The 57671-nt window shown below is 68.1% G+C and carries 49 protein-coding genes, 1 tRNA gene and 1 other RNA gene (1 of these 51 only partly in view); 15 read left to right on the top strand and 36 right to left on the bottom strand.

What is annotated here, in order from left to right; genetic code table 11:
• The 5 genes from RT456_RS11715 to nudE form a co-directional block, all read right to left on the bottom strand.
• Window positions 1-783, bottom strand: the 5' portion of a protein-coding gene (locus tag RT456_RS11715; protein WP_313346708.1) for an SPFH domain-containing protein. It extends 180 nt beyond the left edge of the window; 783 of the gene's 963 nt are visible here — the first part of the coding sequence; the start codon lies at window positions 781-783; its stop codon lies beyond the left edge, outside the window.
• A gap of 95 nt (window positions 784-878) precedes the next feature.
• Entirely contained in the window at window positions 879-1202 is a 324-nt protein-coding gene (locus RT456_RS11710; RefSeq protein WP_313346705.1) for a YnfA family protein, read from the bottom strand.
• The gene (gene mazG, locus RT456_RS11705) at window positions 1199-2011 is read right to left on the bottom strand and encodes a nucleoside triphosphate pyrophosphohydrolase (protein ID WP_313346702.1); all 813 of its coding nucleotides are present in this window, start codon (window positions 2009-2011) and stop codon (window positions 1199-1201) included. Before mazG ends, RT456_RS11710 begins: the two co-directional genes overlap by 4 nt.
• 11 nt (window positions 2012-2022) lie before the next feature.
• On the bottom strand, window positions 2023-2826 hold the full coding sequence (gene cysQ / locus RT456_RS11700; RefSeq protein WP_313346699.1) for a 3'(2'),5'-bisphosphate nucleotidase CysQ: 804 nt from the start codon (window positions 2824-2826) through the stop codon (window positions 2023-2025).
• The gene (gene nudE, locus RT456_RS11695; RefSeq protein ID WP_313346695.1) at window positions 2823-3371 is read right to left on the bottom strand and encodes an ADP compounds hydrolase NudE; all 549 of its coding nucleotides are present in this window, start codon (window positions 3369-3371) and stop codon (window positions 2823-2825) included. Before nudE ends, cysQ begins: the two co-directional genes overlap by 4 nt.
• A gap of 62 nt (window positions 3372-3433) precedes the next feature.
• On the opposite strand from nudE, the gene bioA reads away from it, so the two are divergent.
• Together bioA and RT456_RS11685 are read left to right on the top strand one after the other, a co-directional pair.
• Window positions 3434-4825: an adenosylmethionine--8-amino-7-oxononanoate transaminase gene (gene bioA / locus RT456_RS11690; RefSeq protein WP_313346692.1), complete on the top strand. Its 1392-nt coding sequence runs from the start codon at window positions 3434-3436 to the stop codon at window positions 4823-4825.
• Window positions 4816-5550 (top strand): 16S rRNA (uracil(1498)-N(3))-methyltransferase, encoded by a 735-nt coding sequence (locus RT456_RS11685; protein ID WP_313346690.1) that lies wholly within the window; start codon window positions 4816-4818, stop codon window positions 5548-5550. The genes bioA and RT456_RS11685 overlap by 10 nt, the downstream gene beginning before the upstream one ends.
• Window positions 5551-5629: 79 nt before the next feature.
• Here the strand turns inward: RT456_RS11685 and RT456_RS11680 are convergent, their stop codons facing one another.
• The 7 genes from RT456_RS11680 to pilG all read right to left on the bottom strand — a co-directional run bounded on the left by RT456_RS11680 (window position 5630) and on the right by pilG (window position 17756).
• Window positions 5630-6100, bottom strand: a complete 471-nt coding sequence (locus RT456_RS11680; RefSeq protein WP_313346687.1) for a chemotaxis protein CheW — start codon at window positions 6098-6100, stop codon at window positions 5630-5632.
• A gap of 34 nt (window positions 6101-6134) precedes the next feature.
• Window positions 6135-7472 (bottom strand): chemotaxis protein CheB, encoded by a 1338-nt coding sequence (locus RT456_RS11675; protein WP_313346684.1) that lies wholly within the window; start codon window positions 7470-7472, stop codon window positions 6135-6137.
• The gene (locus RT456_RS11670; protein ID WP_313346681.1) at window positions 7438-14262 is read right to left on the bottom strand and encodes an Hpt domain-containing protein; all 6825 of its coding nucleotides are present in this window, start codon (window positions 14260-14262) and stop codon (window positions 7438-7440) included. Before RT456_RS11670 ends, RT456_RS11675 begins: the two co-directional genes overlap by 35 nt.
• A 94-nt stretch (window positions 14263-14356) precedes the next feature.
• A complete protein-coding gene (locus RT456_RS11665) occupies window positions 14357-16393 on the bottom strand; it encodes a methyl-accepting chemotaxis protein (RefSeq protein ID WP_313346678.1) in 2037 nt (678 codons plus the stop codon).
• A 44-nt stretch (window positions 16394-16437) separates the two neighbouring features.
• Window positions 16438-16968, bottom strand: a complete 531-nt coding sequence (locus tag RT456_RS11660; RefSeq protein WP_313346675.1) for a chemotaxis protein CheW — start codon at window positions 16966-16968, stop codon at window positions 16438-16440.
• Complete coding sequence (locus RT456_RS11655) at window positions 16968-17336, bottom strand: response regulator (RefSeq protein WP_313346673.1); 369 nt, start codon at window positions 17334-17336, stop codon at window positions 16968-16970. Before RT456_RS11655 ends, RT456_RS11660 begins: the two co-directional genes overlap by 1 nt.
• An 18-nt stretch (window positions 17337-17354) precedes the next feature.
• The gene (gene pilG, locus RT456_RS11650; protein ID WP_017356958.1) at window positions 17355-17756 is read right to left on the bottom strand and encodes a twitching motility response regulator PilG; all 402 of its coding nucleotides are present in this window, start codon (window positions 17754-17756) and stop codon (window positions 17355-17357) included.
• Between the two features lie 248 nt (window positions 17757-18004).
• Here pilG and gshB point away from each other — a divergent pair, with 248 nt between their 5' ends.
• Window positions 18005-18955, top strand: coding sequence for a glutathione synthase (gene gshB, locus RT456_RS11645; RefSeq protein ID WP_313346670.1), 951 nt, complete (start codon window positions 18005-18007; stop codon window positions 18953-18955).
• A complete protein-coding gene (locus RT456_RS11640; protein ID WP_313346667.1) occupies window positions 18952-19839 on the top strand; it encodes an energy transducer TonB in 888 nt (295 codons plus the stop codon). The genes gshB and RT456_RS11640 overlap by 4 nt, the downstream gene beginning before the upstream one ends.
• A gap of 46 nt (window positions 19840-19885) precedes the next feature.
• Here the strand turns inward: RT456_RS11640 and tsaB are convergent, their stop codons facing one another.
• From tsaB to RT456_RS11600, 8 genes are all read right to left on the bottom strand, one after another.
• Window positions 19886-20593 (bottom strand): tRNA (adenosine(37)-N6)-threonylcarbamoyltransferase complex dimerization subunit type 1 TsaB, encoded by a 708-nt coding sequence (gene tsaB / locus RT456_RS11635; RefSeq protein WP_313346665.1) that lies wholly within the window; start codon window positions 20591-20593, stop codon window positions 19886-19888.
• Between the two features lie 5 nt (window positions 20594-20598).
• Entirely contained in the window at window positions 20599-22653 is a 2055-nt protein-coding gene (locus RT456_RS11630; RefSeq protein ID WP_313346662.1) for an ATP-dependent DNA helicase, read from the bottom strand.
• Window positions 22654-22903: 250 nt separating this feature from the next.
• Window positions 22904-23434, bottom strand: a complete 531-nt coding sequence (locus RT456_RS11625) for a hypothetical protein (RefSeq protein WP_313346660.1) — start codon at window positions 23432-23434, stop codon at window positions 22904-22906.
• Window positions 23435-23456: 22 nt separating this feature from the next.
• Entirely contained in the window at window positions 23457-25895 is a 2439-nt protein-coding gene (gene mrcB, locus RT456_RS11620) for a penicillin-binding protein 1B (RefSeq protein ID WP_313346657.1), read from the bottom strand.
• Window positions 25896-25988: 93 nt separating this feature from the next.
• Window positions 25989-27035: a glycosyltransferase family 2 protein gene (locus RT456_RS11615; RefSeq protein WP_313346654.1), complete on the bottom strand. Its 1047-nt coding sequence runs from the start codon at window positions 27033-27035 to the stop codon at window positions 25989-25991.
• Complete coding sequence (locus tag RT456_RS11610; protein ID WP_313346651.1) at window positions 27035-27934, bottom strand: NAD(P)-dependent oxidoreductase; 900 nt, start codon at window positions 27932-27934, stop codon at window positions 27035-27037. Before RT456_RS11610 ends, RT456_RS11615 begins: the two co-directional genes overlap by 1 nt.
• A 53-nt stretch (window positions 27935-27987) precedes the next feature.
• Window positions 27988-29550 (bottom strand): hypothetical protein, encoded by a 1563-nt coding sequence (locus RT456_RS11605; protein WP_313346648.1) that lies wholly within the window; start codon window positions 29548-29550, stop codon window positions 27988-27990.
• Between the two features lie 29 nt (window positions 29551-29579).
• Window positions 29580-31733 carry a bifunctional (p)ppGpp synthetase/guanosine-3',5'-bis(diphosphate) 3'-pyrophosphohydrolase gene (locus tag RT456_RS11600; RefSeq protein WP_313346645.1) on the bottom strand — a complete coding sequence of 718 codons (2154 nt, stop codon included), beginning with the start codon at window positions 31731-31733 and terminating at the stop codon, window positions 29580-29582.
• A gap of 128 nt (window positions 31734-31861) precedes the next feature.
• Between RT456_RS11600 and RT456_RS11595 the strand changes: the two genes are divergently transcribed.
• Complete coding sequence (locus RT456_RS11595; RefSeq protein ID WP_313346644.1) at window positions 31862-32398, top strand: hypothetical protein; 537 nt, start codon at window positions 31862-31864, stop codon at window positions 32396-32398.
• A gap of 44 nt (window positions 32399-32442) precedes the next feature.
• On the opposite strand, the gene hrpA is transcribed toward RT456_RS11595, so the two are convergent.
• Window positions 32443-36540, bottom strand: coding sequence for an ATP-dependent RNA helicase HrpA (hrpA, locus tag RT456_RS11590; RefSeq protein ID WP_313346641.1), 4098 nt, complete (start codon window positions 36538-36540; stop codon window positions 32443-32445).
• An 88-nt stretch (window positions 36541-36628) separates the two neighbouring features.
• On the opposite strand from hrpA, the gene RT456_RS11585 reads away from it, so the two are divergent.
• The 6 genes from RT456_RS11585 to RT456_RS11560 all read left to right on the top strand — a co-directional run bounded on the left by RT456_RS11585 (window position 36629) and on the right by RT456_RS11560 (window position 43094).
• A complete protein-coding gene (locus RT456_RS11585) occupies window positions 36629-37177 on the top strand; it encodes a Dps family protein (protein WP_313346639.1) in 549 nt (182 codons plus the stop codon).
• 203 nt (window positions 37178-37380) lie between these two features.
• Entirely contained in the window at window positions 37381-39183 is a 1803-nt protein-coding gene (recQ, locus tag RT456_RS11580) for a DNA helicase RecQ (RefSeq protein WP_313346636.1), read from the top strand.
• Between the two features lie 92 nt (window positions 39184-39275).
• Window positions 39276-39671, top strand: a complete 396-nt coding sequence (locus RT456_RS11575; RefSeq protein WP_313346634.1) for a CopL family metal-binding regulatory protein — start codon at window positions 39276-39278, stop codon at window positions 39669-39671.
• Between the two features lie 104 nt (window positions 39672-39775).
• Window positions 39776-41560, top strand: a complete 1785-nt coding sequence (locus tag RT456_RS11570; protein ID WP_313346632.1) for a copper resistance system multicopper oxidase — start codon at window positions 39776-39778, stop codon at window positions 41558-41560.
• Window positions 41557-42579 (top strand): copper resistance protein B, encoded by a 1023-nt coding sequence (locus RT456_RS11565; RefSeq protein WP_313346630.1) that lies wholly within the window; start codon window positions 41557-41559, stop codon window positions 42577-42579. Before RT456_RS11570 ends, RT456_RS11565 begins: the two co-directional genes overlap by 4 nt.
• 2 nt (window positions 42580-42581) lie before the next feature.
• Window positions 42582-43094, top strand: coding sequence for a GNAT family N-acetyltransferase (locus tag RT456_RS11560; protein WP_313346628.1), 513 nt, complete (start codon window positions 42582-42584; stop codon window positions 43092-43094).
• Window positions 43095-43123: 29 nt separating this feature from the next.
• On the opposite strand, the gene RT456_RS11555 is transcribed toward RT456_RS11560, so the two are convergent.
• Window positions 43124-43420: a zf-TFIIB domain-containing protein gene (locus RT456_RS11555; RefSeq protein ID WP_313346626.1), complete on the bottom strand. Its 297-nt coding sequence runs from the start codon at window positions 43418-43420 to the stop codon at window positions 43124-43126.
• Between the two features lie 161 nt (window positions 43421-43581).
• Between RT456_RS11555 and RT456_RS11550 the strand changes: the two genes are divergently transcribed.
• Together RT456_RS11550 and RT456_RS11545 are read left to right on the top strand one after the other, a co-directional pair.
• Window positions 43582-43983, top strand: coding sequence for a response regulator (locus RT456_RS11550; protein WP_313346624.1), 402 nt, complete (start codon window positions 43582-43584; stop codon window positions 43981-43983).
• 145 nt (window positions 43984-44128) lie between these two features.
• The gene (locus tag RT456_RS11545) at window positions 44129-44791 is read left to right on the top strand and encodes a DUF3011 domain-containing protein (RefSeq protein WP_345785090.1); all 663 of its coding nucleotides are present in this window, start codon (window positions 44129-44131) and stop codon (window positions 44789-44791) included.
• Window positions 44792-44828: 37 nt separating this feature from the next.
• Here RT456_RS11545 and RT456_RS11540 read toward each other — a convergent pair whose 3' ends face one another.
• Together RT456_RS11540 and RT456_RS11535 are read right to left on the bottom strand one after the other, a co-directional pair.
• Window positions 44829-45512, bottom strand: coding sequence for an MliC family protein (locus RT456_RS11540; protein ID WP_313346621.1), 684 nt, complete (start codon window positions 45510-45512; stop codon window positions 44829-44831).
• 73 nt (window positions 45513-45585) lie between these two features.
• Complete coding sequence (locus RT456_RS11535) at window positions 45586-46476, bottom strand: NAD(P)-dependent oxidoreductase (RefSeq protein ID WP_313346619.1); 891 nt, start codon at window positions 46474-46476, stop codon at window positions 45586-45588.
• 391 nt (window positions 46477-46867) lie between these two features.
• Here RT456_RS11535 and RT456_RS11530 point away from each other — a divergent pair, with 391 nt between their 5' ends.
• Both RT456_RS11530 and RT456_RS11525 read left to right on the top strand, forming a co-directional pair.
• Entirely contained in the window at window positions 46868-47434 is a 567-nt protein-coding gene (locus RT456_RS11530) for a hypothetical protein (protein WP_313346616.1), read from the top strand.
• Between the two features lie 267 nt (window positions 47435-47701).
• Window positions 47702-48802: an acyltransferase gene (locus RT456_RS11525; RefSeq protein WP_313346613.1), complete on the top strand. Its 1101-nt coding sequence runs from the start codon at window positions 47702-47704 to the stop codon at window positions 48800-48802.
• A 311-nt stretch (window positions 48803-49113) separates the two neighbouring features.
• On the opposite strand, the gene RT456_RS11520 is transcribed toward RT456_RS11525, so the two are convergent.
• The 12 genes from RT456_RS11520 to ruvB all read right to left on the bottom strand — a co-directional run bounded on the left by RT456_RS11520 (window position 49114) and on the right by ruvB (window position 57631).
• Window positions 49114-49189: transfer RNA gene (locus tag RT456_RS11520), tRNA-Lys, on the bottom strand.
• Window positions 49190-49262: 73 nt separating this feature from the next.
• Window positions 49263-49928 carry a 7-cyano-7-deazaguanine synthase QueC gene (gene queC / locus RT456_RS11515; protein WP_313346610.1) on the bottom strand — a complete coding sequence of 222 codons (666 nt, stop codon included), beginning with the start codon at window positions 49926-49928 and terminating at the stop codon, window positions 49263-49265.
• A 53-nt stretch (window positions 49929-49981) separates the two neighbouring features.
• Window positions 49982-50064: non-coding RNA, sX9 sRNA (locus RT456_RS11510), on the bottom strand.
• Between the two features lie 50 nt (window positions 50065-50114).
• Window positions 50115-50813 (bottom strand): 7-carboxy-7-deazaguanine synthase QueE, encoded by a 699-nt coding sequence (gene queE / locus RT456_RS11505; RefSeq protein ID WP_313346608.1) that lies wholly within the window; start codon window positions 50811-50813, stop codon window positions 50115-50117.
• A gap of 148 nt (window positions 50814-50961) precedes the next feature.
• Window positions 50962-51783, bottom strand: a complete 822-nt coding sequence (gene ybgF, locus RT456_RS11500; protein ID WP_313346605.1) for a tol-pal system protein YbgF — start codon at window positions 51781-51783, stop codon at window positions 50962-50964.
• 3 nt (window positions 51784-51786) lie between these two features.
• Window positions 51787-52305: a peptidoglycan-associated lipoprotein Pal gene (pal, locus tag RT456_RS11495; RefSeq protein WP_313346603.1), complete on the bottom strand. Its 519-nt coding sequence runs from the start codon at window positions 52303-52305 to the stop codon at window positions 51787-51789.
• Between the two features lie 66 nt (window positions 52306-52371).
• A complete protein-coding gene (gene tolB, locus RT456_RS11490) occupies window positions 52372-53694 on the bottom strand; it encodes a Tol-Pal system beta propeller repeat protein TolB (RefSeq protein WP_313346600.1) in 1323 nt (440 codons plus the stop codon).
• A gap of 185 nt (window positions 53695-53879) precedes the next feature.
• Entirely contained in the window at window positions 53880-54938 is a 1059-nt protein-coding gene (gene tolA / locus RT456_RS11485) for a cell envelope integrity protein TolA (RefSeq protein WP_313346598.1), read from the bottom strand.
• The gene (gene tolR, locus RT456_RS11480; protein ID WP_313346595.1) at window positions 54928-55356 is read right to left on the bottom strand and encodes a protein TolR; all 429 of its coding nucleotides are present in this window, start codon (window positions 55354-55356) and stop codon (window positions 54928-54930) included. The genes tolA and tolR overlap by 11 nt, the downstream gene beginning before the upstream one ends.
• A 23-nt stretch (window positions 55357-55379) precedes the next feature.
• A complete protein-coding gene (tolQ, locus tag RT456_RS11475) occupies window positions 55380-56159 on the bottom strand; it encodes a protein TolQ (protein ID WP_313346592.1) in 780 nt (259 codons plus the stop codon).
• A gap of 10 nt (window positions 56160-56169) precedes the next feature.
• Window positions 56170-56601 (bottom strand): tol-pal system-associated acyl-CoA thioesterase, encoded by a 432-nt coding sequence (ybgC, locus tag RT456_RS11470; protein ID WP_313346589.1) that lies wholly within the window; start codon window positions 56599-56601, stop codon window positions 56170-56172.
• Window positions 56591-57631, bottom strand: a complete 1041-nt coding sequence (ruvB, locus tag RT456_RS11465; RefSeq protein WP_313346586.1) for a Holliday junction branch migration DNA helicase RuvB — start codon at window positions 57629-57631, stop codon at window positions 56591-56593. Before ruvB ends, ybgC begins: the two co-directional genes overlap by 11 nt.
• Between the last annotated feature and the right edge of the window lie 40 nt (window positions 57632-57671).

The following is a 57671-nucleotide window of genomic DNA, read 5'->3' as shown; positions in this document are numbered from 1 at the left end:
CTTCTGCGCGATGAAGTAATTGATGGCCTGCACGTCGCCGTGGGCGATGGCGTCAGACACCATCCGGGTGGCATTGGCTTCTGCTTCGGCCGAGCGCTCGCGCGCCTCGGCATCGCGGAAAGCCGCCTCCTTGCGGCCTTCGGCGTCCAGCACCGCCGCCTGCTTCTCGCCTTCGGCGCGCAGGATCGCCGACTGGCGCGAGCCTTCCGCTTCCAGCACCTGCGCACGCTTTTCGCGCTCGGCCTTCATCTGCCGCGCCATGGCATCCAGCAGATCGCGTGGCGGCTGGATGTCGCGGATTTCGATGCGGTTGACCTTCACGCCCCACGGGTTGGTGGCATGGTCCACCACGCTCAGCAGCTTGGCGTTGATGACCTCGCGCTGGCTGAGTGATTCATCCAGGTCCATCGAACCGATCACGGTGCGGATGTTGGTCTGCACCAGCGCGATCATCGCGACCTCCAGATTGGCCACTTCATACGCCGCTTTGGAGGCGTCCAGCACCTGGAAGAACACCACCCCGTCCACGCGCACCGCAGCGTTGTCCTTGGTGATCACTTCCTGGCCAGGCACGTCCAGCACCTGTTCCATCATGTTCACCTTGCGCCCCACGCCGTACACGATGGGGATGAGGAAATGCAGGCCGGGCGACATGGTGTGGGTGTAGCGGCCGAAGCGTTCCACCGTCCACTCATAGCCCTGCGGGACCATCCGCACCGCCTTGAACAGGATGACCACGGCGACGAACGCGAGAATCAACGAGAACAGCACGGTCGGAAACATCACGCACTCCTTTCCCTGGGTCACGCCGAATATACCGCTTCACAAAAGGGGACGGAGGACGTTAAGTGCTCCACTTAACGTCCTCCGTCCCCTTTTTATGCGGCGCGCGGGGCGAACATGATCACGGCCATGCCGGCCAGGCACAGCCCGACCCCGAGCAGGTCCCATTTATCGGGACGGATGCCATCCACCACCCACAGCCATGCCAGCGCCGTGCCGATGTAGACGCCGCCGTAGGCGGCATAGACGCGTCCGCTGGCGGCCGGGTGCAGCGTCAGCAACCAGGCGAACAGCGCCAGGCTGAGCGCCGCCGGCAACAGCAGCCAGGCGCTGCCATCGCGGCGCAACCACACCCAGGGCAGATAGCAGCCGACGATCTCGGCCACCGCCGTCAGCAGGAACAGCAGGGCCGTCTTCACGGCTTCGCTTCGGCCGCCTTGGCCAGCGCCCACAGCCGCTCCTGCGCCTGCAGGTCGAGCTCGGCCATGTGCTGGCCATCGGCAGCGGCCTGCGCCTCCATCGCGCGGAAACGGCGCTCGAACTTGTGGTTGGCCTGGCGCAGCGCCGCGCCCACATCGACCTTGGCATGCCGGGCCAGGTTGGCGCAGACAAACAGCAGGTCGCCCAGTTCTTCTTCCAGCCGGGCGTGGTTGTCCTGGACCGGTCCGCGGGCGAATTCAGCCGCCACCTCGTCCAGTTCCTCGCGCACCTTGTCCAGCACCGGCGCCGGTCCCGGCCAATCGAAGCCCACCCGCGCCGCGCGTGACTGCAGCTTCAGCGCACGCTGCCACTCCGGCAGGCCACGCGAGATACCCGCCAGCGCCGAGGTATCGGACTCGCCCTTGGCCGCCCGCTCGGCGCGTTTGATCGCTTCCCAGTTCAGGTTGACGTCTTCAGCGCCATCGACCTGCACCTGCGCAAACACGTGCGGGTGCCGGCGCTGCATCTTGTCGCTGATCGCACGGGCCACGTCGGCGAAGGCGAAGGCGCCCTGCTCGCTGGCCATCTGCGCATGGAACACGACCTGCAGCAGCAGGTCGCCCAGTTCGTCGCAGAGGTCGTCCAGATCGCCACGGTCGATCGCGTCGGCGACCTCGTAGGCTTCTTCGATGGTGTACGGGGCGATGCTGGCGAAGTCCTGCTGCAGGTCCCAGGGGCAGCCCTGCAGCGGGTCGCGCAGGCGCGCCATGATGCCCAGCAGGCGGTCCAGTTCGGCAGGTGCGGACATCGGTGCTCCGGTCAGGCGGGAAGCCAGGTGCGCCACGGCAGGCGGGAGTCGCCCAGCGCGATGAAATCGCCGTTCAACAGGGTTTCGCGGCGGTTGTAGCGGAACGGCTTGCCGGTGGCGGCCGAGAGCACCGCGCCCCCGGCAGCGTGCAGCACGCATTGGCCGGCAGCGGTATCCCATTCGGACGTGGGACCCAACCGCGGGTACACGTCCAGCGTGCCCTCGGCGAGCCGGCAGAATTTCAGCGACGAGCCCTGGGCGACCACGTCGATCTCGCCCATGCGGTCGAGCAGCGCCTGGGTTTCCGCGCTCCGGTGCGAGCGGCTGGCGGCGACCTGCAACGGCGGCAACGCCGGGGTGCGCGTGCGCAGCACCGAGTCATGCATGCCGTCGCGGCGGTAGGCCAGCTCGCCCCGCATGGCGTGCCAGGCAACGCCGCTGACCGGCGCCAGCACCACGCCGAAGGCGGGCGCGCCCTGGTAGATCAGCGCGATGTTGACGCTGAATTCGTCGTTGCGCTTGACGAACTCGCGGGTGCCATCGAGCGGATCCACCAGCCAGTACGCGCCCCAGTGCCGGCGCACGTCCCAGGGCACCTGGGCGGACTCCTCGGACAGGATCGGCAGGTCCGGCGTGAGCTGGGCCAGGCCGCGTTCGATCACCGCGTTGGCGGCCAGGTCGGCCGCGGTCACCGGGCTGCGGTCGGACTTGATCTCGACATCGAACGGCGTGGCATACACCGCCATGATGGCGGCGGCCGCGTCCTGGGCAATGGCGATGACGGTTTCGCGCAGATCGGTGGTGAGTTTGATCATTCCCCGCGTCCCAACCACTGCCGGGCGATGAACAGCGCCGCCAGCGAGCGACCTTCGGAGAAGTCCTCACGCAACATCAGCTGGTCCAGCTCGGCGATCTTCCAGGGCACCACTTCCAGCTCCTCCGGTTCGTCGCCGACCAACCGCTCGGGGTACAGGTCACGGGCCACCACCAGCCACGATTGATGGCTCATGTAGGTGGGGGCCAGGGTCATGGCGCGCAGCACGTCCAGGCGCCGGGCACCGTAACCGGCCTCTTCCTTCAGTTCGCGGTCGGCCGCCTGCACCGGGGTTTCCCCCGCGTCGATCCGGCCTTTCACCAGGCCCAGCTCGTAACGATGCACGCCGGCCGCGTATTCACGGACCAGCAGCACGGTCTCGTCGTCCAGCATGGGCACCACCACCACCGCACCATGGCCATGGCTCACCAGGCGCTCGAAGCGCCGGCGTTCGCCATTGGAGAACTCCAGGTCCAGATGCTGCCGCTGGAACGGGCCGCTTTCCTCGTCCGTGATCTGGTGAATGGTGGGCAGCGGACGGCTCATGCGAACTGACTCTTGGAGACCGATAGAATGCAGGCAGATGAAAACGTGTTCATGAGCTTGAAATGCTAGCAGACCCAGCCCCCTTTACGTTGGCCGACCGGTGGCGGCAACGCGACCTGGCCGTGTTGTGGCATCCGTGCACGCAGATGCGCGAGCACCCCGACACCTTGCCGCTGGTGCCGATTGCGCGCGGTGAGGGGCCTTGGCTCATCGATCACGACGGCCACCGTTATCTGGATGCGGTCAGCAGCTGGTGGACCAATCTGTTCGGCCACGCCGAACCGCGCATCGGCGCGGCCATTGCCGCCCAGGCCACCCGGCTGGAGCAGGTGATGCTGGCCGGCTTCAGCCACGAGCCGGCGGTGGAACTGGCCGAACGCCTGCTGGCGATCGCCCCGCGCCAGGCCGGACGTGCGCCGCTGGCCAAGGTCTTCTACGCCGACAACGGCTCGGCCGGGGTCGAGGTGGCGCTGAAAATGGCCTTCCACTACTTCCACAACCGCGGCGAGAGCCATCGCACCCGCTTCGTGGCGCTTGAGAACGGCTACCACGGCGAAACGCTGGGCGCGCTGTCGGTGGGTGACATTCCGCTGTACCGCCGCGTGTACGCGCCGTTGCTGACCGAGGCACTGTTCGCGCCCTCGCCGGACGCCTACCTTGCCGAACCGGGGCAGAGCGCCGCGCAGCGCGCGCACGAGGCCGCCGACCGCCTGGCCGACCTGTTCGACCAGCATCCCGGCGAGATCTGTGCGGTGATCCTGGAACCCCGCCTGCAGTGCGCCGGCGGCATGCGCATGCATGACCCGGTCTACCTCAAGCGCGCCCGCGAGCTGTGCGACGCCAATGGCGCCTTCCTCATTGCCGATGAGATCGCCACCGGTTTCGGGCGCACCGGCACGCTGTTCGCCTGTGAACAGGCCGGGGTCATGCCCGACCTGCTGTGCCTGTCCAAGGGACTCACCGGCGGCTTCCTGCCGCTGGCCGCGGTGCTGGCCACGCAGGCGCTGTACGACGCCTTCCTGGACGACAGCCGCGAGCGCGCCTTCCTGCATTCGCACAGCTACACCGGCAACCCGCTGGCCTGTGCGGCGGCGCTGGCGACCCTGGACATCTTCGCCACCGGCGATGTGATCGCCCGCAACCGCAGCACGGCGGAGGTCATGCGCACCTTGGCCGCGCCCTTCACCGACCACCCCCACGTGTCCGACGTGCGCCAGGCGGGCATGGTGGTGGCCTTCGAGCTGACCCGAAACGGCGACCGGCGCACGCCCTTCCCCGCCGCCGCCCGCGTGGGGCTGCACGCCTACAATGCCGCGCTCCGGCGCGGGGTGGTGCTGCGCCCGCTGGGCAATGTGCTGTATTGGATGCCTCCGTACTGCGTGGAGGACGAACACCTGGACCTGCTGGCCCAGACCACCCTGGCCGCGATCGAGGAAGCTGTCGCATGCGCGTGACCCGTTCCTATGTGGATGCCCCGCTGGCCGTGGGCCAGACCCTGTCCCTGCCCGAAGAAGTGGCCAACCACCTGGTGCGGGTGATGCGCCTGCGCGAGGGCGACGCCTGCGTGCTGTTCAATGGCGATGGCCACGACTACAGCGCCACCTTGGCCGTGGTGGGCAAGCGCGATGCGCAGGTCAGGATCGAGGCCGCCTCTGGACTGGACAATGAATCCCCCCTGCGGATCACGCTGCTGCAGGGCATCGCACGCGGCGAGAAGATGGACCTGATCCTGCAGAAGGCCACCGAGCTGGGCGTGTCCGCCATCGTCCCGGTCAACGCCGAGCGCACCGAGGTGAAGCTGGACGCGGCGCGCGCGGAGAAGCGCCTGGCGCACTGGCGCAGCGTGGTGGTGTCGGCGTGTGGCCAGTCCGGGCGTGCGCGCGTGCCAGGCGTGGAAGCGCCGCAGGGGGTGCTGGAGGCGGCCCGCCGCGTGCCGGCCGAGGCGTTGAAGCTGACTCTGGATCCGGAAGGGGAGCACCGGCTGTCCACGCTGGACGCGGCGCCACACGGCGTGGTGATCGCGATCGGCCCGGAGGGTGGCTGGTCGCCGCGCGACCGTCAGGCGTTGGCGACGGCCGGTTTCCAGGGCCTGCAGCTGGGGCCGCGGATCCTGCGCACGGAGACTGCGGGCCTGGCCGCGATCGCGGCAGTGCAGGCGCGGTTGGGGGATCTGGGCTGATTCGGCGCCGCGCAGCCACGCAGGGCGTGGCTCTACCGCATCGCCCGTAGAGCCACGCCCTGCGTGGCTGCAGGCGATGTCAAACTACGGGAAGCACTTCATCCAGCGCCGCTTCCAGCGCATCCAGATCCGGCAACAAGGCACTCTGCTCGCCCAGCAGCACGCGCATGTGCACGCCCTGCGGCAGGGTTTCTTCCGAGGCGTCGGCCAGCAGGCCGTCACGCGGTACCGCGATCAGCTGCGGGAAGGTCTGGGTCAGCAGGGCGAAGTACGGGCGTTTGGCATTGCCGCCCAGCGCCTTGAGCACCACCACCTTGTTGTTGCTCAGCACCTGCTCGTCGCCCAGCCCGGACAGGCGTGCGAAGGACAGCAGCGGCACCTCCCAGCCATGCCAGCCGATCTGACCCACCAGCCATGCTGGAGTGTCCGGAATGGGCTGCACGGCGACCTTGGACATCATTTCGGCCACGGTTGCGTTGGGCAGGAGTACCCGTTCATGCCCGGCCTGGATCAGGACCCCGCGGATTTCGTCGTTGCTGGCGTAACTCATGATCTGATTCCTGGAAGGGGGTACGGCGCGGCGATTACTCGCTCACGCCCCAGCGTTCGGCGATGGCGGCAGCCAGCTGCGGCGGATCACCGGCGGCCATGCCGGCGGCGATCACGGCACTGGCGGCCAACGGGTCATAGCAGCCATCACCGGTCTGGCCGGCGACCCATGCACCGGCCACGGCCAGCGCCAGCACATCGTCCACCAGCGCGGCGTCGCCACCGCTGAGCATCACCACGCCGCTGTGCGCGGGCGGCAACGCATCGACCCGGATGCCCTGTGCATCGGCACTGAAATGCAGGCCGCGGTTCTGCACCGCCACCCCCACGTCGTCGGGCAGGATGTAGGCATTGCCGGCCACGACCGGCTGGTCGCTTTCGGCCAGCAGCACCGGCAGCGCGGACACGCGCGCCATCTGCTTGACCAGGTTGCCGTAACGACCGCCATCCAGGCGCATGTAAACCATGATCGGCACCGCCAGCCCGGCCGGCAGCGCGGCCAGCAGGCGGCGCAGCGCGTCGGGGCCACCAATGCCGGCCAGTACAAGGACCGCGCCCGGCGCGGCGTCGCTGGGAATGCCTTCCGGCTCCAGCTCAACCAGCGACAGGCGTTCGATATCGAATGCAGTGGGTACGGGCGGCGCGCTCGGCGGCGGTGTTGCCGGCGCGGGGGCAGCGGCCACCGTGCTGTCTTCATCCACCAGCGACCAGCTGCTGTGATCGCCCAGCGGTGCGGGCGGCGCGACAGGCACCGGCGGCGGCACGCTGGACGGCGGCGGCGCGGCGGGCGCCTGCATGGCGGCCAGCGCCTCTTCCAGCGACATCGGCTCGCTGTAGCCTTCCGGGGCCTGGTACAGGCCGTCGGCAGGCACGTCGGTGGCGGCGTCGAAGGCTTCGCGCACGTGGAATTCCAGCGGCGCGTCGGCGTGCAGTTCGGCCGGCGTGACCGGCAGGCCCGGTTCGGGCTGCAGCAGGCCGTCCTGCTCGGAGCCCGGCGGCAGCACATCCTGATGGCCGTGCAGCTTGGCGCCCAGGTGGCGGGCCCAGCGCTGCGCTTCCCAGCCTTCGCGACGCGCGGCCAGTTCGGCCTCGTCGAAGATCAGGGTCAGGCCCGGCGAGGCCAGCACTGGATCCAGGCGTTCAAGCGCATCTTCAATCGCCGGCTCGAGCGCGATCAGCACCGCGCCCACGTCCGCATCGCGCAGCGTTTCGGGCTGCAGGCTGTTGGGATCTTCTTCGAGCACCACGGTGGCGCCGGCCTGGACCAGCGCGTCGCGCAGCCGATCGCGCGCCGGGCCGACCCGCGCCAACAGCGCGACCGACAACAGCGAGGTCAGGTCATTCACGGGCACGGGCGATCCCCAGCAGGTCATACACGTTTCGCATCAGGTCCAGCTCCTGGTACGGCTTGCCCAGGTAACGCTGGACACCGATTTCAAAGGCGCGCTGACGGTGCTTGTCACCACTGCGCGAGGTGATCATCACGATCGGAACACCCTTGTAGCGTGGGTCGGCGCGCATGGTGGTGGCCAGCTCATAGCCATCCATGCGCGGCATTTCGATATCCAGCAGCATCAGGTCGGGCACGCGCTCGTCCAAACGCTCCAGCGCTTCGATGCCGTCGCGGGCGACGACCACTTCGAAGTTGTGGCGTTCCAGGATGCGGCCGGTGACCTTGCGCATGGTCAGCGAGTCGTCCACCACCATCACCACCGGTGCCTGGCGGTCGCTGGCCTGGGCGGCCGGGGCAACCGGCTTGAGCGGGTTGGCCTGGAAGCGACGCACCAGCGGCGCCACGTCCAGGATCACCACCACGCGGCCATCGCCGGTAATGGTGGCGCCGTAGATACCCGGCACCGACGCGATCTGCAGGCCGACCGGCTTGACCACGATTTCGCGGTTGCCGACCACCTGGTCGATCGCCACGGCCGCGCGCAGTTCACCCGCACGCACCAGCAGCAGCGGGACCTGGGCCTGGCCTTCGGCGCGGGCCTGGCCCTGGCCGACCAGCGTACCGAGGTCATGCAGCGCGAACTCTTCGCCGCCGTAGTGGTAACCGCCGTTGGCCGATTCGAAGCGCTCGCGCGAGATGCGGCCGATACCACTGACCGATGCCACCGGCACCGCGAACGTGGTCTCGCCGATCTGCACGAACACCGCCTGGGTGACGGCCAGCGTCTGCGGCAGGCGCAGGGTGAAGGTGACGCCCTTGCCCGGCACCGAGTGGATGTCCACCGAGCCGCCGAGCTGGCGCACTTCGTTGTGCACCACGTCCATGCCCACGCCACGGCCCGCCAGCTGGCTGACCTGGTCGGCGGTGCTGAACCCCGGGGCGAAGATCATCGCGTCCAGTTCGGCTTCGCTCAGGACGGCCTCGGCGGCGATCAGGCCGCGTTGTTCGGCACGGCGACGGATCGCCTCGCGGTTCAGCCCGGCACCGTCGTCGGCCACTTCCAGCACGATTTCCGAGCCTTCGCGGCGCAGACGGATGGCGATTTCGCCTTCCTCCGGCTTGCCGGCAGCGCGGCGCTGGTCCGGGGTTTCCAGACCATGTGCGACCGAGTTGCGCAGCATGTGTTCCAGCGGCGCGACCATGCGGTCGAGCACGTTGCGGTCCAGTTCGCCGTGGGTTCCTTCCAGGGTGACGTGGACCTGCTTGCCGGTGTCCTGGCCCGCCTGGCGCACCACACGGCGCAGGCGCGGCACCAGGCCGTCGAACGGCACCATGCGCGCGCGCATCAGGCCATCCTGCAGTTCGGAGCTGACGCGCGACTGCTGCTGCAGCAATACGTCGTACTGGCGCGACAGATCGTCCAGCACGCCCTGCAGGCCGCCAAGATCGGCCGCGGACTCGTTCAGCGCACGGCTGAGCTGCTGCAGCGTGGAGAACCGGTCCAGTTCCAGCGGATCGAACTTGTGGTCGGCCTGGTCCTGTTCGCGCTGGTAGCGGGCGACGATCTGCGCTTCGGTTTCCAGGTCCAGACGACGCAGCTGGTCGCGCAGACGGGCGTTGGTGCGATCCAGTTCGCCCATGGCACCGCGGAACGCACCCAGCTGCTGCTCCAGACGCGAGCGGTAGATGGCCACTTCACCGGCGTGGTTGACGAGGCGGTCGAGCAGATCGGCGCGCACACGCACCTGTTCCTGCTGCGGACGGGCCAGGCTGTCGTCGTCGGTGGCGGCATCCAGCGGCACCGGCGCCGACAGCGGCGCGGCGGCGACGGCGATATCCACCTCGACCGGCGCAGCCTGGTCCGGCGCATCGACGGCGTCCTGCGCGTCCACGCTTTCGACACGGCCCAGCGTGCGCTGTTCGAACGCGGCGATGAGGTCGTCGGGCATCGCTACGCTGCGGTGCAGGCCGGTGCGGGTCAGCATCTGGTGCAGGCGGTCGAAGCCACGCTCCAGCAGGTGCACGTCGCTGCGGTCGATGTCGGTGCGGTTGGCCGCGACGGCTTCCAGCAGCGATTCGATGCCGTGACCAAGGTCGCCGATCGGGTTGATGCCTGCCATGCGCGCGCCACCCTTGAGGGTGTGCAGGTCGCGCTGCAGGCCGGCCACGGCTTCGCGATCCTGCGGTGCTGCACGCAGCTCGCTGATCAGGCCGTCGCAATGGTCCAGCAGGTCCTTGCCTTCCTCGACGAAGATGTCGACCAGCTCGCGATCCAGGACAGTGAAGTCCAGCGATTCGGCGTCATCCAGCGGCTCGTTGCCGGCCTCGTCGGCCGACGCAGCACTCGTGCTGACCGCAGCCACCGGTGCGTCTTCCAGTTCGAACAGGGGGGCACGCGCGTCCGCGGCCGCCTCGGCGTCCACGTCGTCTTCGGCGAAGGCATCGCCTTCGTCCAATCCCTCGTGCGTGGCATCCAGGCCAAGCACGCCGGTGTCGTCGGCATTCGCCTGGTCGCCCGTTGCATCCGGTGCGTCGATGATGGTCAGGCCATCGTCCAGCGCCTGCTGCTCATCCACGGCCTCGCCGAACGCCGGCGTCGGCGGCAGCACCTCGTCCAGGCTCTCGGCGACGTCATCGCCGGCGGCCCCGTCAAGGCTGTTTTCGTCCATCTGCCCGGGCAGGGAGCCGGCTTCCACGTCGGCCTGCGGCTCAGTGTCGATCGAGGCTTCGACGTCGGTCTGGGACTCAGTGTCGGTCGAGGTCTCAACGTCGGCCTGGGACTCAGTGTCGGTCGAGGGCTCAACATCGGCGTCGGCTGCAACGGCGGCTTCGGCGTCGGCTTCAACCTCGGTCTCGGCCTCAAGCTCGGCCTGGGCACCACTGTCCGCCGGCGCATCAACATCGGCATCCAGCGCGACGACGTCATCCACGGCGGGCACCGCGTCGAGCGCGACGTGATCCTGCAGCGCATCCGATTCGGCCGCCTGCAGTCCAATCGCCTGTTCCTGCTCGACGGAGATCTCGACCGCATGCACGTTGTCGTCCGCAACCACGGCGCCAGCGGCGTCCGCGGCCGGCTCGCTGTCGGCGGCGTCGGCCACCGGAGTGGTCGGCGTGCCGAAGGTCGGCAGGGTGTGTTCGTAGAAGCGCGACAGGTCGTCGGCGCCGGTCAGCTCAACGGCGTTCAGCCCGCTGTTGGCCGGTGCCTCCGCCGCGACCACGTCGTCTGCCTGCGGCACCACGGCCGGGGCGTCGAACGTGGTCGGCAGATCGGCATCGTAGTATGCGGACAGATCGTCGCTGCCGGTGAGTTCTTCCACCACTGCGGCATCGGACTCCAGCACCGACAACCCATCGGCGTCGACGATGGCCTGCTGCACGTCGGCATCGGTGCTGTCGTCGGCAACGGCGAAACCGTCGCGCGTCTCGAACTGCGCCGACAGCGCGGCCAGTTCCTGCGCGGTGACGTCCTGCGCCTCCTCCACGGTGATGGCATCGACGTCGAGCGCCTCTGCCTCGTCCGCGTCCAGATCAAGGTCGTCGTCGGTGGCCAACGCGGGCCAGCGGGCTTCGGGCAGCGTATCGGCCAACGCCTGCAGACGCGCGGCGAGCGCATGCTGCGACGGAATCCGCGGCGCGTCGGCCTGCAGGGCGGTCATGGTGGCGCGGATCGCCGCGGCGGTGGCCGACAGCGCGTCGACGCCTTCGGTATCCGGCGTGGTATCGGCCGCCAGCGAACGCTTGATGTAGCTTTCCGCGCCGCCGGTGACGGCGGTGATCTCCGGCACGTCGGTCATCGCGAACGCGCCGTTCATGGTGTGCACGGCGCGCAGCAGCGAGTCGGTGACCGGCTGCGGCGCCACGTTGGCCTCCTGCAGCCAGGCCTGCAGCGTGGCCTGGTGGGCCTCGACTTCGGCCTCCAGAATCTCGCGCAGCACTTCATCGATGTTGGCCGGCGTACCGGTGGCTTCCGGGGCCTCCTGCACGGCGTCGGTGGCGAGGGTGTCCTCGACGACGACGGCTTCGGGAGCGGCGGCGACAGGCACGGCACGCTGCAGCGGGACGTGGAAGGTTTCTTCGCCGGCCGCAACGCGGTCGGCAATGGCCTGCATGGCCTGCAGATCGGCGGTGACACGGCTGCCGTCGCGCAGCGCGGCATTCAGCTGCGGCAGCACTTCGTAGGCCTGGGTGACCATGGCCACCACCGCCGGCGACGCCGGACGGCTGCCATCCAGCACGCGGTTGAGCATGCCTTCGACCTTCCAGCTGAACTCACCCAGGGTGCGCGCGCCGACCAGTCGGCCGCTGCCCTTGAGGGTGTGGAACACGCGGCGGATCGGACGCAGGCGGTCCATGTTGTCCGGGGCCATGCGCCAGACCGGCAGCAGGTTGCCCAGGTTGACCAGTTCTTCGTCGAACTCTTCGATGAACACTTCGCGGATGTCCTGGTCGATGTTCTCGCCATCGTCCTCGAAGCCCGCTTCGATGCTGCCCACCTCGTCGGCCGCGGCATCGACCGCACTGGCCTCGCTCGCGGCAACGGGCGCGGCCTCGACCACCGGCGCGGTGCTGAACTGAGCAGCAGCGGCATCCAGCTCGGCCAGGAACCGGGTCGATTCGTCGTCCAGTTCAATCGTGCCGATGACCGCTTCGTGCACGCCGCCAACGGCGGACGTGGTGACCGGCGCGGCGTCGACCGGGGTGATCTCTTCCTGGGCGGCAACGGTGTCGTCGGCGGCTGCCACGACGTCGTCGATCGGCTGCTCGGCGCTGACCACCGCCGGTGCTTCGGCCGGTTCGGCCTGCGCCTGCAGGAACGACGGCAGGGCCTGGACGTCCAGCCCGGTGCCGCTGGCCGCATCCATCTCCACGCTGTCCACGACAACGCTGACCGACGCGTCCGGCGTATCGTCAATGGCCAGCGACAACACGTCGCCGGCATTGCGCAGGGCGTCGTCGACGGTGAATTCGATCGGCTCGTCGCTCAGCTCGAGCGTGTCGCTCTCTGCGGCGACCGGATCGAACGCCGACCCAGCGGTGATCGTCGGTGCGATGTAGGCGTCGACACTCTCGATGTCGGTCGCCCCCGTGTCGAAGCCATCCAGGGCCACGGGCGCGATCTCGACCGCAGGTGCGGCGTCCCAATGACTGGCGCTGCCGGCGTCTTCGGCCAGCACCGGATCGAAGCTGGCAAAGGTCGGTGCCGCATCATCACGCGCGGCTTCGGCGGACAGGGTCCACTGCGGCGCATCGACGGCGACCGGTGCGGTGGACGCCTCGAAGACCAGCGTCGGCATCGCCTTGGCGACCGGCTCGGCCGGTGCCTGCGGCGCCACGTCGGGCAGCGGCTCGAAGGTGAAATCGGGCAGCGGCAGGTCCGCCACGCTGCCGGGCGGCGGCGCGCTCGCGGTCACCGGCGTCTCTACCGGGGCCAGCGACGGCGGCTCGTCCCATGCACTCAGTTCCACGTGCTCCGGTGCCACCGGCAGCGCTTCCGCGCTGACATCGGCCGGCGCGGCGTGCTCATCCGGCAGCGGCCAGTAACGCAGGGTTTCCAGGCTGGTGCGGGTGATGTCGAGGATTTCCTCGCGGCCCGGGCGGCGTTCGCGCAGGGCTTCGAGGTAGTACTCCAGGCTGGCCATGGCGTCGGCCAGGGTGTCCAGCTGGCGGCCGCTGGGCACGCGCTGGCGGCCGATCAGCTCGACCGCGATGTACTGGCGTACGCCCTGCAGGTAGTCCGCCGGGGTGCCCAGGTCGAGCATGCGCAGTGCGCCGGCGACCTCACCCAGCAGGCGCGGCACTTCATGCAGCTGCTGGTGGTTCCAGTTGGTTTCGATGAAGGCGACAAAGTGTTCGCGGGCGGCGGAGAAGTTGGCGATGGCCTCGTGGGCCAGCACTTCGACCGTGCGGCGGCCTTCCACCGCGCTCGGGTCGTCTTCGCCACTGCCGCCGGCGCCCAGGTGGGCGACCTGGTCGTCCAGCGACGCGTCCACGTACAGCAGCGCGCCGGCAATATCGAGCAACAGGGTTTCATCGATCTGCTGGTCGCCCTGGACCACGCTTCGCAGCGCGTCGCGCTGCTGCACGACCACGCCACGGGCAACGCCCAGGCCCATCATGCCCAGGGTATCGGCGACCGCGCCCAGTTCATTGACCTGGGTCTGCAGCTGGGTCGGGTCACCGCTGGTACGCAGGTGAAGGTCCAGCGCATCCTTGATGCGCAGCAGCTCTTCCTTGACCGCGTTGCCCACGGTGTCGAGCAGCTCGCGGTTGCGGCCGCTCAGGCTGCCGCGCGCATGGTCCAGCTCGGCCTCGGTGGCACTGGCGCTGTCCGGCGCGAAGGCGAACAGCACGCTTTCGTTGATGCCCGGCGCAGCGCGCGCCGAACGGATGTCGTTGAGCAGCGGCAGCAACACGATAGGAATATCGCGGTGGCCGTTCTGCAGGCGCTCCAGGTAGTCGGGCAGCAGCACGCTGCCGCGCATCAGGGTGGCGCAGGCTTCGTCGCGGTCGGGAACCTCGCCGGCGCCGATGGCGTTGGCCAGCTGCTCCATTTCCTCGGCCACCATCGCCGGGGCGTACAGCTCCACCATGCGCAGGGTGCCCTGCACCTGGTGCAGGTAACCGGCGCAGAAGCGCATACGGCTGCCATCGGCAGGATCTTCGGCGTAGTACTCGACCTCGTTGCGCACCTGGCGCAGGGTCTCGTCCAGCTCCGGCTTGACCCAGCCCAGGGCGGCGTGGCTCATGGCATCGCGCAGCGTGCTCATGCCGGGTCTCCCGGCAGGTGGGCGCGCGTGTCGTGCTGTGATTTCTCGCGATGCATCATCTGCTGATTCCTTCCCTCTCCGCCCTGCCCGCGGCTCACGCCGGCAGCTTGAAGTCGGCAACCGAGCGGCGCAGGTCGGCCGCCAGCTGTGCCAAATGACCGATCGACTCGGCGGTCTGTCCCGCGCCCTGCGAGGTCTGGCCGGTAATCTGCCGGATCACGCCCATGGTGCGGGTGATGTCCGACGCGGCCGACGACTGCTGCTGGGCGGCGATCGAGATGTTCTTGATGAGGTTGTTGAGCGCGTTGGACACGCGTTCGATTTCGGTCAGTGCGGTACCGGCATCCTCGGCCAGGCGCGCACCGGACACCACTTCAGCGGTGGTCTGCTCCATCGAGCTGACGGCTTCATTGGTATCGGCCTGAATGGCCTGGACCAGGCCTTCGATCCGTCGGGTCGCACCGGAAGTGCGTTCTGCCAGGCGCTGCACTTCGTCGGCCACAACCGCGAAACCACGACCGGCCTCACCGGCCGAGGCCGCCTGCACCGCGGCGTTCAACGCCAGGATGTTGGTCTGTTCGGAAATGTCGTTGATCAGTTCCACGATCGAGCCGATTTCCTGCGACGACTCACCCAGGCGCTTGATGCGCTTGGAGGTTTCCTGGATCTGGTCACGGATCTGGTCCATGCCCTGGATGGTTTCGCGCACGACACCGGCACCTTCGGCGGCGATGACCACCGAGCGCTGTGCCACGTCGGCCGACTCGGCCGAGTTGCGCGACACCTGTTCGATGCTCGACGCGATTTCGCCGATGCGGTCCGACGCCGAGGTGATCTGGTTGGCCTGGTGGCCCGCCGCTTCGGCCAGCTGCATCGCCGTTGCCTGGGTTTCCTGGGTCGACACGGCGACCTTGGCCGAGGTGTCGTTGATGGTGGTCACCAGGTGGCGCAGTTCGTCCACGGCGTAGTTGATTGCGTCGGCGATGGCGCCGGTCATGTCCTCGGTCACCGAGGCCTTCACCGTCAGGTCGCCTTCACCCAGCGAGCTGATTTCGTCCAGCAGCCGCATGATGGCCTGCTGGTTGCGGCTGTTGAATTCCACCTGGGTCTGGTAGCGCAGTTCCTGTTCACGCGAACGGCTGCGCACGGTGCTGCTGACGAAGCCGATGATGGCGAACAGCGACAGCGCGCCGGACACCACGCCCAGCCAGAAGTTCGGGAACGGGCGCGTGTCGCGCACCGAGCCGAACGAGGAGAACGCCTCGAACAGCTTCTTGCTGTCGTCCAGCATCTTGCCCGAACCACCGGTCAGGGCCGCCGCCGAGGACTGCGCCGAGAACAGCTGGCGCGAGCTGGCCAGGATCGCGTCGGCGTCCTGCTTCATGGTGTCCCACTGCTTCTGCGACTGCTCCAGCGCCGCCAGCGCGCCGGCATTGCGGACCGGCGCGATGCCCAGCTCTTCATTGCCGTTGCGCAGCGCCTCGAGCACCTGGGTGAACACCACCGAGTCACGCGCCAGTGCGTCGCCGGCGGCGGCGGCATTGGCGCCACCGGCGCGCATTTCAGTGACGCGGCGGGCCATGGAGCCCACCACCACCACCTGCTGCAGCGCGTTGTAGACCTGCGAGGCCGGTGCACCACCGGCCGACATGGCACGCACCACTTCGTTCAGCTGTGCCTGCAGCGCCGGAACGCCGTTGACGAAGTTGTTGGCGTTGCCGGCCAGGGCCAGCACAGCCGGCTCACTGGCCACCAGCTGGGCAGCGCTCTTGCCGAGCGGCTCCCAGGTCTGGCTGAGCTGGTTGAGCGGTCCGGAAACGTTGGTTTCGCTGCCGTAGCGCCCCTGCAGGCTGCTCACGGTGCTTTCGATGCGCGTCTTGGTGTCCTTGAAGGCGGTGAATGCCTGGGCGTTACCCGAAACCGCTTCACGCCCCTGGTTGGCCAGCTGCTGGGACAACACCTGGAGATCGGCGGCACCGGTACTGGCGCCGGCCAGGCGGCTGCCCTGCCAGGTGGCCACGCCGGTATTGAGGCCGAACAGGATCATCGACACGGCCAGCAGGCCCAGCCAGAAATTGGTTCCCACCGTGCCCAGCTTGCCGGCCTTGGCGGTTTCCGAAGTAGTACTCATCGTTCAACCTCGATCTTCAAATGCAGTGAGGCAGGCAGCAGCGTTCACGCCGCGGCCTGCCTGAATTCGGGGGTACGCGACAACAGCGACAGGGAGAACACGCCCCAGTCATGGCCGTCGCCGTGGAACGCGCGGTCGATGAAGTGGGCATACCGACCGCTGGCCAGGTCACCGGTGCCGGTGTCCTGTTGCTGCTCGAAGCTGCGCTGGCCGAACAGTTCATCGATGGTCAGGGCGACGTCGCCGCCGGCCTGGCGCATGATGAGCACGCGCTGGCCTTCCTGCTGCACGGTGCGCTCGCCTTCCATGAAGTACTTCAGGTCGACCACCGGGAACAGGTTGCCGCGCAGGTTGCCCACGCCGAGCAGCCACGGCTGTGCGCCGGGGACCGGGGTGATGGGCGGCATCGGCACGATTTCCACCACTTCGCGGAAGTCCGAAACGAGGTGGCGCTTGCCGACCCGATACCCCACGCCGCGCCACAGGTCCTGGGCGAACTGCCGTTCGGGCAGCTGCACCGCATGGGCCAGGCTGCGCCGTTCGTAGGCTTCGAGGATGTCGAAAGGAGAACGCATCAGGACACCAGTTCGTTGATCTGCGCGATCAGCTCGTCCTCGCGCGGTGGCTTGACCATGTAGGCGGACGCGCCCTGGCGAAGTCCCCAGGCCTTGTCGGTTTCCATCGCCTTGGTGCTCACGATGATGACCGGGATGCCCTTGGTCGTCTCGTCACGGTTCAGCGCGCGGGTGGCCTGGAAGCCACTCATGCCGGGCAGCACCACGTCCATCAGCACCAGCTGCGGCCGTGGGTCGAGCTCGTGGACGAGCTTGAGGCCGTCCTCGGCGTTGCCGGCCTCGAACACTTCGTGCCCGGCCTTGGTCAACCATTGGATGAACACCGCCCGGTCGGTCGGTGAGTCCTCGATCAGAACGATTCGAGCCATTGTGCCTTTCCCCCCTGGTCAGGCGTTTACGTATGTGCGGATGGCACCCAACAGTTCTTCACGTGTGAAAGGCTTGGTCAGGTACTGCTCCGAGCCCACGATGCGTCCGCGCGCCTTGTCGAACAGGCCGTCCTTGGAGGACAGCATGATCACCGGCGTGGACTTGAACAGCTGGTTTCCCTTGATCAGCGCGCAGGTCTGATACCCGTCGAGACGGGGCATCATGATGTCCACGAAGATGATCTGGGGCTGTTGGTCGGCAATCTTGGCCAACGCCTCAAAACCATCGGTCGCAGTCACCACTTCGCAGCCTTCGCGCTTGAGCAGTGTTTCCGCGGTCCTGCGAATGGTCTTCGAATCATCGATGACCATGACTCTGAGCCCTGCGAGTTCCCCACCCGCAGCCATGTTTTCAGTCATTACCTTTCCCCGAGCGCGCGACGCTTCTGCTTTGGTCCGGCGCCGCTGCGAAAGCGTATCTATATCCCACCACGCGGCCGTCATCAAGGGTGTGCTTCCCAAGCCAAGCCGGGTGCGCCCCCCGGGTCGGCGCCGCGCCCGGAATTGCGCAAACCGTGAAGGCCTCCGGACGCTGCGTTCCGGTCGCCAGGGCAGGCAGCGCGGGCGCATTGCCGCTACCATCAGCGCCTGCCCGCCAGGTTGCGACCATGCCGTTGAATGTCATCGTGGTGATGGACCCCATCGCCCATATCAAGATCGCCAAGGACACCACCTTCGCCATGTTGCTGGAAGCCCAGCGCCGTGGCCACGCCCTGCATTACGTCAGCCCTGGTGGGCTGGCGCTGCGTGACGGGGTGGCGGTCGCCCGTACCGCCCCGCTCCAGGTCCGCGACGACGCGCATGACTGGTTCACGCTGGGCGAATTCAGCCAGACCACGTTCGGCCCCGGCCAGGTCGTGCTGATGCGCAAGGACCCGCCGGTGGATGCCGAATTCATCTACGACACGCAGGTCCTGGGCGTCGCCCAGCAGGCCGGCGCGCTGGTGGTGAACGACCCGCAGGGCCTGCGCGACTACAACGAGAAGCTGGCCGCCCTGCTGTTCCCGCAGTGCTGCCCGCCGACCCTGGTCAGCCGCCGCCATGCCGACCTGAAGGCGTTCGTGCTCGAACACGGCCAGGCCGTGCTCAAGCCGCTGGACGGCATGGGCGGGCGCTCGATCTTCCGCAGCGGCACCGGCGATCCGAACCTCAACGTGATCCTGGAGACGCTGACCGACGGCGAGCGCAAGCTGGCCCTGGTGCAGAAGTTCATTCCGGACATCACCGCCGGCGACAAGCGCATCCTGCTGGTCGACGGCGAGCCGGTGGACTACTGCCTGGCCCGGATCCCGCAGGGCGACGAATTCCGCGGCAACCTGGCCGCCGGCGGCCGCGGCGAAGGCCGCCCGCTGAGCGAGCGCGACCGCTGGATCGCCGCCCAGGTCGGGCCGGAGATGAAGCGCCGCGGCATGCGCTTTGTCGGCCTGGACGTGATCGGCGACTACCTGACCGAGGTCAATGTCACCAGCCCCACCTGCGTGCGCGAGCTGGACGCCCAGTTCGGCCTGAACATCGCCGGCACCCTGTTCGACGCGATCGAGGCCGGCCTGCCGCGATGAGCACCGTGGTCGCGCCGATGGTGCCGTTGCAGGCACGCGAATCGCAGCGCCTGGGTGCCACCCTGGCGCTGTCGGCACTGGTGCATGCGCTGCTGATCCTCGGCGTGGGCTTTGCCGTGAGCGACAACGCCGCGCTGGTGCCGACCCTGGATGTGATCTTCAGCCAGACCCAGACACCGCTGACGCCGAAGCAGGCCGACTTCCTGGCGCAGGCCAACCAGCAGGGTGGCGGCGACCACGACAAGGCGCAGCGTCCTCGCGACAACCAGACCGGTATCGTGCCGCAGCCGCAGGCCGGCGTGTCGCCAGTGCCGCAGCGGCGCCAGGATGCGGCCAGCCCGCCGCCCCCGCAGGCGCGGGTGGTGTCCACCCGCAACAGTGCCGACCGGATGGCCGACGCCCAGCCGCAGCCGCTGCCGGACCACCCGCAACCGGACGCCCCCATGACGGCGCGCGAGCAGCGTGATGCCGACATGGCGCGCCTGGCCGCCGAAGTGCACCTGCGCTCAGCGCAGTACGCCAAGCGCCCGAACCGCAAGTTCGTCTCGGCCAGCACGCGTGAGTACGCCTACGCCGGCTACCTGCGTGCCTGGGTAGATCGCGCCGAGCGCGTGGGCAACCTGAACTACCCCGACGAGGCCCGCCAGCGCCGGCTCGGCGGCCAAGTGGTGATCACGGTGGGCGTGCGCCGCGACGGCAGCGTGGAAAGCAGCCGGATCCTGCGCAGCAGCGGCACCCCGCTGCTGGATGAGACGGCGTTGCGGGTCATCCGCCTGGCCCAGCCGTTCCCGCCGTTGCCCAAGACCGATGACGGTGTGGACATCCTGCAGGTCACGCGGACATGGGTGTTCCTGCCGGGCGGGGAGTTGCGGGACGACCGGTGATGCAGCACCCGCCGCGCGTAGAGCCACGCCCTGCGTGGCTGGGGCGTTACACGGATTGTTTCGCCGCCCTTGCGGCCTGCTGTTCCACCAGGGTCAGGGCCACGTTGTTGCGCAGGTAGGCCGGCTCGACCCGCTCCGGGGCCATCGCCTCGCCACGTTCGAACATCGGCACCGCCAGCGCCAGCACGTCCGACGCGCGCGGCAGGGCCTGCGCATCCACGCCATCCAGACGATTCGCCAACCGGGTGGCCAGCAGGCCCTCGGTCGCGCCGAAGCCGGTGCCCACGCCGAACCAGCGGCTGCCATCGGGCAGCTCCACCGATTCGGGCGCGCACACCACTTCTTCGCCCTGCAGCTGCCACTTGCCGTCCACGCGCAGTTGCCGCGCCACGTACACCTCCCCCATGCGCGCATCGATGCTGCTCAGCACATGCGTGGCATCCGCCGGCGCGCGCAACGCCAGGGCCTGCAGGGTAGACACGGGAATCAGCGGGCGGTCCAGCGCCAGCGCGATGCCCTGGGCGATGGCGATCGCCAGCCGCACCCCGGTGAATGCGCCGGGACCACGCCCCAGCGCGATCGCGTCGAGCTGCCCGCGCGCCAGGCCGGCCTCGGCCAGCAGCGCCTCGGCCCACGGCAGGCTCAGCTCGGCGTGGCGGCGCGGGGCGATCTCGAAGCGCTCAAGCACCTGCCCATCCACGTACAGGGCAACGGAACAGGCTTCGGTCGCGGTTTCAAAGGCGAGCAGTTTCATGGCGGTCAGAACAGGGAAGTGGGGAAGACATCGTCGGCGGTGGCCGGCACCGGCGCGGAGACGGGTGCAGCGGCAACGGCGGCCGGATCGGCGACAGCCCATTGTGGCGCAAAGAAGGCACGTACATCGTCCAGCGCGCGGGTGCGGCGGAAGGGTGGCAACGAATCCAGGAAGGTGCGCCCATAGCTGCGGCTGACCAGGCGCGGGTCGCACAGCACCAGCACCCCCCGGTCGGTCTCGCTGCGGATCAGCCGCCCTACCCCTTGCTTGAGCGCGATGACGGCCTGCGGCAACTGCTCATCGCGGAACGGGTTGCCGCCGTCGCGGCGGATGGCGTCCAGCCGCGCTTCGAACACCGGGTCGTCCGGCGCCGCGAACGGCAGCTTGTCGATCACCACCACGCTCAGCGCATCGCCGACCACGTCCACGCCTTCACGGAAGCTGGCCGAGCCCAGCAGCACGCCATTGCCGGACTCACGAAAGCGCTGCAGCAGCGTGGCGCGCGGCGCCTCGCCCTGGACGAACAGCGGCCACGGCGCATCACGCAGCGCCTCGGCCGCCTCGCGCAGCGCACGATGCGAGGCGAACAACAGGAACGCGCGGCCGGCGGACGCCTCCAGCACCGGCGTCAATGCCCGGATCAGCGCGGTACCGAAGCCGCGCGCGGCCGGATCCGGCAGATCGGTGGGCAGATAGCACAGCGCTTGGCGGGACCAGTCGAACGGACTGGGCTGCAGCAGGGTGATCGGGTCATCCAGGCCCAGGCGCTGCGCGATGTGCTCGAAATGCCCATCCACGGTAAGCGTGGCGGAGGTGAATACCCAGGCGGCCATCGACTTCTGGCGGTGCTCGCGGAGCGGCCCGGACACATCCATCGGCGTGCGCTGGCAGCGGAAACCGCGCGGGGTCAGCTCGTACCAGAGCACCTCGGCCGCTGCCGGCGCGCCATCCGGCTCGGCGTCGAAGTCCAGCAGCGGCGCATCGTCGCCCAGCCAGCGCGACAGCCGCGACACCGCTTCGGTCGCGCGGGCATGGCAGGCATCCAGCCCCGGCGACGCCTCGCGCACCCCGTCCAATGCGTCGCGCACCGTCACCAGCGCAGTCATCGCCGCATCGAATCCATCGCGCACCTGTGGCACGGCCAGGGCACGCCATTGCGTACCCCGCGGCGGCAGCCCCTCCATTGCCTCACGCAGGTCGCGCAGGGTCTGCTCCAGCGTCGCCGCCGATGCCTGCAGCGCGGCCTGCGCACCCGCCACGCTGCGGCTTTCGGCCAGGCAGTCGCGCGCCAGCTCCTGCCAGGGACGCATGCCGAAGCTCTCGCCGAAGAAGTTGGCGGCCAGTTCGGGCAGCTGGTGCGCTTCGTCGATCACGAACGCCTGCGCGCCGGGCAGGATCTCGCCGAAGCCCTCCTGCTTCAACGCCAGGTCGGCCAGCAGCAGGTGGTGGTTGACCACCACCACGTCGGCCGCCTGCGCACGCTGCCGGGCCTGGACCACGAAGCAGTCGTCCCAGAACGGGCACTCCGTACCCAGGCAGTTGTCCACCGTGGAGGTGACCATCGGATACAGCGGCGAGTCTTCCGGCAGCGCATCCAGCTCGGCCATGTCGCCGAATTTCGTGCGCCCCGACCACGCCAGGATGCGCTGGAACTGCGCGACCTGTTCCGGCGAGACGAAGCGGGGCTCACCCCGCGCCTGCTGCAGGCGGTAGCGGCACAGGTAATTGGCGCGCCCCTTCAGCAGCGCGCTGCTGTGGCCCACGCCAAGCGCGGCGCGCACGCGCGGCAGGTCGCGGTGGTAGAGCTGGTCCTGCAGGGCGCGGGTACCGGTGGAGATGATGGTCTTGAGCCCGGACAACAGCGCCGGCACCAGGTAGGCGAAGGTCTTGCCGGTACCGGTACCGGCTTCGGCCAGCAGCACTTCGCGCTGGTCGAATGCCTCGGCGATGGCCGTGGTCAGGCGCAGCTGCGCGGGTCGCGCGACGAAGGCATCGAGTTGGCTGGCGAGCGTGCCGCCCTCGCTGAGGGCTTCACTGCTGGCATGGGCGAGACGTGACATGCAGCTATTGTAGTGCCGGCCGCTGGCCGGCTCCTCGGAACAATGGCAACCCGAAGAGCCCGGCCGCTGGCCGGCTCTTCGGAACAATGGCAACCCGAAGAGCCCGGCCGCTGGCCGGCTCTGCACAATCCGGACTTCACCGAGGAGCCGGCCAGCGGCCGGCACTGCCTCGATAGCGCTTGAGGAGCCGGCCAGCGGCCGGCACTACCTCGATAGCGCTTGAGGAGCCGGCCAGCGGCCGGCACTACCCTCAATAGCGCTTGATCGCCGGCACCGTGCAGCCTTCCAGCTGGGCGTGCGCCGATACCGCGTTTTCCTTCTCACCGCGGGCCAGACGCGACTGCTCGATCGTGGCCCAGTGGCGGCGGCACAGCGGGCCGGTTTTCGAGCCCAGGTCCACCGCCTTGCGCGCCAGCGTTTCGGCGCGGGCCCAATCGCCCTGCAGCAGGGCGATCTCGGCACGTTCCTGCAGGATCGACGGGTCGCCTTCGGAAATAAGCAGCGCCTCGTTCAGCGCTTCAGCCGCGCCGGCCAGGTCGTTGGCCTGGCGTTTGGCCAGCGCGACCACGCGCAGGTCTTCGATACCCGCGTCGCGCAGCGGCTGCACGGCCAGTTCCTTGTCATCGTTGCCGGCAGCCGCGTCCACTGCCGCCAGCCGCTGGGCCGGGGTGGTGGTGTCGACCGGCACCTTGACCGGCGGCGCGGTGGACACGCAGGCGGCCAGGGCGACGCCGAGCGCAAGCACGGCAGAGGTACGGATCACGGTGCGGGAAGGAATCATGCGGGCCAGCCTCTGGTGCGGTTCATCGAGCGGGGGGAGTGGCCGCGGGCGCGGCCTGGGCCGGCTCTGCGGCCGGCTCGGGCTTCTTGTCCAGACCGAACCAGCTGCGCCAGCCGCCGCCTTCATTGCCTTCGCCCCCCTCACCTTCGGGCAAGGCGGTCGGCGCCACGCAGGCGGTATAGGCGGGCGCGTAGCCGACCACGAACGGGAAGCGACGCGCACCCGGGCAGGATTCGTCGGTGGCAGCGGTGCCGCTGGCCTCCACCGGCTGCCAGTCCAGGCCCTTGTTGCTGACCTTCAGCGGCGAACTCGGCAGGCGGCTGAAGATGCCCGACCAGACCCGCATCGCACCGGTCGCACCGAACAGGCCGGTCTGTTCATTCTTGTCGTTGCCCATCCAGACCACCGCCAGGTGGTCGCCGGTGTAGCCGGCGTACCAGCTGTCGCGCCCGTCGTTGGAGGTACCGGTCTTGCCGGCGGCCTGCAGACGGCCCAGGCCATCGGCGTTGAGCCGTTGCGCGGTGCCGCTGGAGACCACCTGCTGCAGGCCGATGCTGATCAGGTTGGCGGCAATGGAGTCGCCCTCCTGCGCCGGCGCGGGGGTCTTGTCGTAGCGCTTGAGCAGCTTGCCCTGCGGGTCGAGCACGCCGCGTACGGCGTGCAGCGGCTGGATCTCGCCACCCGAGGCAAGGAACTGGTACAGCTGGGCCATCGCGTACGGGCTCTGGTCGGTCGCGCCCAGGATCACCGACGGGTTGCTCTCCGCCTTGAGTCCGGCCAGCACATGGATCAGCTGGGTGACCCGCTCCGGGCCCACCTGCATGCCCACGCGCACGGTGGCCTGGTTGTAGGAGTTGGCCAGCGCGTCGATCAATCGCACGGTGCCGTGGCTGCGATTGTCCGCGTTGCCCGGGGTCCAGCGCTTGCCGCGGCTGAGCTGCACGGTGACCGGGGAGTCATCGACGAAACTGGCCAGCGAATACTTGTCCGGTTGCGCCAGCGCCAGCAGATACACGAACGGCTTGAGCAGTGAACCCACCTGCCGCTGCGCCTCGATGGCGCGGTTGAAGCCCGGCTCGGATACATCACGGCTGCCGACCACAGCCAGCACGTCGCCGTTGTGCACGTCGGTCAGCACCAGTCCGGCCTGCAGTTCGGGGCGTCGCTTGTTTTCCAGCGACTTCAGCGTCTTGGTGACGGCGCCTTCGGCATAGGCCTGCGCCGACGGCGCCATGCCCGTCATCACGCTCAGCCCGGCGCCCTGCAGCACCGATTCCGGGTAATCATGGCCCAGCTGGCGACGCACCAGGTCGACATAGGCGGGGAAGCGGTTGGCGGCGATCAGCCCCGGATTCTTCGGCACCCCGAGCGGCGCCTTGAGCGCACGCTGCAGCTCGGCGTCATCGATCAGGCCGTTCTCGTGCAGCTTGCCCAGCACGAAGTTGCGCCGGTCCAGCGCGCGTTCCGGGTTGCGCCGCGGGTCGTAGTAGGACGGGCCCTTGACCAGGCCGATCAGCAACGCGACGTGCTCGGTATTAAGCGAGGACAGATCGCGCCCGAACCAGAACTCGGCACCCGAGGACATGCCGTGGATCGCCTGGCTGCCGCGCTGGCCCAGGTAAACCTGGTTGAGGTAAGCCTCAAGGATGGTGCGCTTGTCGTAGCGCGCCTCCATGATCAGCGCGTACAGCACTTCGTTGAATTTGCGGGTGACGGTCTGTTCCTTGCCAATCCCCAGCAGGCCGCTGCGGGCCAGCTGCTGGGTGAGCGTGGAGGCGCCCTGGCGGCTTTGGCCGCCGGAACGAATGGTGACCCACACCGCGCGCGCGATGCCACTCAGGTCGATGCCGTGGTGGCGGTTGAAGTCCTTGTCCTCCACCGCCTGCAGGCCAGTGACCAGCAGCTCCGGCGTTTCCTCCAGGCGCACCAGGCGGCGCTCTTCCTGCTTCTGTCCGTACAGCGTGGCGATACGCGCCGGATCCAGGCGTGCGGCCTTGACTGCCTTGCGGCTGTCGGCGTCGCGGAGCGAGGCGACCTGACCGCCGGAGACGCTCAGTTCAACCCGACGCGGCGCGACCCGACCGTCCACGTCGTTGTAGCCGCGGCTGGAGATGACGAAGCGACCGCCATCCTGGCTGAACGTGGCCGGTGACTTGCCGGTCCCGTCATCCCGGTACGCCGATGCCGCCAGCTCGGTCTTGAGCGTCTGCACATCCATGGCCACGCCCGGCGCCAGCGCCAGCGGTCGCGCATAGACACGCGTCGGGATCTGCCAGCGCAGTTCGCCAAAACGTTGCGTGACCTGCGTATTGAGGTAGACCGTGTAAGGGATCAGGAATCCGAGCGCCAGCGCGAACGCGGCCATGCCCCAGGTGATCAGGCGACGACGCCAGCGCGGCCAGCGGCTTTCGGTGTCGTCCTCGAACTCGTCGATGTCGTCGGAATCGTAGCGTGGGGGCACGGGCATTCGGAAGAATAAACTTTGCCGAGTCTAGCGCAGCTGCCGCTGCAGCAGGCGCCAGGCGATCCGCCGTTTCACCGCAGTTCAATCAGGTCAAACCCCGCCCCGCCAGCCGGTCCAGGCACCCCTGCAGGCGGCAACCCCGCCCCGCCAGCCACCGCCCGCCAGGCAGGCATTGGCGATGCGCGCCACCAGCCGCGGCGCGTCATGGGCGATCCAGCGCCAGTCCACATCCACCCGGCGATACACGTGCAGGCGCGACCAGGCCATGCGCCATGCGACCGCGGCCAGCCCCTGCAGGTCGTCGGGTGCGAACGTCACCCCACGCGCCTGCAACAGCGCCTGCAAGCCGCGCAGTCGTTCGGCGGTGCGCTGTTGCCCGCCCCGATCACGCAGATTCAACGCACGAAACTGATGCAGAATCGAGCGCCGCGATGCACCAATCTGGTTGCCACCGTGCTGGCGGTAGTCGATGGTCGAGCGCGGCAGCAGGTCCAGCCCACCCTTCAGCGATGCGATCACCGCCAACCATTCGTCATGACTCCAGCGCGGCGCGACGGGCAGGGCCTCCGCCAACAACGAGCGGCGCAGCGCACAGGTGGCGCCGGTGATGAAATTGCGCAGCAGAATGGCATCCATCGCCTGTCCGGAGCGCTCCAGCGCGATCTCGGCTGGATGCGCCCGCAGCACCTCCAGCAGCGTGGCGCCGAGCGGCGCGCCTTCGCCATCAACCAGGCGTGCATCGCTGTGCAGCATCAGCAGGGTGGGGTCCGCGTCGAATCGGCTGGCAAACGCCTCCACGCGATCGGGATCCCAGACGTCGTCCTGGTCGCACAGAAACAGGACGTCGGCGCGACACCGCTGAAGCGCGTCGGAGAAGTTCGCGACATAACCCAGGTTGCGGGGATGCTGCACCACCTCCACCCGGATGCCGCGGGCCGATGCACGCACGGCGAAGGCATCGAGCATGGCCAGCGTAGCGTCGCAGGAGCCATCGTCACCCACGACCACTTCATCCACAGGCACGGTCTGCGCCAGAATGCTGTCCAGCTGCGCCTGCAGGTAAGGCGCGCCGTTGTACGTGCACATCGCCACGCCGAACCGAGGCGCCGCTGCGGAACCGGTGTGGGCACTGGACATCAGGCCGCACCCTGCTGCTGCGGCGCAAGGCGGATGCGTTCCCCGGCAGCCGACAGCGGCATCGGCGACCACGTGGCCGCATCGGGCTGGAACGGCCGCGGATGAACGCCCAGCAGGCGCTGCAGCGGTGCGTTGTCGGCGACCAGGTCCTGCTCCAGCCGGGAAACCGGCCCGCGGGCGCGCGGAAGCAGCGCCGCGAGCAGCCGCAGCGCGTGCGCCGGCAGGTACAACGGCAACGTCCGCTCGGCCATGCTTGCCCGCACACGCTGGAACATGCGCTGGTACTGCAGGCGCTCGCCGCCACCGATCTCCAGCACCGTCGACGCGGCGGCATCGGTGTCCAGGGCGGCCATGACCGCCCTGGCGATGTCGTCGGCATGCACGGGCTGTCGCAGACCGTGGGTCATGGGGATCGGGAACATGCGCACGCGCCGTGCACGCGCCACGATCGGACTCAGGCTGCGGTCGATACCGGCACCGTAGATCAATGTGGGCCGCAGCACGGTCCACTGCATGCCCAGCCGCCCGGCCTGCTCGGCCAGCCCCTGCTCGCCCCGCTGCAGCCGGGCAACCACGCGCAGCTCATCGGTCTGCGCGGACGCCTGCTTGGTGACCACGCTCATCGAACTGGTGGCGATGATCTTCCGCGCCGGTGCCAGCGCCTGACCGGCCAGCCAGTCCGCCCAGGCCTCCATCGGGCTGAAGCTGACGATCGCCTGCCAGGTTTCTCCGGGGTGTGCTGCCAGGACCGTCTCGAGATCACCCATGCGCCACTGCACCCCCTCTTGGGGAGGTTGTGGCTTACGGCTGATGGCCAGCACCGGAATCCCTGCCATCGACAGGCGTGCAAGCAGGAAACGGCCGATCTGACTGGTCGCACCGGAAACAAGGACGGTCATGCCGGCCCCAGCTGGATATGGACCCCATACTATAGCTGAGGCCCGCCGCGGCCTCAGCGCGACGCGTCGATGTCGTTCAACCGCTGCTGCAGCGCCTGGTGGTCGGCCGACGCTGCGCTGCTGCCCAACGCCTTGGCCGCCTGCAATGCCGTACGGGCAAACTCGACATCGCCCCGCCCCAACCGCTCGCTGCCGATGGCCAGCCAACGCTGGGCCAGCCGCTGCCGGGCGGGGCCGATCGCGTCCGCGCCGGGAGCCAGGGTCTGCCATGCCTCCAGGCAGGCGCCGGCAGCCTGCACGCGGTTCTCGCGGAGCCGGTCCTCGAAACACGCGCGGGTTGCAGGCAGCAGGCGTTGCGCTGCCGCGCGCACGCGCGCGTCGCGCGGGGCCAGCGCCTGTGCTTCGCGCAACGCATCGTAGGCGCTGCGGCCGGGCGGGGCGAGGAAGTCACCGCGGGATTCGGCGTCGGCGAAATTCTCCAGCAACCGCGCCAACGAACGCTCGCGCCGCGCCGGAGTGGCGGCCGGCGTATTCAAGGCGCGCTCGGCCTGGCGCGCCTGCGCCATCGCCTGCCGCGCCGCCACCAGCGCGCGGTCGGAGGCACCCAGCGACTGGGCCGTCTCCAGCGCCTGCTCGGCGGGGCCGAAGCGGAAATCCGCGGCCTGTCGCGTCGCCGCGGCCAACAACGCATCGATGACGCGCTGCAGGCCCTGCTGTGCCGCCGGATCGTCGGGGCGGACGGCCAGCACGGCCTGGAAGTCGGACCCGGCCGCCTCCCAGCGTTGTCGGGTCAAGGCCGCCTGCCCCTGCCGCTGGCGATGCTCCAGCGCGGTATTGAGTGCGGCCTCGCTGGCCGGAAGGTCGACGTGGCCGGCATCGAAGCCGCGTGCACGCTGCAGCACTGCCGAGGACTGCGCCACATCACCGCGCGCGGCCGCCTCGCGCGCCTTCTGCAGCAGGTCGGACAACGCGTCCTCGCGCCCTTCCAGCGCGCGCAGGTGGTTGGGCGCGAGTGCCAGCGCCTGCTGGAACAACGGCAGCGCGCTGTCGTCGCTGCCATCGAGCCGCTGTGCCTGCAACGCTGCCTCGGCGCGGCCAAGCAGCACACCGAAACCGGCGCCGTTCTGCTGGTGCTCGCGCAGCAGGCGCGCCACCGCGTCCGCGTCGCGCTGTGGCACCTGCAGTTCGCGGGCCAGGGCGAGGGCGCGCTGCGCCGCGTCGGGATCACCTGCGGCCAAGGCATCGCGCGCCTGCTGCAGCGCGGCCTGCGCGGTGCGCACCAGGCCGGTGCGCGCCTGCGTGCGGTCGCCATCCAGCGCGAGCGCCGCCTGGTACCACTCACGCGCACCGCTCCCATCGGCCGCACTCAGCCGCCCGGCGGCCAGCGCACGGTCACCGCGATCCAGCAGCTGCTCCACCTGCGGTTCGTTCCAGAACCAGTTCGCCAACGGACGCCTCGCGAGCACCAGCAAGGCGAACACCAGCACGGCCACAAGCGCTGCCCACCGCCAGATCTTCCGTGTGTGCCACGCCTGCAGCCACCACCAGCGACCTTCACGGCGCACGCGGCGGAGCGCTGCATGCGCGGCATCCTGGCGGTCGGGGTGATGGCTCATTCCGTGAGCCTGGCGCTGTTCACGTGATTTCAGCCCAGACGTCGCGCGTCGCTCACGCCCGGCAGCGCATCCAGCTTGCCCAGCAGCGTGGAAAGCTGGCCGTAGTCGCTCACCTTCAGGCGCAGGCGCAGGTGCGCGCGGCCGCTGTTGCGCACGTTGTCACTGTGGATGTCGAGTACATAGGCGTCTTCCTGCGCGATCAGGTTGGTGATGTCCTTGAGCAGCCAGCGCCGGTCCACGGCATCGACCACCACGTCCACCTCGTAGCCGCTGCCCGCCTGCCCCCACTCAACAGGAAGGATGCGCTGCGGGCTGGCCGCCGACAGGCGCGCCAGCGCGGCGCAGTCGGTGCGGTGCACGGTGACGCCGCGGGTACGGGTCAGGTAGCCGACAATCGGCTCCCCGGCGACCGGCTGGCAGCACCGCGCCAACTGCACCAGCAGGTTGCCCACGCCCTGAACGGTGAATTTGGACTTGCCCAGGCCGTCCCGGCGTGCGGTCGGGCGCGGCAGTGCGGGCGCCGCCGGCTGGCTGGCCGCGCGTTCGGCTTCGAGCAGCGCGCGGCTGACCTGGTTGGGGCCGGTGTCGCCCAGCGCGACCTGGATGTACAGGTCATCCACGCTGTCGGCATGGAACTTCCTGGCGGCAACGGCCAGGTCGGCGTGCTGCAGGCCGAGCCGCTTCAATTCGCGGTCGAGCAGGTCACGGCCGGCCTGCACGTTGCGCGCGCGGTCCAGCTTGTGGAACCAGCCACGCACCTTGTCGCGCGAACGGTTGCTGGCCAGGAAGCCGTTGGACGCCAGCAGCCAGTCGCGGCGCGGATCGGCCTCCTTGCCGGTGAGGATCTCCACGCGGTCGCCGCTGCGCAGGCGGTAGGTCAGCGGCACGATGCGGCCGTTCACCTTCGCGCCACGGCAGCGATGCCCGACCATGGTGTGCACGTGGTACGCAAAATCCAGCGGCGTGGCCCCCTGTGGCAGGTCCATCACCTCGTCCTTCGGACTCAACGCGTAGACCCGGTCCTCGGTCAGCTCGGCGTCCAGCGCACCGGCCAGCTCCCCCCCGTGGCCTTCCTGCGACTGCTCCAGCAACTGGCGCATCCAGGTGATCTTGCGGTCGAACGCCTTCTCCGCGCCCTTGCTGCCTTCCTTGTAGCGCCAGTGTGCGGCCACGCCGAGTTCGGCCTGCGCATGCATGTCGTGGCTGCGGATCTGCACTTCGATGGTGCGCCCTTCCGGGCCGATCACGGCGGTATGCAGGGACCGGTAATCGTTGGCCTTGGGCCGGGCGATGTAGTCATCGAACTCGCTTGGCACCGGTGCCCACAACGAGTGCACCACGCCGAGCGCGGCATAGCAGGCGGCCACGTCCTGCACCATCACGCGCACGGCGCGGATGTCGTACAGCTGCTCATAGGCCAGTCGCTTCTTCTGCATCTTCCGCCAGATGCTGTAGATGTGCTTCGGCCGACCGCTGACCTCGGCCTGGAGGCCCTGCGCCAGCAACTCGCGCGAGAGCGCCTTCTTCACCGTTTCCACGTAGCGCTCGCGCGCCAGGCGCGTTTCATCGACCTCGCGTGCGATGCGCCGGTAGGTATCCGGCTCCAGGTGACGGAACGCCAGGTCCTCCAGCTCCCACTTCAACTGCCAGATACCGAGCCGGTTGGCCAACGGCGCGTGGATGTCGCGGGTGAGCTGGGCCAGGGCGCGCCGCTCCTCCTCGGGCAGCCGGTCGGCCGCCCGCATGCGTGCCAGTTGCCGCGCCAGCAGGATGGGCACGACCCGCAGGTCCTGGATGATGGACAGCAGCAGCCGGCGCAGGCCTTCGCTGTTGCGCCCCGCGTCGCGCCCCGCATGCAGCGCCCAGACCTGGTCGGCGGCATCCAGCCCCTCGAGCAGCCCGACGACGCCGGCCTTGTGGTTACCCAGCGGCAGCGCGTCCAGCCCGGTGCGCAGCCCGGGCAGGTCGAACAGCAGCGCGGCCAGCAGCGCGCTGTCGTCGGCCGACAGCAGGGCCAGCGCATCCAGCGTGTCGGCCAGCACCGGCCAGCCGGCCTGCATCGCGTGGTCGGCATCGGCCGCGCCCCAGCGCTGCAGCAGCGCCTCGCGCAGCACAGGCGGCAGCGATGCCGCCGAGGGTCGGTTCAACAGGGCATCCAGGCCGGGGAGAGAAGCGCGGTTCACAGCATCGTGCAGACAAGGCAGAGAGCCCTACACTAGCGCCGGTACCGCTGCCGGACAATCACCACCGGCGTTTGCAATGTTTTTTTGCCGGACAACATCCGGCGCCATCCCATTTACGGAGACCTGCCATGCGTTTTTCCCGTCTGAGAGTGTTGGCCTGTGCGGCCGTCCTGCTGAGCATGGCCGGCCCGGCCCTGGCCCAGCGCGTGGTCGACGGTGACCTGCAGCAGCAGATGTCGTCGGCCGAATTCAAGGCGGCCGGCCTGGACAAGCTCAGCCCGGCCGAGCTGGCCGCCCTCAACGGCTGGCTGCAGGGCAAGGTAGCTGCGGTCAGCGCCGACGTGCGCGAGCAGGTCCGCGAACAGGTGCGCGAGGAAGCGCGCGAAGAAGGCCGCCAGGAAGTGATCGTGAAGAACCGCGGGTTCTTCGCGTTCGGCACCAAGGAGCCGATCGTGAGCACGCTGGAAGGTGAGTTCCGTGGCTTCGGCAAGGGCCGCCGTTATGTGCTGGCCAACAAGCAGGAATGGGAACAGACCGACGACGTCACGTTGGCCGGCGTGCGCAAGACCAACCCGGAAGTGTCGATCTCGCCGGGCGTGGTCGGCACCTGGTACATGCAGGTGAAGGGCAGCAACACCCGCGCCAAGGTCCAGCGCGTCAAGTAAGCGTACGGCCCCGCGCCGCAAGGGCACGGGGCCGTATGGGTGGGTCAGGCCTGGCGCAGCGCCGCCACGCGCTGGGCCAGCTTCTTGGCGGAAATGCCGGTGCGAGCCCCAAGTTCCTGGGCAAACAGCGACACCCGCAGTTCCTCCAGGTCCCAGCGCAGGTCCTGCCACTGCGTGCGCTGGCGCAGGCCGCGCGCTTGGGCGTCGGCCAACGCGTCGATGAACGGCCGCAGCTCGAGCATGCGCGCCTGGTCGCGCGGTGGATCGCGCTTGGCACGCTCGCTGCGCAGGATCATCGCGCGCAGGTAGCGCGGGTACTGGGCCAGGGCATTGGCCGGGGTCTCGCGCAGGAACCCGGGATGTACCAGCCCCGCCAGCTGCTGCTCCAGATCGTCCAGGTTGCCGCGCGCCCAGCCCATCAGCGGAGACTCCAGCAGCGGCTTGAGCTCGGCGACGTGGGACAGGATGCTCTCGGCCAGCTTCAATCGCGCCATCGCCTCGCCGAACAGCTCACGGCCTGCCGCATCACGGCGCTTGGCGAATACCGCCGGATCGCGGATCTCGCCCAGCCCGTCGGCGAGCACGGCATTCATCGCCGCATCCACCAGGTCGCCGCGAAGCCGTTCCTGCGACTCGATCGACGCGTACAGCAAGCCGGTCTTGGCGGGCACCGGCAGCTGTTTGCGGGCGTGCTTGGCCTTCTCCGCCAGCGCGATCTCCAGCAGCCGGCGCACCCCGCGCGGATGCTGTTCAAGCGCCTCGTTGCGATCGGCGAAGATGCGCAGCGACGCCGACTCGCCGGCGTCTACCAGTGCCGGGTAGGCCGGCACGCCTGCCTCGCCGGGCACCTGCAGCGGGATCGGCGTGGCCGGGAAGTCGCGCAGCCCTTCGGCGGCCAGTGCACGCCCCGCGCGCGCGGCGAAGGCATCGCCGGCCTTCTCGCCGAAGCGCGCACGCAAGGCGTCCAGGTCGCGCGAGGCGGCGAGCAACGTGCCCTGCGCATCATGCAGACGCAGGTTCATCCGCAGGTGCGGCTCCAGCGCGGTCTCGTCGAAGTCGGTCGCTGCCACCTGCACACCGGTCGCACGCGACAGGAACCGCGCCAGCTCGCCGCGCAGGTCATCGGCGGAGGGCGCCGGGAACGCTTCGGCAAAGGCACGCCCGAAATCCGGTGCCGGCACGTAGTTGCGGCGCATCGCCTTGGGCAGGCTGCGGATCAGCGCCGAGGCCTTGTCCGCCACGAAGCCGGGTGCCAGCCATGACAGCCGCGCCGGATCGAGCGCGTTGAGCAGGTGCAGCGGCACATCCAGGCTCACGCCGTCCTCCTCGCTGCCCGGTTCGAAGCGGTAGTGCAGCGCCAATCGCGCGTCGCCCAGCGGCAGGTAGGCGGGATAACGCTCGGCGTCGCTGCCCTCGCCCGGCAGCAGGTCGGCCAGCGACCATGCCAGTGCATGCCGCTTCTCCGGTGCCAGGCCTTTCCACCAGGTATCCAGCCCGGTCGCGGAGTGGATCTCCGATGGCACGCGATCCAGGTACCAGCGCGCCTGCCAGCCTTCATCGGCGACGATGCCGGCACGGCGCAGCTTGGCCTCTTCCTCGCGCGCCTGATCGAGCACCTTCAGATTGTCGGCGACCACGCTGGCACGGGTGTTGATCTCGCCAGTCACCAGCGCCTGCCGCACGAAAATGTCATGCGCCTCGCCCGGCGCGATGCGGCCGTAGTGGACCGGCTTCTTCGGGGCCAGCACCAGGCCGAACAGGCTGATCTGCTCGGAGGCCAGCACCTGGCCCTGCGCGCGCGACCAGTGCGGGTCGAAGTGTTTGCGCAGCAGCAGGTGCGGCAGTTCGGCGATCACCCAGTCCGGCTCGATCGCCGCATTGGTCATGCCCCACACCTTCTGGGTATCCAGCAGGGTGGCCGCCAGCAGCCACGGCGGCGGTTTCTTGGCCAGCACCGAGCCGGGGAACGGCAGGAACCGGCGCTGGCGCGGCGCCAGGAAATCGCCCTTGTCGCTGCGGTGCCCGATCTGGGTGGGCAGGCCGGCGATGAGCGCGCGGTGCAGGGTCTGGTAGGCGTTGGCGCGCACGCGCTCACTGAAACCGCCCCGGTCTTCCTGCACTGCGGCCGGCGCCACCACGGGCGCGGCGGTGGGTGATTCGCTCTTGCCTTCACGGGCCAGCCGCGCGGCGCGATGCTGCTGGCCGCGGGTCGCCTTGGCCTTGGCCTCGTCGTCGCGCGGCGCCGTGGGCGCGGACGAGCCGGCCAGCAGCGGTGCCATGGCGGCATCCGCCGGCTCCTCGCTCCAGCCCAGCTCTTCGCACAGCACGCGCAGCTGGCGGTGCAGCTCGCGCCATTCGCGCATGCGCAGGAAGCCCAGGAAATGCCGTTCGCACCAGCCGCGCAGCTTGGACTGGGTGAGGTCTTCGTGGGCCTGCCGGTAGCCTTCCCACAGGCGCAGCACGCCGACGAATTCGGAGCGGCCATCGGCGAACAGCGCGTGCGCGTTGTCGGCCGCGGCGCGCGCCTCGGGCGGGCGCTCGCGTGGGTCCTGGATGCCCAGGAACGAGGCGATGACCAGCATCGGCCGCAGGCAGCCCTGCGCCTGCGCGGCGACCAGCATGCGGGCGAGCTTGACGTCCACCGGCAGGCGCGCCATCTGGCGGCCGATCGGGGTCAGGCGGCGCTCGGCGTCGATCGCGCCCAGTTCGCCCAGCTGCTGCCAGCCATCGGCGACGGCACGCTCGTCGGGCGCTTCCAGGAACGGGAAGTCCTCGATCCGGCCCAGGCCGAGCTGCAGCATGCGCAGGATCACGCCGGACAGGCTGGAGCGCCGGATCTCCGGATCGGTGAACTCCGCGCGCGACTGGAAGTCCGCCTCCGAATACAGCCGGTAGCAGATGCCTTCGGACACGCGACCGCAGCGGCCCTTGCGCTGGTTGGCGCTGGCCTGCGAGATCGCTTCGATATGCAGCCGGTCCAGCTTCTGGCGCGGGCTGTAGCGCTTCACGCGGGCCAGGCCGGGGTCGATCACGTAGCGGATGCGCGGCACCGTCAGCGAGGTCTCGGCCACGTTGGTGGCCAGCACGATGCGTCGCTTGCTGCCGGGACTGAAGACCTGGTCCTGGTCCTTCACCGACAACCGCGCGTACAGCGGCAGCACTTCGGTTTCGCGGTACTTGCGCCGCTCCAGGGCCTGGTGGGCGTCGCGGATCTCGCGCTCGCCCGGGAAGAACAGCAGGATGTCACCACGTGGATCCAGCCGGGTGATCTCGTCCACCGCACCGACCACGGCTTCATTGACGGTGCGTTCGCCGTCACGGCCGCCGTCCTCATCGCCACCGCCCTCGCCTTCCAGCGGCCGGTAACGCACCTCCACCGGGAAGGTGCGGCCTTCGACGCTGATCACCGGGGCATCGTCGAAATGCTGGGCGAAGCGCGAGGTGTCGATGGTCGCCGAGGTGACGATCAGCTTCAGGTCGGGCCGCTTCTTCAGCAGCTGCTTGAGGTAGCCGAGCAGGAAGTCGATGTTGAGGCTGCGTTCGTGCGCCTCGTCGACGATGAGGGTGTCGTACTGCGACAGCCAGCGGTCACTGCTGATTTCAGCCAGCAGGATGCCGTCGGTCATGAACTTGATGCGGGTGTCGTCGCCGACCCGGTCGGTGAACCGCACCTGGTAGCCGACGGTGGTACCCAGCTCCGACTTCAGCTCCTGGGCCACGCGGGTGGCCACCGCACGCGCGGCGATCCGGCGCGGCTGGGTGCAGCCGATCATGCCGGCCACGCCGCGACCGGCCGCCAGGCACAGCTTGGGCAGCTGGGTGGTCTTGCCCGAACCGGTCTCGCCGGCGATCACCACGACCTGGTGGTCGCGGATCAGGGCGGTGATGGCCTCGGCTTCACGCGCAATCGGCAGGCTGTCGTCCAGACTGATCGACGGCTGGTTCAGCGCCCGCGCCGCCCGCCGCTGTACCGACGCCTGCAGGGCCTGCTCGAACGCCGCTGCCACGCCCGCATCCGTCGGTTTGGCGCGCACGCGCGCGAGCATCCCCAGCAATCGCCCTCGATCGCGGCTCATGGCCCCGTCAATGGCGGTCTGCTGCAGGTGCAGGGTGGAAGCGGAAGGTTTGCTGATAGAGGTCATCAATCGAATCGTTTAAAACTTTGAGTACTACTTGAAGAGTAGTCTGATCTATTGTGAAGGCCATCCAATCCACAAGGAGCACTCTCCCATGGCGAAGACCAAGACGCCGGCGAAACCCAAGACCGGCAAGCAGAAACTGGCAACGGCGGCTCCGTCGGCCCCGAACATTGATATCGGGATCAAGGAAGGCGATCGCAAGAAGATTGCCGACGGGCTGGCGGGCTTCCAGGCGGACGCGTTCACGCTCTACCTGAAGACCCACAACTTCCATTGGAACGTGACGGGCTCGATGTTCAACTCGCTGCACACCATGTTCGAAACCCAGTACACCGAGCAGTGGGCAGCCCTGGACGACGTTGCCGAACGCATCCGCGCACTGGGCTTCAACGCCCCGGGCTCCTACCGCGAGTTCGCCGCCCTGACCTCGATCGCCGAGGAACCGGGCCTGACCGACAGCGCCGACTGGCGTGAAATGGTACGCCAGTTGGTCGCCGCCAACGAGGCCGTGTGCCGGACCGCCCGCAAGGTGCTGGACGTGGCTGATGACGCCGACGACGCCCCGACCGAGGATCTGATGACCCAGCGCCTTCAGACCCACGAAAAGTACGCCTGGATGCTCCGCTCCCTGCTCCAGTAGTGCCGGCCGCTGGCCGGCTGCTGTTCCTTTTGCGGCCGCTGGCCGGCTGTTTTTCTCTGGTGACGCCGGGCCCTCCCGGCGCACCCTGCATTCCCCGGGAGCCGGCCGGCGGCCGGCAGTACCGGGCTTGATGGCTCCCGCCTACGTTCATATCCGGGTTTGGATGACCTGTCTCGGGTCGCCCAGCCCTGTAAACTACCGCGATGTCATCCCGCCCCGCGCACGAGCTGCTTCACCGCATTTTTGGTTACGACGATTTCCGCGGTCCGCAGCAGGCGATCGTCGAACATGTCGCGGCCGGCAATGACGCACTGGTATTGATGCCCACCGGCGGCGGCAAGTCGCTGTGCTACCAGGTGCCTTCCCTCCTGCGCGACGGCACCGGCATCGTGATCTCGCCGCTGATCGCGCTCATGCAGGACCAGGTCGAGGCCCTGCGCCAGCTGGGCGTGCGCGCCGAATACCTGAATTCCACCCTGGATGCGGAAACCGCCGCGCGGGTGGAACGGGAGCTGCTCGCCGGTGAACTGGAACTGCTGTACGTCGCGCCCGAGCGGCTGTTGACCGGCCGCTTCCTGTCGCTGCTGTCGCGCAGCCGGATCGCCCTGTTCGCCATCGACGAGGCCCATTGCGTCTCGCAGTGGGGGCATGACTTCCGGCCCGAGTACCGCCAGCTCACCGTCCTGCACGAGCGCTGGCCCGACGTGCCGCGCATCGCGCTGACCGCCACCGCCGATCCGCCGACCCAGCGCGAGATCGCCGAACGCCTGGACCTGACCACCGCCCAGCATTTCGTCAGCTCGTTCGACCGGCCCAACATCCGCTACACCGTGGTCCAGAAGGACAACGCCAAGCGCCAGCTGCTCGATTTCCTGCGCGGTCATCGCGACGAAGCCGGCATTGTCTACTGCATGTCGCGGCGCAAGGTCGAAGAGACCGCCGAGTTCCTGTGCAAGGAGGGCATGAACGCCCTGCCCTACCACGCCGGCCTGCCCGCCGAGGTCCGCGCCGCCAACCAGCGCCGCTTCCTGCGCGAGGATGGCATCGTCATGTGCGCCACCATCGCCTTCGGCATGGGCATCGACAAACCCGACGTGCGCTTCGTCGCGCACACCGACCTGCCCAAGTCGATGGAAGGCTACTATCAGGAAACCGGGCGTGCCGGCCGCGATGGCGAACCCGCCGAAGCCTGGCTCTGCTACGGCCTGGGCGATGTGGTGCTGCTCAAGCAGATGATCGAGCAGTCCGAGGCAGGCGAAGAGCGCAAGGCGCTGGAACGCTCCAAGCTCGATCACCTGCTCGGCTACTGCGAATCCATGCAGTGCCGCCGCCAGGTACTGCTGGCCGGCTTTGGTGAAACCTACCCCCAGCCGTGCGGCAACTGCGACAACTGCCTGCTGCCGCCCGATGCGTGGGACGCCAGCGTGGCTGCGCAGAAGGCGCTCAGCTGCGTGTACCGGAGCGGGCAGCGGTTCGGCGTGGGCCACCTGATCGACATCCTGCGCGGTGGCGAGAACGACAAGATCCGTCAGTTCGGGCATTCCGAACTGAGCACGTACGGCATCGGCAAGGATCTGGATACGCGCACCTGGCGCAGCGTGTTCCGCCAACTGGTCGCCGCCAGCCTGCTGGAGGTCGACAGCGACGCCTACGGCGGCCTGCGCCTGACCGACGGCAGCCGCGAGGTGCTGAAGGGCCAGCGCAAGGTGATGATGCGCCGGGAAAGCCCGAAGACCCGCGAACGCGAGCGCAGCGGGCAACGCACCGGCCTGTCGGTGCTGCCGCAGGACCTGGCCCTGTTCAACGCCCTGCGTGGCCTGCGCGCTGAACTGGCCCGCGAGCAGAACGTGCCGGCCTTCGTGATCTTCCACGACAGCACCCTGCGCAACATCGCCGAACAGCGCCCCACCAGCGTCGACGCGCTTGGCCGGGTGGGTGGAATCGGCGGCACCAAGCTGTCCCGCTACGGCGAGCGGCTGGTCGAGATCGTCCGCGAGGAAGGCTGATGCCCACGCGCCCCAACGGACCGGGCTCCAGACTTGAATCCGGCATTCAGCCACGGATGCGCCGCCCTCGCATTGGCGCTAAGGTGGCGCCCATGTCCGCCGGTGGCCTGCTCCTGCGAGTGGTACTGATGCTCAGCCTGTTGCTCAACGGGCTGAACGCGGCCATGGCCGGCCCGATGACGCTGGCGATGCTCCCGTCCACGCCCGTCGAAGCGGACGCACCGCCGTGCCACAGCCGTGCACCGGTTGCCGCGGCCCATGCGCACCACGCGATGGCAGGCGCCGAGACCGGCGTACAGGCGCCGCACGACGGCGATCACTGCAGGATCAAGGACTGCCTGCGCAGCTGCGCCCAACAGCCCAGCCTGACCGTGCAGATCGCCTGGATCGCCACCCCGCCGCCGCTCTCCGTGGCGCCGATCCTGGCCGCGCATCCGTCGCAGCCGATGCCGCCGCTGGACCGTATTACCCGCCCTCCGATCGCCTGATCCGCCGCGCTCTGTGAGCGCAGGCCTGAGGCTCTGTCCGCGCGCCCCCGGTGCGTGGCGTTGACGGCACCGTGTGTGCCATTCGAATCGGATTCGGAGTTGCAATGTCTTTCCCCAACATCCCCGGCACGGGCGCTCCGCCCCTGCCGTCGCGGCGCCTGTTCGTACAGGGCATGGCCGCCGGTGGCGTGGTCGCCGGCCTGGCCGCCAGCGGCCTGCCCGCGCGCGCCTTCGCCGCTGCCGGCCCCGGCCTGGCCACTGCCCCACAGGTGCTCAGCGGCCCCCAGCTGGAGCTGAGCATCGGCGAGTCGCTGGCCAATTTCACCGGCCGTACCCGCCCGGCCATCACCGTCAATGGCAGCCTGCCGGCCCCGATCCTGCGCTGGCGCGAAGGCGACACCGTCAGCGTGCGCGTGGCCAACACCCTGCAGGCGCACCCCACCTCCATCCACTGGCACGGCATACTGCTGCCGGCCAACATGGACGGCGTGCCCGGCCTGAGCTTCAACGGCATCGCCCCGGGCGAGGCCTACCAATACCGCTTCACCCTCAAGCAATCCGGCACGTACTGGTACCACAGCCACTCCATGTTCCAGGAACAGGCCGGCCTGTACGGCGCACTCATCATCGACCCGCTGCAGCCGGCGCCCTACCGGTTCGATCGCGAGCATGTGGTGCTGCTCTCGGACTGGACCGACCTCGACCCGGGCGCCCTGTTCCGGCGCATGAAGAAGCTTGCCGAGCATGACAACTACTACAAGCGCACGCTGCCGGACTTCCTGCGCGATGTGCGCCGCGAGGGTTGGGCCGCCGCCACCGCCGACCGTGGCATGTGGGGCCGCATGCGGATGACGCCGACCGACATCAGCGACATCAACGCCCACACCTATACCTACCTGCTCAACGGCACCGCACCGGCCGGCAACTGGACCGGCCTGTTCCGCAGCGGCGAGAAAGTGCTGCTGCGCTTCATCAACGGCGCCTCGATGAGCTACTTCGACGTGCGCATTCCCGGCCTGAAGATGACCGTGGTCGCCGCCGACGGCCAGTACATCCATCCGGTCAGCATCGACGAATTCCGCATCGCCCCGGCCGAGACCTTCGATGTGATCGTCGAACCCAGCGGCCAGGACGCCTACACGATCTTCTGCCAGGACATGGGCCGCACCGGATTCGCCGCCGGCACGCTGGCGGTGCGGCACGGTCTGCAGGCGCCGATCCCCGCGCGCGACCCGCGCCCGCTGCTGACGATGGGCGACATGGGCCATGACATGGGCGACATGGGAAGCATGGCTGGAATGGGGCATGACATGGCCGGCATGCACGGCGGCCACGGCATGGACCACGCCGCACGCGGCGCCGCCCCGCCCCGTCATCCGGCCAGCGAGAAGGGAAATCCGCTGGTCGACATGCAGAGCATGGCCACCGATCCCAAGCTTGATGATCCGGGCATCGGCCTGCGCGACAACGGCCGCCAGGTCCTCACCTACGGCGCGATGCGCAGCCTGTTCGCGGACCCGGATGGACGCGAGCCGGGCCGCGAGGTGGAGCTGCACCTCACCGGCCACATGGAGAAATTCAGCTGGTCCTTCGACGGCGTTCCCTTCGCCAGCGCCGAACCGCTGCGCCTGAACTACGGCGAGCGCATGCGCATCGTGCTGGTCAACGACACCATGATGCAGCACCCCATCCACCTGCACGGCGTGTGGAGTGACCTGGAAAACGCCGACGGCGACTTCCAGCTGCGCAAGCACACCATCGACATGCCGCCGGGCACGCGCCGCAGTTACCGCGTGCGCGCCGACGCGCTTGGCCGCTGGGCGTACCACTGCCACCTGTTGTACCACATGGAAGCGGGCATGATGCGCGAAGTGAGGATCGAAGAATGAGCGCTCCATGTTTCCTCACCCCGCGCCTGCTCGGCGCTGCGCTGCTGGCGGCGCTGTCCGCTCCTGCATGGGCGCAGTCGCACGCACACGCACATGCTGATGCAGCGACGACGGACACCACGGAGCCGGTCGATCACGCGATGATGGATCATTCGACGATGGATCACGGCGGCATGGATCACGCGGCAATGGGGCACGCCCCGGCAGCCCCTCCTGCCATGGACCATTCGATGATGGATCACTCGACGATGGATCACTCGACGATGGACCATTCCGCGATGGGCCATGGCGCAACGCCCAGCGCGCCGCGCGAACCCATTCCCGTGGTCACCGACGCCGACCGCGCCGCCGCGTTCCCGCCCATCGACCACGGTGCGATGGAGCATGCCCCGGGCGTGCACAGCATGGTGCTGCTCAACCGCCTGGAACACTGGGACGGCCAGCACGGCGCCGGCCAGGCCTGGGAAGCGTCTGGCTGGGTAGGCGGCAACATCAACCGCCTGTGGCTGCGCAGCGAAGGCGAACGCAGCGGTGGGCGCACCGGATCGTCCGACCTGGAAGTGCTGTACGGCCGCAGCGTGTCACCGTGGTGGGACGTGCTGGTGGGCGTGAAACAGGACTTCCGGCCGGCGGACTCGCGCACCTGGGCCGCGTTCGGGATCCAGGGCCTGGCGCCGTACAAGTTCGAAACCTCGGCCACCGCGTATGTGGGCGAAGGCGGGCAACTCGCGGCCACGCTGGAGGTCGAATACGAGCTGCTGCTCACCAACCGGCTGATCCTGCAGCCGTTGGTGGAGGCGACGCTGGCGGCGAAGGACGAACCGGCGCGTGGCATGGGTGCGGGGTTGAACAAGGTCGAGGCCGGGCTGCGCCTGCGCTACGAGTTCAACCGCCGCTTCGCGCCCTACATCGGCATCAGCCACGAACGCCTGTTCGGCGATACCGCCGACTACCATGTGGCGGCTGGCGAGGCCGCGCGCGATACCCGCTGGGTGGCCGGCGTACGGGTATGGTTCTAGGCATGACCCTGCAGATCCGCCGCGCTGGCGTGGACGATGCGAACACCGTGTCGTCCATTGCCATCCAGACCTACACCGACACCTTCGGCGACTCGTATCCGCCCGAGGACCTCAGCCAGTTCCTGCACGACCACTACAGCCCGTTGCCGCAGCGGCGCGAGCTGGAGGATCCGCAGAGTGCGGTGTGGTTGCTGGAAGACGACGGCCGCGCGGTGGGTTATCTGGCGGCCGGCCCGAACGGGCTGCCGCACGCCGACGCACAGCCAGGCGATATCGAACTCAAGCGGCTGTACGTGCTGGCCAGCCACCAGGGCGGCGGACACGGCGCGCGCTTGATGGAGGCATTCCTTGGCTGGCTGGATCATCCCGCACGCCGCACCCTGTGGGTCGGCGTGTGGTCGGAGAACCACGGTGCGCAGCGTTTCTATGCACGCTACGGTTGTGTCCCGGTCGGCGAGTACACGTTCGTCGTCGGCGAGAGCCGCGATCTCGAGTTCATCCTGCGCCGGCCCTGAGCGGGACCGGCGCAATCGTCCTGCGGCGGTCAGAAGTCGAACAGGTCCGACAGGAAGCTCTCTTTCTTCTTCTTGCGGTAGCCGTGCTGGTCGCCGTACGGCTGCTGCCCCAGATGGCGGGTGTCGCGGTGCGGCACGTGCTGCGGCGGCGGCGGAGCGGCTGCACGCACCGGCGCCGGGGCGGCAGCACCGGCCGAGCGCTCGATGATCTTGTCCAGCTCACCACGGTCCAGCCATACCCCTCGGCACTGCGGGCAGTAATCGATCTCGATGCCCTGGCGCTCGGACATCACCAGCGCCTGGGTGTTGCATACGGGGCATTGCATCGATATGGCTCCATTCGGGGTCAGGAAGCGACTGTACCGTGTGCCAGCTGACCGCCGCACAACGGGCCAACGCCGGGCTTACATCATTTGCACGATCCCCTCACCTGCCGCTGCCCATACTGCGCCGCCTTTCCACCCATCCTGCACGGGAAACCCGCGTCATGTTGTTGTCCAAGCGCCATGTTGCACCGCGCGTGCTGTTGATCGAAGACACCGAGGACACCCGCGAACTGAGCCGCATGGCGCTGGAAAGCCAGGCCTGCGAAGTCGCTGCGGTCAGCTCCGCCGAAGCCGCCCTGGGCCTGCTGCTGGCCGGCGAGCGCTTCGACCTGGTGTTCACCGACGTCTGCCTGGGCGGCCTGAGCGGTATCGAAGCCGCCCACCGTATCCGCCAGCACCAGCCCAGCCTGCCGGTACTGGTCACCTCAGGGTTGCAGCCGGACCGGGTCACCCCCCAGCTCGCGCCAGGCATCCACTTCCTGCCCAAGCCATACTCCATGAGCGAGCTGCTGGACGCCATCCGCGCCTGCTTCGGCGACCAGGACGTCGATCGCGCCGCCTGAGCGGCGCAAGCGGCAGGGAGCGCGGGTCGCGGCCGGCTTTCATCAGGATTTCATCGAAGGCTGCGCATCGTGCGCGGAACAGGGACGGATGCCCGGCCCTGGGACGCGTTGCATCCCGACCGACCTCCCTGCCGGAATCCTCGACATGCAGACCCGATTGCTGCTTGGTACCCCCCTGTTGCTGCTGGCCACGCTCGCCGACGCGCGCGCCGATGACTTCGTCACCTGCGAAAGCCGCGACAACCGCTATCAGTCCTGTGCATTGCCCTACGCCGGCTACGTGAGCCTGGACCGCAAGCTCTCCGGCGCCGACTGCCGCCAAGGGCGCAGCTGGGACTACGACCGCCGCAACGTGTGGGTCGATGACGGCTGCCGTGCGTCGTTCCGGGTGCGCGGCGACGACCGTCACCATGACCGCGATGACGACAACCATGATGCCAAGGTGGCCGCCGGCGTGCTGGTGGGCGCGGCGATCCTCGGCGCGTTGGTGCACAACGCCAACAAGCAGGATGAGCGCTACGACGACAACAACTACCAGGGCGCGCGGCACACCTCGTATGTGCCCAACTGGATGGTCGGCGAGTTCGAGGGTTACAACCCGATGTACAACGCCGACATCCGCATGCGGATCGAGTCCGACGGCCGCATGTCGGCGCAGGCGCGCGGCCAGAACCTGTCGGGCTGGGTGAACGGTGCGCAGCTCAACGTCGGCAACAGCGTGTTCGACATCGACCAGAGTCGCGATGGCTTCGTCACCACCGAGGTCGGCGACCGCCAGAACGAAGTGCGCTACCGCCGCGTGCGCTGAGCCGTGCCCGGGTGCCGGCGGCGCGCCGGCACCTGACTCAGCTGCCGACCTTGCAGCTCAGCCGCGTGCCGTAGAACGCCAGTGTGGCCTCGCCCTGGTGCTCCCAGAATTCCACGCCTTCGCGCGTGTAGCGGCTGCCACTTGCCGAGGGTGCGGCGAAGGCGATCGCCTGGTCGCGGCCCAGTCGGATCACCGCCGCCTGCGGGTCCACTTCATTGTGGAAGACCACCGAGAGCGGCTTGCTGGCGTCGTCGCAGCGGTACTGCACCGCAGTGGGTGCCGGACCCGTCGCCGCCGCCAGACGCAGCTCGACGATGCGGGTCTGGTAGGACTCCACCAGGCAGCGGTTGGCGTCCACCGCCTGCCAGCAGGCGTTGCGGCCCTTCACCCAGCCGCGCTGTTCGGCGGCGATATCCAGCTCGTCCGGGCTGGTCTGCAGGGTCTTGTAGAGCGCGGCAAGCTGGCGGTCGAGCGCAGACAGTTTCGGATCGGCGCAGATCATCGTCTCCGCATCGGACGCGGCCTTGTCGCAGTCGAACGACGGCCCCTGCGCCTCGGTGGTCCCCGTGCCTGGCGCAACAGCGGGCGCTGCCGGCGTGGCGGGAGTCGAGGCTGACGGCGGCGGCGACGGAGCTGCCGGGGCAGCCGGGTCGGTCGGTGCCGGCTTGGAGCAGGCCGCCAGCGCGAGCGCGGACAGGCCCAGAAGGATGAAACGGTTCATGGCACCTCCAACAGGACATTCACTGCAGACCGGCACAGTGTGCCCGCCGCGCCGCTCACGCCGCGTGTATGGCCTACTCAATCGTGCAATCGGCCACCTGCGCCGTATCGGGCAGCACCTCGATGCTGCCGGCGGCCAGCTGCGCCAGCACCGACTCCGGCCCGCGCTGGCTGCGCCACCCCAGGCCGATGCTGGCCGCGCGCGCATCATGGATGCGGTCAACCACGGGCAACGTCCAGCCACGCCGGTCGTACTCGGCCAGCCACTGTGGACACCGCAGCGCCAGCACCTCGCGGGGACGACTCACCAGTGCCTCGCAGTCGTCCTTCAGGAACGGCGTGCGGCCACTCACTACATAGCGCTGGAACGCCGGACCATCGTTGACCAGTGCGGCCACATGCGCATCGGCCACGTCGCGCACGTCGATGCCGCGGTGCAGCCGGTACAGCAGCAGGCGGTCGGGCGTTTCCGGGAAGCAGCGCGACATGCGGATCACCCGCACCTGCAGCGCGTCGCCGGCGGCCTGCTCCAGCCAATGTTCGGCCGCGAGCTTGGAGCGGTGGTACACCGTACGGGGCTGCGGCGGCGTGTGTTCGTCTACCCACGTGCAACGCCCCGGCACGATCGCATGCCCATACAGCGCCGTAGTGCTGGTGAACACCAGACGCTGCACGCCCGCCTCGCGCGCCAGCATGGCCAGCGTGCGGGTGCCTTCGACATTGATGCGCTGGAATTCGCCGTCGCTGAACAGGCCCACGTGGGGTGCGTGCAGCGCCGCGGAATGGATCACCGCATCCACGCCCTGCAGTGCCTTGGCCAGGGTGCGGGTATCGGTGAAATCGGCCACGTGGCGGGTGGTCGCAAAGGGACTGCGGTCGATACCCACCACGTCGTGGCGGGCGGCCAGCGCGCCGAAGATGGCGCGACCAACCCGGCCTGAACTTCCTGTCAGGAGAATCTTCACTGGTATGCACATGTCAGCGCCCGGGAGCTACCGGGATGTGGGGATTGTAGCGAGTTGCTTGCTCCGGAAATGAATTGACCGGATGACAGTCCAGGGATGTATCGCAGCCATGACCAGAGCCCTTAAGCGTGCTGCTTCTCTCCAACCGTCATGGAGAGACTTGGCCAGCTCGCACTGACAGCGTGCCGCCACGTTCCTGAATGCTACGGCCGCATCCGCCATGCGCGCAACTGGATTTCCGATCGCCCGCTTACGGCGTGGTGATGTCCAACATCCACACTAAGGGAAGTCCGCATCGCATCCAAACTGCAACATTGATCAACGCCAACGGCTGAGCACGTGACTAGCATTCTTCAACCGGCACTTGGTCCGTCGATAGCAAGGAAGAATCTTGAAACATTACGCAATAGCCGCTGCCTTTCTGCTCACTTCACCCGCTGCTGCAGCCTCAAACAACGATCAAGATGCGTTCCACCAACGGGTCGAAGTCCCGGCAGGAGTTGAGGACCAGACAGATCTCATGCAACTTGCGAGCCGAGCCCTGCCCGCGGGAGTCAATCTTCGGGAGATTTTCCGCCTCTACAAGCGCGGACAACATCACACTACGCTGTTCTATTTTCCGCAGAACTGGGGGGATATCAACTGGAGCGTCGACGGAACACTGGGGTTCATTTCGGCGACAGCCTTCGAGAACTCGCGCCCGCTCTACATGTGCCAACTCAATAACATTCATTGGGGCTACTTCACCTCCGCCGACGTCGCTTGCGAGGGTCACTTCCTCACTGTATTCGGGCAGATTGGCTACATCAGCACAGTGCCACTTCCCAACACCGCCCCCTTGTACCGCTGCAACTACATCCACAAAAGGCAGCTCAAGCATTTCGACACACTACAAGCCAACTGCGAGAACGTCGCTCTGGGAACCAACGATGGTCCACTTGGCTATGTCTTCCTCTAACTACTAGCGCCACGGCGCCTAGCGTCGTCGGCAGCCCATCTCGACACCTCGCTGCTAGAGCGAGGTGGATAGCAATGCGCAGCTGCCTTCTCTTCGATGCCTTGCCTGCGTGAGCTCGTCAAGGCATCGACTTAGAACCTTTCACTACCGGCGAAGCGATCGCCGAGCGGATCAATAGCCGTATCCAACGGCCCAAGAGATTCGTCAAGGACCTGGCCTTAGCTCTTCAACCACGCCACGTCCCTCCAACTCTCATGAATGAATTCAATGAAGCATCCGCCCCATGATTTCGCACCTGCTGCGAGCCGTGTACGCCAGAGGCTGCTCTCTGTGCAGGCGCTTAGAGCAGTTGCAGCCCTACTTGTCGTGCTCTTCCACCTGAGAACCGGCGAACTGAAATATCTCGCCGGCCCCGCCGTCCTTGAGGATCTCGCGCGACATGCAAGTGCGGGCGTCGATCTGTTCTTCATCATTTCGGGCTTTGTGATGACCACCCTGGCGGCCGGCCGATACACCTCACCCGGCGCTGGCTTGAATTTTTTGATGAAACGCGTTTGGCGTGTAGTCCCTCTGTACTGGCTGTTTACCACTACAGTGGTTGTGCTGATGGCTGTCGCTCCCTCCATCATCAACAGCACTTACGCCGAGCAAAGCTACGCGCTGTCCTACTTCCTTGTCCCGCACGCGCAGATGCCCCTGCTCTCCGTCGGCTGGACGCTTGAACACGAGGCCTACTTCTACCTCGTCTTCGCGGCGTTTCTTGCCATTGTCCCCGAGCGATTCGTCTCTCACGGTCTGACCGCCTGGGCGGCACTGATCGGTCTAGCCAGCCTTTGGCATGACACCGATGCAACGCCTGTCCATATTCTGGTCACCAGCCCCCTGACCATCGAATTCATTGCCGGTGCCTTGATCGGGTTGCATTGGCGGCGCATTCCCCCGCCACTTGCCGTACCGCTGCTCGCGGCAGGAGTGGGAATGTATGTGTGCGCGGCAACGCTGCTGCCGACCACAGGCCTTGAGACGCTGAACGAGTGGCACCGCGTTGCCATCTTCGGAAGCTGCATGCTGCTTGTGTTCACCGGCCTTGTAAGCCTGGAGGGGTTCGACCGCCTGAGCGTTCCAGCGTGGCTCACGCGTCTGGGTGACAGCTCTTACTCCATATATTTGTCCCACATGTTCGTGATTGCCGTTGTGGGTCGCGCGTGGGCGTGGTGGGTACCAGTTTCAGGCTCGGTCAGCCATCTCATCTTCGTTGCAGCCACCGTGCTTGCATGCTGCGTGGTCGGCAACGCAGTTCACCGCTGGGTTGAGCGCCCCCTTCTGGAAATGCCGAGCCGCTTGCGCGCACGTCACCGGGCATACTGACAGAGGCCGGGAGTGGCCGACCGCTGCCTCGCGCCTGCAAGACCCAGACGCTCAACGGCAGCTGGGCATCATCGACGAAGCAGCGGGGTGGCCGGGATGCGCAAGGCGTCGGCCGCTTGGGTGGCACGCCTCTCCGCGCGCATCCGCGCTACTGCCAACGGCTGTAGACGGACTTTCGCGCTCCATTCAAGTGGTTAACTGCCGACGCCGATGCCGATGCCGAGGGTTTCATACCTTTCGCAGCCACGCAGGGCGTGGCTCTACCAGAAACGCAAAAGGGCTTCGGATCGCTCCGAAACCCCTTGGTGCAGTGGTGGGCCGTGATGGATTCGAACCATCGACCAAAAGATTAAAAGTCTTCTGCTCTACCGACTGAGCTAACGGCCCATTGCATGCCCCGACTTCGCGCCGGGGGTGCGCATTCTAACCCATCTTGCCGCGCAGGCGTAACCCGTGTGGATCAGGCGTAACGGGTGGGGTCGGCCACGCCGGCGTCGGCGAAGCCCTGGGCACGCAGGCGGCAGGCGTCGCAGTGGCCGCAGGCGGCGCCACGGGCGTCGGCGTTGTAGCAGGACACGGTCAGGCCGAAGTCCACGCCCAGGCGCACGCCTTCACGGACGATGTCGGCCTTGCTCAGGAACTGCAGTGGCGCATGCACCTGGATGCCCGCGCCTTCCACGCCGGCCTTGGTGGCCAGGTTGGCCAGCGTCTGGAAGGCGGTGATGAATTCGGGGCGGCAGTCCGGGTAGCCCGAATAGTCCACGGCGTTGACGCCACAGAAGATGTCGTTGGCGCCCAGCACTTCGGCCCAGCCGAGGGCGACCGACAGCATGATGGTGTTGCGGGCCGGCACGTAGGTGACCGGAATGCCCTCGCCGCCCGCTTCGGGCACGTCGATGTCGTCGGTCAGGGCCGAGCCACCGATGCTGCGCAGGTCCACGTTGACGGTCTTGTGCGCTACCGCGCCCAGTGCCTTGGCGACGGTGGCCGCCGCGTCGAGTTCAGAGGTGTGGCGCTGGCCGTAGCTTACGCTGAGCGCGTGGACGGCGAAGCCCTGCTCCCGGGCGATGGCGACGACAGCGGCGGAATCCATGCCGCCGGACAGGAGGACAACTGCATTCTTCATGGGGGGTGTTTCCGGTGGGTTGCGGGAAAGCCAGCACGCTGTCCCGCGCCGGAGGTAATCAAAAAGCAAGGCGTAGCGAGCGGTCGTCAGGCGGGTGCGGACGGCGCGGAGGAACCGGAGTGTACAAAGCGTACATGAGGATTCCGAGCACCGGCCGCGCCCGCCTGGCGGCCGCTCGGTCGCCGGTCATCGTCCAGGTTCGTCGTCCCAGAGAATCTTGTGGAGCTGCATCTGGAAGCGCACCGGCAGGCGGTCTTCGACGATCCAGTCGGCAAGCTGGCGCGGACTGATCTGGCCCTTGCTGGGCGAGAACAGCACCATCGAGCGCTCGTTCAGCCGGTGCTCGCGGACCATCGCGCGGGCCCAGTCGTAGTCCTCGCGGCTGCACAGCACGAACTTGATCTGGTCGCGGCGGGTCAGCAGCGGCAGGTTGTCGAGGCGGTTGCGCGCCATTTCGCCCGAACCGGGGGTCTTGAGGTCGACCACCCGCGAGACGCGCGGATCCACGGCGCTGACGTCCAGCGCGCCGGAGGTTTCCAGCGACACATCCAAACCCGCGTCGCACAGCTTCTCCAGCAGTACCAGGCAGCGCTTCTGCGCCAGCGGCTCGCCACCGGTCACGCAGACGTGGTGGACGCCCTGGGCCAATACCTCGCGCACGATCTCGTCGATGTCCCACCAGGTGCCGCCGTGGAAGGCGTAGGCGGTATCGCAATAGGTGCAGCGCAGCGGGCAGCCGGTCAGACGCACGAACACGGTCGGCCAGCCGGCGGTATCGGCTTCGCCCTGCAGGGAGGTGAAGATCTCGGTGATCTTCAGCCGTGGCAGGGGCGACTGCACGATCTCGCTGGGGAGCGCGGCGGCGGCGGACAGGGTGGTGGTCATCGTGGGCGTCTGGAAATGCGGTTACGGAAACGAGAGCAGCCAGGCAGGGCCTGGCTCTACGGGGCCGCGCGGGCGTTTTCAGCCGCACGGGTGCGCCGGCTTGGCCGGCGCGTAACTGACGATTATACCGGCCTTGGCCGGTGGGGCCTCAGCGGATCTGCTGGCCGAGGCGGATGGCCTGCAGGCGGTCCTGCGCGGTGCGCGCGGCGTCGGAGCCGGGATAGGTGCTGGTGACCTGCTCCAGCGTCGCCTGGGCCTCGTCGATCCTGCCTTCGCCATACTGCGACAGGCCGATCTTGAGCAGGCCACCGGACGCCTTGTCGTGGGTCGGATAGCGCGAGATGAGGTCGCGGAACTGCGCCTCAGCCTGCGGGAAATTGCGGGTGGCGTAGTAGCTTTCGCCCAGCCAGTACAGCGCGTTGGGGCTATAGACGCCGTTGGGGTAGAGCTCGAGGAAGCTCAGGAACAACTGCGCCGAATCGTCGTACTTGCCGGCCTTGAGCGAGTCGAAGGCAACGTTGTACGCGGTCCGCTCGTCGCCGGTGGCGGCGAGACTGCCCGGGTCTCCGTGGACGGACGGCGGCCGCTCGGTAGCGGCCGTTGCCGGTTTTGGTGCGGCGGGCTTGGGGGCAGCCGGGGCGTTCGCGGCCGGAGCGGCCGGAAGTACCGGAGCGGCACCACCTTCAATACGGTTCAGGCGACCGTCGAGGTCCAGATACTGGTCCTGCGAGGTCTGCTTCAGCTGGGCGTTTTCGTGCTGGAGCTGCTCAACGGTGCTCTGCAGTTGCTGCATCTGCTGGCGAAGTTGAGTCACCTGGTTCAACAGATCCTGGGCGGAGCTGTTGTTGTTGACCTGCTGCTCGAGCGCGCCCACGCGATCGGCCAGGCTCTGCCGCTGGGCCTGCGCCGGTGCGGCAGCCACGAGGGCTGCCGCAACGACCAGCATCAGTGTTTTGATGCCAATGCGCATGGATTACTGCGCGGTGTAGACGATTTCGACGCGACGGTTCTGCGACCAGCAACCTTCGCTCGACTCGGTGCAGACCGGACGCTCTTCACCGTAGGACACGACGGTCAGCTGCGAAGCCGAACCACCGTTGGCCTGCAGAGCCGAGGACACGCCATTGCCACGACGCTCGCCCAGGGCCTGGTTGTAAGCGCGCGAACCGCGCTCATCGGCGTGGCCCTGCAGGGTGATGCGGGCCGACGGACGGTCACGCAGGTACTTGGCGTGGCACGCCATGACTTCCTGGAATTCCGGACGCAGGGTGTCCTGGTCCAGATCGAACAGGACCACGCGCTGACGCAGGCAGGCGTTGGTGTCCAGGTCGCCCGGGCCGAACAGGCCGGAGGTCGACGGACCCGACGGCTGGGTGGTGCTGCTGCCGGTGTCAACCGACGAAGCCGGCACTTCCTTCACCTTCTTGGAGCAACCGGCCAGGACAGCCACGGACAACAGGGAGACAAGCAGAACACGGGAGGTCTTGTTCATAGCGATACCTTTTGAGGCTCCTAAAGCCGGATGTGGGATGAATACGGTGGAAATCTTAACACTCTGTTAGCGCTTTGTACGGTATGGCGACCAAGAAGGCTCACGAACATCACCGTCAGCCAGCACCAGCCGCTGGCGCACGCGCGCATCGGCCGAGACGGCATACAACACGCCACGTCCACCCTCGCGGGCGGCGTACAACACCATGCTTGCGTTGGGGGCAAAGCTGGGCGATTCGTCCAGCGAACCCGGCGACAGCGTGCTCCAGCGCGGGGAGCCCAGGCTGCTGTCCATCATCGCGATCTTGTAGGTGTTGCCGCTGCCCTGGGCGACCACCAGCTTCTTGCCGTCGTAGGACAGGCTCGGGGTGGCGTTGTAGTTGCCCTGGAAGGTCACGCGCGAGGCGCTGCCGCCACTGGACGGCACCTGGTAGATCTGCGGGCGGCCGCCACGGTCGGAAGTGAAGTAGACGTTGGAACCGTCGGCACTCCAGGTCGGCTCGGTGTCGATGGCGAAGTGGTTGGTGAGCTGGGTGAGCTGCTTGCTGCCCAGGTCCATCACGTAGATTTCCGGGTTGCCGCTGCGCGACAGCGACAGGGCCAGGCGACGGCCGTCCGGGGAGAACGACGGGGCGCTGTTGATGCCGCGGAAGCTGGTGACCAGCTCACGGGCGCCGGTGGAGATGTTCTGGATGTAGATCGCCGAATTGCCACGCTCGAAGCTGACGTAGGCCAGGCGGTTGCCATCCGGGCTCCACGACGGCGACAGCAGCGGCTCGGCCGAGCGGACGATGGTCTGCGGGTTGAAGCCGTCCGAGTCGGCCACCATCAGCGCGTAGCGCATGGCGTCGCCCTTGCCGCTGGAGGTGATGTAAGCGATGCGGGTCCAGAAGGCACCGCGAACGCCGGTGATCTTCTCGTAGATGGCATCGGCCATCTGGTGGGCAACGTCGCGCATGGCATTGCCGCGGGCGGTCATCGCCAGGCCCAGCAGGCGCTCGCCCTTGGGCACGTCATACAGCTCGTACTCGACGCGGTAGGCGCCGGCACCGGCGTCCATCACGCGGCCCACGACGATGTAGTTCTGCTTCAGCGCGCGCCAGGTGGCGAACTGGATCTCGCTGCCACGGGTGGGCTTTTCGATGATCTGGGCTTCGGGCAGGTTGCGGAACTGGCCGGACCGCTCCAGGTCGGCACGCACCACGGCGGCCACGTCGGTCTGCGGAGCACCCGCCGAGCCCTGGTAGGCCATGGGCACCACGGTGATCGGGAGGGCGGAGGCATTGCCGCCGATGATGTCGATATCCAGGCCACGTTGCTGCGCGACGGCGGCAAAAGGCAGTAACAACAAGGCCGCGAACACGGCAAACCAGCGAGGCATCTTCTTCATGGGCGCTCTATAGGGGGAAAACCAGAACGAGGGATAACAGCAGTGCGGTGAACAGTTTCGCAATCATGAACCAACAGGGTGTGAAATCCGAGTGCTTACCCTGCGGAAAATCACGGTTCATTAACAGAACTGACCCCCGCCGAAGCACCTGCGACAAGCGCGGCCGTGCCGATACCCGCCCGGAATCAACGATCCTGGGCGGTGAAGTTGAAGTTGATCGTGCGCGCGAAGACCGTCTCGAACCCGCGATAGGGCAAGGGCTGGGCATTCAATACGGCCGCTTCGATCGAGCGCTTGCCGGCCTCATCGAACGGGCAGCTGGGGCTCACCTTGGCCTGCAGCACCTGACCACCCGGAATCTGGGTGATCACGATCTGACACCTCTGCCCCTGCGGCACGGAATCCGGGCGCTGCCACTGCGCCAGCACCTTCTGCTGGATGGCGGCAGCGTATTTGGCCGCCAGGTCGTCACTGGTGCCACCGCCACCGGCGGCGGGCTGTGCCGCCCCGCTGGAACCGGCCGTGGCTGCGCCTGCGGCGGCCCGCGCAGCGGTCACTTCGCGAAGCTTCTGCTCGGCTCGCTTGGCTTCCGTCTCGGCCTGGGCACGCTTGGCGCGGATTTCCGCCAGCTTCTTCGCGGTGTCCGCCGCCTTCGCGTCGTTGGCCTTCTGTTCCTGCTCGGCCAGCTTCTTCTTCTGGTCCGCTTCCTGCTGCTGCTTGGCCAGGCGAAGCTTCTGCTCGGCCTCTTCCACGCGCTTGCGCTCGGTCAGGTCGATCTGCTCTTGGCGGCGCTTGGCTTCCTGTTCCTGCTTGGCCTTCTCGGCCGAGATCGACATCGCGTTGACCGCGGCTTGGTCCACCGTATCCGGCTGGGCGATGCGTTCCTGGGCCTGCGACTGCTGCGGGGTGGGTGCGTCCTGCGGGCGCGGCTCGGCAATCGGCTGCGGCGGCGGCACGGTGTCTTCTTCCACCGGGGTCGGCTCGGCGACCGGTTCGGGCAGGTCAGGCAGCCTTTCCGAGGCGCGCAGGGCCTGGCGTGCGGCGGCGGCCTCGGAGGCCGACAGCTGCAGGCTGGCCTCGATGGCCGGGTCGCCGGCGGCGGCCTCGGTGCTGCGCTGTGGCGACCACAGCCACGCGGCAATGAACACCAGTGCGAGCAGGATATGGACCAGGATCGCAAGCGCGAGCGGCAGGCCCCACTCGCCTTCCGGCTGGCGCTGCGGTGGCAGGGCTTCAGCGTGCATCGGTCGCCAGACCCACCTTTTCAACGTTGGCGCGCTTGATCACATCCATGGCCGCGACCACCTTTTCATACGCCACGGCCTTGTCAGCCGCGACAATCACCCGCAGGTTCTTGTCCTGCGCGGCGAGCGCAGCGAGCTGCGCCTGCAGCTGGGCGGCGTCCATGGGTGCCGGTTCCTTGGCCTCGGGCAGCTTGAGGCTGAGCTGGCCGTCCAGGCGAACCGAGACGATCACCGGGTCCTGCTTGCTCTCCAGGGCCTTGGCCTGCGAACTGGGCAGGTCCACTTCAAAGCTCAGGGTGAGCAGTGGCGCGGTGACCATGAAGATGATCAGCAGCACCAGCATGACGTCGATGTACGGCACGACGTTGATTTCGGATTTTAGCTTGCGGCGCTTGCGGCGGCCGATGGCAGCAGTCATGGCAGGATCCTTGTGCTCGGCGCTTACTCGTCGCCTGCGGACTGGCGCTGCAGGATCGAGCTGAACTCTTCGGCGAAGGTCTCGAAGCGGACCGACATGCGCTCGACGCGGGTGGTGAAGCGGTTGTAGGCCCACACCGCCGGAATGGCCACGAACAGGCCGATGGCGGTGGCGAACAGCGCTTCGGAAATGCCCGGCGCCACCGAGGCGATACCTGCCTGCTCGCCGCTGTTGATCATGTCGTGCATGGTCACCATGATGCCGAACACGGTGCCGACCAGGCCCACATACGGCGCGGTGGAACCGATGTTGGCCAGCAGCTCCAGGCTGCGCTCCATCTGGTCCACTTCACGGGTGTAGGTGGTGCGCATGGCGCGCTGGGCGCCTTCGAGCTGGGCACGGCCGTCCAGGCGACGCTTGTCGCGCAGGCGGGTGAATTCGCGGAAGCCGGCTTCGAAGATCGCCTCCAGGCCGCCCACCTTGCGGTTGCGGTCGGTGGCAGCGCTGTACAGCTTGCCCAGGTCCGCGCCCGACCAGAAGCGGCTTTCGAACTCGTCGGCCTCGCGGTTGGCGACGTTGAACACGCGTGATTTGCGGAAGATGATCACCCAGCTGATGAACGAACCGGCCAGCAGCAGCAGCACGATGATCTTCACCGGCAGGCTGGCCTTGATCATCAGGTCCAGGTAATTGATGCCACCGCCATGCGCGGCTTGCGCGACGGTCTGCGACGCGGCGCTGGTGACTTCCTGCGGCAGCGCTTCGACCACCGTGGCCTGCAGGGCCAGGAGCATTCCGATCATCCGTTGTTCCTCAATATGCGTCTATTTGAATTACGTGGGGTTTCAACACGGCATGGAGAGCATCGTCCATGCCGCGCGGTTTGAATGTGGAGGCGTCCAATGCCGCGATCTTCACCTGCGCGGTCAGCAGCGTTTCATCGCCGCGACACACCGCCTGTTCGAACACCATGCTGGCGCGCTTGCACTGCACCAGCCGGGCGGTCACGTCCAGCGCGTCATCCAGCCGCGCCGGCTTGAGGAACTCCATGGTCATCGAACGCACCGCGAACACCAGGCCATGCTCGATGCGCGTGCGCTCCTGGCCGAAGCCCAGGGCCCGCATCCATTCGGTGCGCGCCCGTTCCATGAAGGCCACGTAGCGGGCGTGGTAGACCACCCCGCCAGCGTCGGTATCTTCCCAATATATGCGTGTCGGCCAACTGAACCGGGGATCAATCGCCATTCATCGACTCCGCGAACAGGTCCGCCGGCGGATTCTTCGGCTTCAGCCCCAGATGCCGGTAGGCCTTCTGGGTGGCCATGCGGCCCCGCGCGGTGCGCACCAGGAAGCCCTGCTGGATCAGGTACGGCTCCACCACGTCTTCCAGGGTGCCGCGCTCTTCCGACAGCGCCGCGGCCATGGATTCCACGCCGACCGGGCCGCCGTCGAAGAAATCGATCAGGGTCCTGAGCATGCGCCGGTCGAGGTCATCGAAGCCTTCCGGGTCGACCTTGAGCATCTGCATGGCGGCCTGCGCCACGTCCTGGTCGATATGCCCGGCCGCGCGGACCTGGGCAAAATCGCGGACCCGGCGCAGCAGCCGGTTGGCGATACGCGGCGTGCCGCGCGAGCGCCGCGCGATCTCGGCCGCGCCGTCGCCGGTGCAGTCGATGCCGAGGATGGCTGCCGAGCGGCGGACGATCCTGGTCAGTTCCTCGGGCGTGTAGAACTCCAGCCGGTGCACGATGCCGAAACGGTCGCGCAGCGGCGCGGTGAGCAGGCCGGCCCGGGTGGTGGCGCCAATGAGGGTGAACGGCGGCAGGTCGATCTTGATCGAACGGGCCGCAGGACCCTCGCCGATCATGATGTCGATCTGGAAATCTTCCATCGCCGGGTACAGCACTTCCTCGACCACGGGCGAGAGGCGGTGGATCTCGTCGATGAACAGTACGTCGTGCGGCTGCAGGTTGGTGAGCAGCGCGGCCAGGTCGCCGGCCTTTTCGATCACCGGCCCGGAGGTCACGCGCAACGCGACGCCCAGTTCGTTGGCGATCACGTGGCTCAGCGTGGTCTTGCCCAGGCCGGGCGGCCCGAAGATCAGCACATGGTCGAGGGCGTCGCCGCGGGCCTTGGCCGCTTCGATGTAAATCGACAACTGCTCGCGCACCGGGGCCTGGCCGAGGTAATCGGCCATGCGCTTGGGGCGGATGCTGGCGTCGGTGGTGTCATCCTCGCGGGTGGCACCGGCGCCAATGATGCGGTCGTCGGTCATTCCGCAATTATGCGGCAAAAGCGGCGCGATCCGCGGCCGG

The sequence above is a fragment of the Stenotrophomonas sp. genome (genome assembly GCF_032099025.1).
GTDB lineage: Bacteria > Pseudomonadota > Gammaproteobacteria > Xanthomonadales > Xanthomonadaceae > Stenotrophomonas.
Note: the sequence above shows the minus strand (reverse complement) of the source record. Positions and strands in the feature narration are given on the sequence as shown.

Bases quoted from the DNA above. Each gene is read 5' to 3' on its own strand.
- mazG (WP_313346702.1), bottom strand. From the start codon at position 2,011: ATGTCCGCACCTGCCGAACTGGACCGCCTGCTGGGCATCATGGCGCGC.
- cysQ (WP_313346699.1), bottom strand. From the start codon at position 2,826: ATGATCAAACTCACCACCGATCTGCGCGAAACCGTCATCGCCATTGCC.
- nudE (WP_313346695.1), bottom strand. From the start codon at position 3,371: ATGAGCCGTCCGCTGCCCACCATTCACCAGATCACGGACGAGGAAAGC.
- bioA (WP_313346692.1), top strand. From the start codon at position 3,434: ATGCTAGCAGACCCAGCCCCCTTTACGTTGGCCGACCGGTGGCGGCAA.
- RT456_RS11685 (WP_313346690.1), top strand. From the start codon at position 4,816: ATGCGCGTGACCCGTTCCTATGTGGATGCCCCGCTGGCCGTGGGCCAG.
- RT456_RS11680 (WP_313346687.1), bottom strand. From the start codon at position 6,100: ATGAGTTACGCCAGCAACGACGAAATCCGCGGGGTCCTGATCCAGGCC.
- RT456_RS11675 (WP_313346684.1), bottom strand. From the start codon at position 7,472: ATGACCTGCTGGGGATCGCCCGTGCCCGTGAATGACCTGACCTCGCTG.
- RT456_RS11670 (WP_313346681.1), bottom strand. From the start codon at position 14,262: ATGAGCACGCTGCGCGATGCCATGAGCCACGCCGCCCTGGGCTGGGTC.
- RT456_RS11665 (WP_313346678.1), bottom strand. From the start codon at position 16,393: ATGAGTACTACTTCGGAAACCGCCAAGGCCGGCAAGCTGGGCACGGTG.
- RT456_RS11660 (WP_313346675.1), bottom strand. From the start codon at position 16,968: ATGCGTTCTCCTTTCGACATCCTCGAAGCCTACGAACGGCGCAGCCTG.
- RT456_RS11655 (WP_313346673.1), bottom strand. From the start codon at position 17,336: ATGGCTCGAATCGTTCTGATCGAGGACTCACCGACCGACCGGGCGGTG.
- pilG (WP_017356958.1), bottom strand. From the start codon at position 17,756: ATGACTGAAAACATGGCTGCGGGTGGGGAACTCGCAGGGCTCAGAGTC.
- gshB (WP_313346670.1), top strand. From the start codon at position 18,005: ATGCCGTTGAATGTCATCGTGGTGATGGACCCCATCGCCCATATCAAG.
- RT456_RS11640 (WP_313346667.1), top strand. From the start codon at position 18,952: ATGAGCACCGTGGTCGCGCCGATGGTGCCGTTGCAGGCACGCGAATCG.
- tsaB (WP_313346665.1), bottom strand. From the start codon at position 20,593: ATGAAACTGCTCGCCTTTGAAACCGCGACCGAAGCCTGTTCCGTTGCC.
- RT456_RS11630 (WP_313346662.1), bottom strand. From the start codon at position 22,653: ATGTCACGTCTCGCCCATGCCAGCAGTGAAGCCCTCAGCGAGGGCGGC.
- RT456_RS11625 (WP_313346660.1), bottom strand. From the start codon at position 23,434: ATGATTCCTTCCCGCACCGTGATCCGTACCTCTGCCGTGCTTGCGCTC.
- RT456_RS11615 (WP_313346654.1), bottom strand. From the start codon at position 27,035: ATGTCCAGTGCCCACACCGGTTCCGCAGCGGCGCCTCGGTTCGGCGTG.
- RT456_RS11610 (WP_313346651.1), bottom strand. From the start codon at position 27,934: ATGACCGTCCTTGTTTCCGGTGCGACCAGTCAGATCGGCCGTTTCCTG.
- RT456_RS11605 (WP_313346648.1), bottom strand. From the start codon at position 29,550: ATGAGCCATCACCCCGACCGCCAGGATGCCGCGCATGCAGCGCTCCGC.
- RT456_RS11595 (WP_313346644.1), top strand. From the start codon at position 31,862: ATGCGTTTTTCCCGTCTGAGAGTGTTGGCCTGTGCGGCCGTCCTGCTG.
- hrpA (WP_313346641.1), bottom strand. From the start codon at position 36,540: ATGACCTCTATCAGCAAACCTTCCGCTTCCACCCTGCACCTGCAGCAG.
- RT456_RS11585 (WP_313346639.1), top strand. From the start codon at position 36,629: ATGGCGAAGACCAAGACGCCGGCGAAACCCAAGACCGGCAAGCAGAAA.
- recQ (WP_313346636.1), top strand. From the start codon at position 37,381: ATGTCATCCCGCCCCGCGCACGAGCTGCTTCACCGCATTTTTGGTTAC.
- RT456_RS11575 (WP_313346634.1), top strand. From the start codon at position 39,276: ATGTCCGCCGGTGGCCTGCTCCTGCGAGTGGTACTGATGCTCAGCCTG.
- RT456_RS11570 (WP_313346632.1), top strand. From the start codon at position 39,776: ATGTCTTTCCCCAACATCCCCGGCACGGGCGCTCCGCCCCTGCCGTCG.
- RT456_RS11565 (WP_313346630.1), top strand. From the start codon at position 41,557: ATGAGCGCTCCATGTTTCCTCACCCCGCGCCTGCTCGGCGCTGCGCTG.
- RT456_RS11560 (WP_313346628.1), top strand. From the start codon at position 42,582: ATGACCCTGCAGATCCGCCGCGCTGGCGTGGACGATGCGAACACCGTG.
- RT456_RS11555 (WP_313346626.1), bottom strand. From the start codon at position 43,420: ATGCAATGCCCCGTATGCAACACCCAGGCGCTGGTGATGTCCGAGCGC.
- RT456_RS11550 (WP_313346624.1), top strand. From the start codon at position 43,582: ATGTTGTTGTCCAAGCGCCATGTTGCACCGCGCGTGCTGTTGATCGAA.
- RT456_RS11545 (WP_345785090.1), top strand. From the start codon at position 44,129: ATGCAGACCCGATTGCTGCTTGGTACCCCCCTGTTGCTGCTGGCCACG.
- RT456_RS11540 (WP_313346621.1), bottom strand. From the start codon at position 45,512: ATGAACCGTTTCATCCTTCTGGGCCTGTCCGCGCTCGCGCTGGCGGCC.
- RT456_RS11525 (WP_313346613.1), top strand. From the start codon at position 47,702: ATGAAGCATCCGCCCCATGATTTCGCACCTGCTGCGAGCCGTGTACGC.
- queC (WP_313346610.1), bottom strand. From the start codon at position 49,928: ATGAAGAATGCAGTTGTCCTCCTGTCCGGCGGCATGGATTCCGCCGCT.
- queE (WP_313346608.1), bottom strand. From the start codon at position 50,813: ATGACCACCACCCTGTCCGCCGCCGCCGCGCTCCCCAGCGAGATCGTG.
- ybgF (WP_313346605.1), bottom strand. From the start codon at position 51,783: ATGCGCATTGGCATCAAAACACTGATGCTGGTCGTTGCGGCAGCCCTC.
- pal (WP_313346603.1), bottom strand. From the start codon at position 52,305: ATGAACAAGACCTCCCGTGTTCTGCTTGTCTCCCTGTTGTCCGTGGCT.
- tolB (WP_313346600.1), bottom strand. From the start codon at position 53,694: ATGAAGAAGATGCCTCGCTGGTTTGCCGTGTTCGCGGCCTTGTTGTTA.
- tolA (WP_313346598.1), bottom strand. From the start codon at position 54,938: ATGCACGCTGAAGCCCTGCCACCGCAGCGCCAGCCGGAAGGCGAGTGG.
- tolR (WP_313346595.1), bottom strand. From the start codon at position 55,356: ATGACTGCTGCCATCGGCCGCCGCAAGCGCCGCAAGCTAAAATCCGAA.
- tolQ (WP_313346592.1), bottom strand. From the start codon at position 56,159: ATGATCGGAATGCTCCTGGCCCTGCAGGCCACGGTGGTCGAAGCGCTG.
- ybgC (WP_313346589.1), bottom strand. From the start codon at position 56,601: ATGGCGATTGATCCCCGGTTCAGTTGGCCGACACGCATATATTGGGAA.
- ruvB (WP_313346586.1), bottom strand. From the start codon at position 57,631: ATGACCGACGACCGCATCATTGGCGCCGGTGCCACCCGCGAGGATGAC.